The sequence below is a fragment of the Candidatus Accumulibacter sp. ACC007 genome (assembly GCF_907163205.1).
Lineage (GTDB): Bacteria > Pseudomonadota > Gammaproteobacteria > Burkholderiales > Rhodocyclaceae > Accumulibacter > Accumulibacter regalis.
In genome coordinates, this window is the sequence record NZ_CAJQUD010000003.1 from 115344 (window position 1) to 170689 (window position 55346).

Here is a 55346-nt window from a genome sequence, read left to right on the forward strand (position 1 = left end):
AAACCCTGGCCATGCTGCCCGTCTGCGCGCTGTATGCGCTGTGGCAGGCAGACAACGGCCATGCCGTATTCACTGGCCACGACCTGACCACGGCCCTGCTGCTGGCTTGCGCCGGTGCGCTGACGGCGCTGCCGCTGATGGCCTTCGCCGCCGCCACGCAGCGCCTCGACCTGGCCAGCGTCGGGATGCTGATGTATATCAATCCGACGCTGCAGTTCTTCACCGCGGTCTGGATCTTCGGCGAGCCGATGCAGAGTGAGCGATTGGTGAGTTTCGGCTTGATCTGGCTCGGCCTGCTGGTCTTCAGCTGGAGCGCCTGGAAGAAATACCGCCAGGCGGCCTGACAGGAGCTGGCTGGCTCAGCGGCGCGCCAGCCGCTGCGGGCCGAGCGTTGCGGCAGAAAAGCCGAAATCGGCGAGATGCGCCGGAATCGGCTCGCCACGGAGCAGGGCCGCACAACTCTCGCCCATCGCCGGCGACGTCTGAATGCCGTAGCCGCCCTGGGCGGCGAGCCAGAAGAATCCCGGGCTGAGCGGATCGAAGCCGCCGACCAGATCGCCATCGGCGACGAAGGATCGCAAGCCGGCCCAGCGGTGACTGGGGCGACGAATGCTCAACGTCGTCACACGTTCGATGTGGTGGATGCCGGTGGCGACGTCCAACTCTTCGGCTTGAACGTCGTGCGGTGGAACCGGGTCGGCATTCGCTGGCGAGCCGAGCAAGAGGCCGGCATCCGGCTTGAAATACCAGTCTTCGGCGATACCAATGGTCAGCGGCCAGCAGGCCGTGTCGAGGTCTTCCGGCGGCGCGAAGAGAAACGCCGATCGCCGTCTGGGCTCGAGTCCGATCGGCGCCACGCCAGCCAGGGAGGCGACTTGGTCCGCCCACGCACCGGCCGCGTTGACCAGCACTGGCGCGGCATAGGTCTGGCCGCCGGCGGCAAGCCACCAGAGGTCGTCCCGACGCTGCGCGGCGCTGACTTCGGCACCGCAAACGACGGCGCCAGCCCTCTGGCGAAGGCCACGCAGGTAGCCCTGATGCAGGGCATGCACGTCGATGTCGGCGGCGCCGGGGTCGAAGATGGCGCCGATCACCTGTTCCGGGCGCAGAGCCGGCAACATGGCGCAGGCCTCCGCGGGGGACAGCAGGCGCAGCGTATCGCCGCGGGCAGAAAGCGTTTTCCATCGCGCGCGCAAGAGCTCTTCCTGGCCGCGCGTGGCGACGATCAGGGCACCACGCGACGAGAGCAGCGGATGGTCGCTGAATCGCTTCGGAGGCGAGTCGAAGAACGCCCGGCTGGCCTGCGTCAGAGCCCGTACCTGCGGCGTCCCGTAACTCTCGGCGAAGAGTGCCGCCGAGCGACCGGTCGCGTGATAGCCGGGCTGCTCCTCGCGTTCGAGGACGATTACCCGGGCGTGGCGAGCGAGCCAGTAGGCGACCGAAGCGCCGGCGATACCGGCGCCGACGATCAGGAAATCGGCTCGATTGCCGGCTGCGGCAGTGCTCATCCCTTTCTCCCCTCTGCTGCTCTATGCTGCTCTCTGCCCGGGAACGATCGCCCGCGCGCACAAGCTTGCCTGAGACGCTCGGCGTGGGTCAAGGCGATGGGCCAGGCAGGATGCCCGGCCTGGCGATCCCGGTCGGCGTCGGGCAGCTGCTCCCCGCAAAGTGCGACTTCGTCAAGCACGCCAGGCGCATCGGGCACGCCCGGCGGGCGATGGCTCAGGGCTTCCAGTCGTGCAGATCGCAGATCGCCTGCTCACCGGGTAGCATCCCCTTTGGCCCGTTCTCGCCGACGGCCGGCCGGCACAGGCGAGTGCTCTGCTCGTTGTCCTGCGCCGTCGAGCGCGCCCATACGGTCACCAGACCCGAGTTCTCGATGGTCTGATTGCAGCCGTCGATGGCGTAAAAGGCATGGATGGCGTTACGTTCGAAGTAGGTCAGCCACTCCTTGTCCGGGTCCTGGTTGGCGAACCATTTCTGCCATTTACCCTGCGAGCCGTCGATCGCCACCTGCCAGCCCTTTTCCTTGCGCTCCTGCGTGAACTGGTCGCTGTCCCAGTGCATGACCATGTACCTGTTCTGGTCGATGCACTGCGGCTTGGTCAGGGTCATGTAGATTTCCTGCGGATGGTGATAATGGTACGGGTACGAGGTGTTGAACAGCTGCACGGTCATTCCGATCTCGGCGCCAACCTTCTCGCCGTCGATCTCCTTGATGCGCAGGTTGCCCCACGGACCCATCACCTCGGCATAGAGATAGCCACCGCGGAAACGGTCGCTTCCGGCAGCCGGATTCTCCGCGTAGAACGGTATCCAGCCCACCGAAGACCACAGCGTCGGCAGCCCGTTGATGCTGATATCCCGTTTCCAGTGCGGCCTGGTGTCGGTGCGCGAGGTGACCGCGACGAAGTTCTCGTTGAGCTCCATTCCCGCCGCGCCGATTGCCCCGCCCATTTTCGCGTAGTAGTCGGTGAGCAGAGGACGCTTGAGCCATTGCGCTGTCGCCGACAGCTTCTGCACCTGCGCACTGGGAGTGTACAGCGCGAAGGCTGGATACTCTTTCTGTGGATCGAAGCAGGCTTTCGCCTTCTCCGGCTCGGCGACGACCGCCTTGAGATGCTTGGCCAGCAGCTCCATGTCGCGATAGCGCATGATGCAGCGGTTCTGCTGTTTGCCGGTCGCCGATTGATAGGTCTGGATAGTCGCCTCGGCGGAATCCAGGCACTGGCCGCTCGGTGTCTGCAGCACCTTGAGGTACTCGTCGAGATAGATCAGCGACTCCTTCCAGAACTGATCGACCAGCTTTTGCTCTTCGCTACTGTACTGCCTTGGTTTTACATCGTCCTGACACTTGAAGTCGGCAGCCTGCGCCGACCCGCACGCGATCGTCGCCGCCACACCCAAACCAATCATCTTCTTGCGCATTGTCTCGTCTCCTCACACTGGGATGTTTGCCGGATCCCTGTCTGCGCGGGATCCCTCCTTTACTGCTCTGCTGCTAGCGATTTACATCGACCACCACGCGACCCCGCACCTTGCCTTCGAGCAGATGGCTGGCGACGGCAATGGCTTCGCCGAGGCCGATCTCGTTGGTGATCAGACCGAGCTTGGCAAGGTCCAGATCCTGGCCCAGGCGCTGCCAGGCCACCAGACGATCGGGACGCGGGCACATGACGCTATCGACACCGGCCAGCGTCACGCCGCGCAGGATAAAGGGTGCGACGCTGGACGGGAAATCCATTCCGCCGGCCAGGCCACAGGCGGTCACCACGCCACGGTAGCTGGTCGTCGCGCAGACGTTGGCCAAGGTATGGCTGCCGACGACATCGACCGCACCGGCCCAGCGTTCCCTGCCCAGAGGCTTGCCCGCTGACGAGAACAGCGAACGATCGAGAACCTCGGTGGCACCCAGGCGCTTGACGTAATCGCTCTCCTCCGGTCGACCGCTGACACCGACCACCGTGTAGCCGAGCCTGGACAACACGGAAACCGCGACGCTGCCGACACCGCCGGCAGCGCCGGTGACGAGAATTTCGCCCTTGTCCGGCGTCACGCCGTGGCGTTCGAGAGCGAGGACGCAGAGCATCGCGGTGTAACCGGCAGTGCCGATGGCCATCGCCTGCTGCGGGGTGAATTGCGCCGGTAGCGGGACCAGCCATTCGCCATTCAGGCGGGCTTTCTGCGCCAGGCCGCCCCAGCGCGTTTCGCCGACGCCCCAGCCGTTGAGGACGACAGAGTCGCCAGGCTTGTACGCCGAGTGGCTGCTCGCCTCGACAGTGCCGACCAGGTCGACGCCGGGAACCATCGGGAACTTGCGCACGACCGGGCCCTTGCCGGTAATCGCGAGAGCGTCCTTGTAGTTGAGGGTCGAATGACTCACACGAACGGTCACGTCGCCCTCCGGGAGCTGGGCGTCATCGATGTCGCGCACTACCGCCCGATAACCCGCCTCGTCCTTCTCGATCAGAATACCCTTGAACATATGCCTGCTCCTTTGGCTGAATTAGACCGCTCGCCTAATAATTGATATGGAAAAACGGCGCGATGGCACGCCGGATTGCGCAGACAAGCCTCCTCACGAATTCGACCCGCGCAACCCCAAGCGGCGCGAGCGACGGCGAGCCCACCGGAACAATATTAGACCACACGTCTATTAATTGCAAGGCAGCGAGAATAGGAAGTCCTCGCGACGCCCTCGCTTCGGGAAACGCTTCAGGATTGGCCGCAAAGGTCGACAGCAAGGCGGAGTCGACCGCACACGGGAGGCTCTCCGGCCGGCTGCGCGATGCAGGCGAGTGGGGCCACAAAGCGCGGGGGCCAAAGCGGGCCCCAAGCGGGGCGCTATGGCCGGGCTGCAGCGTGCAGCGGCCTAGAACGGGATATCGTCGTCCATGTCTTCGAAGCTGGGCTTCTTCTTGGCCGGTGCCGCCGCGCGTGCGCTGCCGGCGTCGCCGGCCGACGATGGCATGCTGCCGCCGTATTCGCTGTCGCCAGCCAACGATGAAGGCGAACCCATGCCTTCGCGGCTACCGAGCATCTGCATTTCGTTGCCGACGATCTCGGTGGTGTAACGCTCGTTGCCTTCCTTGTCCTGCCATTTGCTGGTCCGGATGCGGCCTTCGACGTACACCGAACGCCCCTTCTTCAGATACTGGCCGGCAATTTCAGCCACCTTGCCGAAGAAGACGACGCGGTGCCACTCGGTATTTTCCTTGTATTCGCCGGACGCCTTGTCGCGCACGCGGTCGCTAGTGGCAATACGAATGTTGCAGACGGCGTCGCCGCTCGGCAGGTAGCGGGTTTCCGGATCGGCACCCAGATTGCCGACGAGAATCACTTTATTGACCGAAGCCATGTTGCCTCCCTGGATGGTGTGCGAGAAGAAGAAAGCGCGATTATAGGGGCTTAGGCCGTTGCTTGCCGACGACGCAGCGCCGGCATGGCCATGGTCGTCGATAGCGACAGCCAGATCACGGTGAGCAAGCCGCCACAGGCCCAGACAGCGCCCGGGCCGAGGTGCTTGGCGAGCGCCCCGCCGAGCACGCCGCCGACAAACAGGCCCAGCGCCTGCGTGGTGTTGTAGACGCCGAGCGCGGCGCCTTTGGCGTGCGGCGGCGCAATGCGCGAGATCAGCGACGGCTGCGTCGCTTCGAGGATGTTGAAGGCCACGAAGAACAGCGTCAGCCACAGGGCGAGGCCGTAGAGACTCGTCGAAAACAGGCCGAAACCGATCTGCACGACGAGCAGCACGACCACTGCAGCATTGAAGACCAGCTTCATGCGGCCATATTTTTCGGCGGCAATGATCGCCGGCACCATGATCACGAAGGACACCAGAAGCGCCGGCAGGTAGAGCTTCCAGTGTTCGGCCACCGGCAGGCCGCCGGTGGCGATCAGCTGCGCCGGCAGCAGTACCCACATCGCGGTGAGCATCAGGTGCAGGGCAAAGACACCGAAATTCAGGCGCAGCAACTGCCGATTGCCGAGCACTTCGACGAAGCTCGGCCAGGTCGGCTGGCGCGGCACTGCCGGTGCCGCCGGAACCACTCGGAGGACGACGAAAATGGCCAGCAGGGCCAGGCCACCGGTCAGGGAAAAGATGCCAGGCATTCCGATGCTCACGAAAAGCAGCGGCGCGGCGACCATCGAGACGGCAAAGACCATGCCGATCGACGAGCCGATCATGGCCATCACCTTGGTCAGATGCTGTTCGCGGGTGAGGTCGGCGGCAAGCGCGGTCACCGCCGCCGAAATGGCACCCGCGCCCTGCAGCACGCGCCCGGCGATGACGCCGTAGATGTCGCCGGCGGAAGCGGCGACGAAGCTGCCGAGGGCAAACAGCAGCAGCCCGAAGACGATCACCGGCTTGCGCCCGAAGCGATCGGAGGCCGCGCCGTAGGCGATCTGCAGGAAGGACTGCGTCAGTCCGTAGGCACCGAGCGCCATGCCGACCAGCGCCACGTCGTGGCCGGATGGCAGGTCCTGCGCGTAAATGGCGAAGACTGGGAGGATCAGGAACAAGCCGAGCATGCGCAAGGCAAACACAGCCGCCAGGCTGATGCCGGCGCGCTTTTCCTGGCTGCTCATTCGGTCGCTAGTGGGGGCGGACATGGGATTTTGGTGCCGGACTGCGGAATTGCGTATATTAGCAGGTTTGCCAAAGCCCCTTGGGCCCGCAAACAATGGACGAGATCAACGAGATCCGGATTCGCGGTGCGCGCACGCACAACCTGAAGAACGTCAATCTCGACCTGCCGCGCAATCGCCTGATCGTGATTACCGGGCTTTCGGGTTCGGGCAAGTCGTCACTGGCTTTCGATACGCTTTATGCCGAAGGGCAGCGTCGCTACGTCGAGTCCTTGTCGGCCTACGCCCGGCAGTTCCTGCAGCGCATCGAGAAACCCGACGTCGATCTCATTGAGGGCCTGTCGCCGGCAATTTCGATCGAGCAGAAGGCGACCAGCCACAACCCGCGCTCGACGGTTGGAACGGTCACCGAAATCCACGACTACCTGCGCCTGCTTTTCGCCCGCGCCGGCACGCCGCACTGCGCCGAGCACCAGCTGGCGCTCGAAGCACAGACCGTGGCGCAGATGGTCGATCACGTTCTCGCCTTGAGCGAGGACAGCCGGCTGATGATCCTGGCGCCGGTGGTCGCCGACCGCAAGGGCGAGCAACTCGAACTCTTTGCCGAGCTGCGCGCGCAGGGTTTTGCCCGCCTGCGCGTAGACGGCCAGATCTACGAGATCGACGCGCTGCCCAAGCTGGCCAAGACGCGCAAGCACAGCGTCGACGTGGTCATCGACCGGCTGAAAGTGCGCGCCGACATTCGCCAACGCCTGGCCGAATCCTTCGAGACCGCCTTGCGCCACGCCGACGGCCGCGCCATCGCCTACGAAATGGACAGCGCGCGCGAGCATTTCTTTTCCGCCCGCTTTGCCTGCCCGGTGTGCTCGTACTCGCTGCCGGAACTCGAACCGCGCATCTTTTCCTTCAACAGCCCGATGGGCGCCTGCCAGAAGTGCGACGGCCTCGGCGTCATCCAGTTCTTCGACCCCAAACGCATCGTCGGCCATCCCGAACTGTCGCTCGCCGCCGGAGCGATCCGCGCCTGGGACCGGCGCAACCCCTTCTACTTCCAGATGCTGTCTTCGCTCGCCGCGCACTATGGCTTCGACGTCGAAGCGCCGTTCAGCGACTTGCCCGAGCGCATCCGGCAAATCGTCCTCTACGGTTCCGGGCGCGAGCAATTGCCGTTCACCTACGCCAACGAACGTGGCCGGCTCAGCGTGCGCCAGCATACCTTCGAGGGCATCGTCGTCAACCTTGAGCGACGCTACAAGGAAACCGACTCGCAGGCCGTTCGCGAGGAGCTGGCGCGACTGATCAGCAACCAGACCTGCCCCTCGTGCAACGGCAGCCGCCTGCGCGAGGAAGCGCGCAACGTGCGCGTCGGCACCCTCGCCAGCGCGCGCACCCTGCACGAGCTCAGCCGCCTGCCACTTGCCGAAGCGCGCGACTACTTTATCTCGCTGCAACTGCCCGGCAACAAGGCGCAGATCGCCGAGAAAGTGCTCAAGGAAATCGTCAGCCGCCTGCAGTTCCTGATCAACGTCGGCCTCGACTATCTTTCGCTCGACCGTTCGGCGGAAACGCTGTCCGGCGGCGAAGCGCAGCGCATCCGCCTCGCCTCGCAGATCGGCTCGGGGCTGACCGGCGTACTCTACGTCCTCGACGAACCGTCGATCGGCCTGCACCAGCGCGACAACGAGCGGCTGCTGAAGACGCTGCAGCAGCTGCGCGACATCGGCAATACGGTGATCGTCGTCGAACACGACGAGGAAGCGATCCGCAGCGCTGACTACGTCGTCGACATCGGCCCCGGCGCTGGCGTGCATGGCGGCTTCATCGTCGCCGAAGGACCGCCAGCGGCGATCATCGGCAACCCGGCGTCAATGACCGGCGACTACCTCGCCGGCCGGCGGCGGATCGGCACGCGCGACAAGCGCCGCCAGCCCGATGCGCAGCGGCTGCTGCAGATCGTCGGCGCGCGCGGCAACAACCTGCGCAACGTCAGTGTCGACCTGCCGGTCGGCCTGCTGACCTGCATCACCGGCGTTTCCGGCTCGGGCAAATCGACGCTGATCAACGACACCCTGTACGCTGCGGCGGCCAGACACCTCTACGGCTCCAGCGCTGAACCCGCCGAGCACGAGGCCATCGTCGGCCTCGATCATTTCGACAAGGTCATCAACGTCGACCAGAGCCCGATCGGCCGCACGCCGCGCTCCAATCCGGCGACCTACACCGGCCTGCTGACACCGATCCGCGAACTGTTCTCGGGAATCCCCGAAGCCCGCGCACGCGGCTACGGGCCGGGCCGCTTCTCCTTCAACGTCAAGGGCGGGCGCTGCGAGGCCTGCCAGGGCGACGGCGTGATCAAGGTCGAAATGCACTTCCTGCCCGACATCTACGTTCCCTGCGACGTCTGTCACGGCAAACGCTACAACCGTGAAACCCTCGAGATCCAGTACAAGGGCCGCAACATCCACCAGATCCTGCAAATGACCGTCGAGGTGGCGCGTGAGTTTTTCGACGCCGTGCCGGTCATCGCCCGCAAGCTGCAGACACTGGTTGACGTCGGTCTGAGCTACATCACCCTCGGCCAGTCGGCGACCACTCTCTCCGGCGGCGAAGCACAACGCGTCAAGCTGGCGCTCGAACTTTCGAAGCGCGACACCGGCAGAACACTCTACATTCTCGACGAACCGACCACCGGGCTGCACTTCCAGGACATCGAAATGCTGCTCACCGTCCTGCACCGGCTGGTCGATCACGGCAATACGGTGCTGGTCATCGAACACAATCTCGATGTCATCAAGACGGCTGACTGGCTGGTCGACCTTGGTCCGGAAGGTGGCGCTGGCGGCGGCCGCGTTCTTGCCGCCGGCCCCCCCGAGCAGATCGCGGAAGTCGCGGAGAGCCACAGCGGCCGTTTCCTGAAGCCGCTGCTGGCGCGCCGCGGGCAAGCGGATTCGCTCGCCCAATGAGCCGCCACATCGACGCCAGCTGGCTGGCGCTCCGCCGTACCGCCTTGCGCCACTTGCCGCCGATCCGCCAGGCAGACGATCGTCCGGCATGGCATCGCACAGCCGCCAGCGCCAAAAATTTTCTTGGCAGGAGCTGAATCCATGCCAGAATTGCAGCCTTTGGCACCCCTTCCCAGCCGGTCGCCGAAATGCAAGAATGCGCCTGAATGAAGGCTCGTAACCACCAAAGGAGATAATATGAACAAGTCCGAAATGATCGATGCCATTGCTGACCGCACCGAACTCTCCAAAGTCGCCTCTGCGAAAGCGCTCGACGCCGTGATCGACACGATCGTTGAAACGGTTGCCCGCAGTGAAGCAGTGACGCTGGTTGGTTTTGGCTCTTTCAAGGCCAGCCCGCGCGCTGCGCGCGAGGGAAAGAACCCGAAAACCGGTGCGAAGATCCAGATCCCGGAGACCATCGTCCCGAAGTTCACCGCCGGCGCGACCTTCAAGGCACGCGTGGCGGGCAAGGACGAATAGGACTGGCGACACGCGCGGGCCGCCACTTTCGCACGGGTGGCTTTCGTACCGGCCACACGCGCCAGGACTGGATAAGGAACAGCTTGACGATGCGCAAGCTTGTCCCTTGCCAGCAAGCGTCACTGCAATGATCAAACCTCTTCAAGTTTCGGAGCTATCCATGCGTATTGGTACCATTCGCCGCTTAGTCGCGACCGCCGCACTCGCCCTTCTCCCGCTCGCCGTATCCGCCCAACAAGCACCCGCCGCCGCGGCAATGACCGCGACCGCCCCGGGTGAGTTCGTCGGCATGGTCGAGGCGCAGGTTTCGCTGGTCGTCGACGCGATCGACAAGGCGACGCGCGCGGTCGTACTCAAGGACGACCAGGGCGAGAAAATGGTCATCACCGCCAGCGACGCCGTCAAGAATTTCGACCAGATCAAGGTTGGCGACCAGGTCGTTGCCCGCTACACGCAGACCCTGGTGATGGCCCTCAGGAAAGGCGGCGGGGACCTTCGCGTGCGTATCGACAGCAACGACCAGGCGGCGGCAAAACCGGGCGACAAGCCGGCAGCCGTTGTGGAAAAGGACGTCGCCTTCATCGCCGACGTGCAAGCGGTCGACCGCAAGACGCAGATGATTACCCTGCGCGGCGCCAGGAAGACCGTGAAGCTGAAGATCAAGGACCCGGAACAGCTCAAACTGATCAACAAGGGCGACCAGATCGAGGGCGTCTATTCCGAAGCGGTGGCCGTGTCTGTCGTCCCGGCCGCGGCCAAGAAAGCGCAATAGGCCCATCAGCCCTGACCCGCGACCGCGCGGTGGATCGACGTCCCCGCGCTCGCCGGCAAGCAGGATTGACGCTTCAAATCACGCCGCGTAGAATCCGTGCGGCTTCGGGGGCATAGCTCAGCTGGGAGAGCGTCTGGTTCGCAATCAGAAGGTCGGCGGTTCGATCCCGCCTGTCTCCACCACCCCGCAACACAACGCCGCACCACGACACACCGCAAACCCTGACACCGAAAGGCGCTCAGGGTTTTTTTTGTCTCAAGTAACACCACCCCACATCATCAAAATACCGTGCTGTTGACGGTACGCTTGACAGTATCTGCCGAACGCCTGACGGTAGACGCTTCAATGATGGCATCAGGGGTATGTAATGGCTACAGACAAGCTGAAGGCTATGGAAGTCACGAAAGCGACACCAGGGGAACGGTCGTTCAAGCTTTCGGACGGCGGCGGCATGTATCTGTTGGTGGACGTCAAGGGCGGCAAATACTGGCGCATGGACTACCGCTTTGCCGAGAAGCGCAAGACGCTCGCCTTGGGAGTCTTCCCAGAGGTATCACTACTGCAAGCACGCAAGGATCGTAACGTGGCGCGCGACCGGCTTCGTTCTGGTGAAGATCCCGGCGAGGTGCGCAAGACCGCCAAACTGACCGCGGCGCATCGGGATCAGAACAGCTTCGAGGGTGTTGCGAGAGAGTGGCACAAAGAAATATCACCGGACTGGAGCGCGCACACTCGATACAGGAACCTGCGCATCTTGGAGTTGAACGCCTTTCCATGGATCGGCAAACGATTGATTGCCGAGGTGACGGCCCCCGAATTGCTCGCTGTCCTGCGCCGGGTGAAGGATCGCGGCTTGCTCGATACCGCTCACCGGCTGCGAGAAACTGCCGGCATGGTTTTTCGCTACGGAATTCGCACCGGACGATGCGAGCGAGACATATCTGCGGACCTCAAGGGCGCATTGCCGACCAAACAACAGACCCACTATGCAGCGATCACCGACCCGGCGGGATTTGGCGCACTCCTGCGTGATTTGTGGGCCTATAAGGGCTCCTTTGCTACGTGCTGCGCCCTCAAGCTGTCCGCGTTTTTCGGACTTCGGCCAGGTGAGGTGCGCTCGCTTGAGTGGGCAGAAGTTGACACCGCGCAAAAGCTCATTCGCATCCCGATAGGCAAGATGAAAGCGCGGCGCCTGCACCTGGTGCCCTTGGCTGACCAGGCGCTGGCGATCCTGGCCGAATTGAAGTCGTTGACCGGAGCCGGTAGGTATTGCTTCCCGGGCCTACAAAACCACGACCGACCGATGAGCGAAAACACCGTCAACGCAGCACTTCGGCGGCTTGGCTACGACACCCAAAGCGATCACTCGGCGCATGGCTTTCGAAGCTCGTTCTCGACTATGGCACATGGCTCCGGGCTGTTCCGCTCCGAAGCGGTCGAAGTTCAGTTATCCCATGTGCACGGCGATGAGGTGCGCCTCGCCTATGACCGGGGGGATTTCCTGGAAGAGCGGCGCCGGCTGATGACCTGGTGGGCTGACGAGTGCGAAAAAATGCGCGACACGACGAACACCGGAAAGACCTGAGCGAACGCCGAAAACAAGAATTCAGCGAGCGTCAAGCCGTTTGCCTTAACCGCTTGACAAGACCTCTCCAAAATCACGCCATGCTTCCCCACACCATTTCGATGCGGGGGGTTCCATTCAAGGAAAACGCATGGCACAAAGAACCATCCCGCATACGCTATCGTCGTTTAACGACATGCCAGAAGATGCTCTGATCGACGTATTCTTCGTCGCGCTGCTTTTCGGGTGTTCCGCCAATACCATCTGGCGTAGATCGCGGACCGGCGCCATTCCAAAGCCTGTATATCCTTCTCCGCAGCAAACTCGCTGGCGAGTTGGCGACGTGCGCGGGGCGTTGAGGGCGCTGACCAACAGTCAGAAGGTCGCATGATGGCCGCCGCCCTCACACCCTGCTGTCATGTGTTGACATCGTCGACCATGCGGGCGCATGATGGAGATGTCGCTGCACATCAGCGGCCGAGATTGGCGTCTCGGATAGTAGGCGGACGAACCGCCACCAGTGCGGTATTTTTTCGTCTGTCTGCATGGCTCCAGAGTTTTGGGCGGCCGTGCGGGGCATCGCAAGATGCGCCGGTGCCTACTACCGGTACGCCAACCTGCACGGTCTGCCCTCCCCAATTGGCGTTGGGGAAGGCGGTTCACAAACCGCTTAGTAGGAGTCATGTCATGAACAACACCTCCGGCGCCCCCGCGCGCCAATCCAGCACGCTTGAAAATCTCGATCGCTTTGGCCCTTCCGGCAATACTGCCCTGGCCGCCGTTGGCTTGGCGCTGCTCGATGCCATCAATACCGGGGCACTGACCGTCAACGACCAGGCTGAACCCGCGCAGGCGAAACGGGCGCGCGCCCTGGTGGAAACGCTCTACCCTCTTCAAGACTGTCTGCACGGCAGCGAAACCGGGCTGCCAGAGGCCCTTGCCGCCATGCTCCATGCTGCGGAAGGCATGCCGGCCGCGCCTGATGGCCCGGCTCACGAAGTCCCTCTTTATTCCGCCGTAGTGCGGCCAGCAGTGGCCTTCAGTGTCCCCGTCGAGCTGCCCGCTGACGAAGCCCTGGAAATGGCGGCGATGATTTTGGAGTACGCCATTGCCACCACAGAGAACCCCGCCACCGTTGTTTCTGAGCGGCAAGTGAGAACGGTAAAGGCGTTCGTTGACCAGGCAATTCTGGAACTCGCCAGGACGAGCGCCACCAGCAGCGACATGTCGTTGCCGGCGAAAGGCGGTGCCCAATGAACCCGCTGAGAATTGACGGTACGCCCGGTCCGGATACCCGCGACGCGGTGCGCGATGTGCTCACTTTCATGGCTGATGCTTTCTACGCGATCGCATCGGCGGACGATGTTACGGGCAGCAAGGACGCGACCATCGGTGCCGGCCACATCATGGCCATGTGCGCCGATGCTCTTCGCGAAGCTGACGAGGACGAAAACACATGAGACCACAGCACAACTTGGTGGAACTTCCCGCCGGAAAGACCCTTGCCGACGTTCTGCCCGTTTTCAAGAACGTTGAGGACGAGCGCCACATCGGCATGCCGACGCCTGTCTGTGCGGGCTGCCGAAAGCCGTTCACGGCGGTGCGCAAGCGGCGCAAAGCCTTTCGTCTGTACCCGGTGGACATCTGCCAGGCGGCGCCCGTTGCCTTCGCTTATTCGCTTTGCGGGCGGTGCTGGAGCCACTACCAGGCCGGCGGCGACCGGAAAGAGGCGCTCATGGCGTCTATCGACGCTTTCAGCGACGGAAGCGAGGCGACCCAATGACTCCCGCTGAAAAATTCCTCTCTCGTGTCGAAGGCGTGCGTCAGACGGCGCCAGGCCGCTGGGTGTTCCGGGTGCCTACCCGAAAGGATAAGCGACCGTCAGGGAGTGCTCGAGAACTCGACGACGGGCGCTTGCTGATCCACGACTTTGCAGGCGATTCCACGGCTGACATTCTCGCAGCGGTGGGGCTCGAAATGACGGACCTCTACCCTGAGTGTCTGGCAGGCCACATCAAGAGCGAGCGGCGCCCGTTCCTGGCTACAGACGCCTTGCGGTGCGTGTCGTTCGAAGCCTTGGTCTGTGCTGTCGCGGCAAGGTCTATGGCGGACGGTAAGGCGTTGTCGGCGACGGACCATGACCGGCTAATTTTGGCCGCCGAACGATTGACCAGTGCGGCAACGGTGGCGGGGCTATGAGCAACGTCACCAGCTTGGAACGATCCGCCGAGAAACTCGCCACGGCCAACCGGCGCCGGTCGCCAGCGAAGCCAGCCACAGGCACCTACGATTCTAACGGCAAGCGGGTGATTCGCCACGATCCTGGCCGCCTGCCGGAGATCCTCGACGAACTCGGGGCAGCTCTGGCGGAATATGGCGAGAACCTGTTCGTGTTTGCTGGACGTTTGGTGCGCGTCTATCCGGCGCCTGAATCGCCCGGGAAAGGTATTGCTCGCCCCCGAGGGGCTCTGATACTGCACGCTGTGGACGGTGCCCACCTGGCCGAACTGGCGGGCCGTGCGGCGCTGCATGAACGTTATGACGCTAGATCGGACGCTTACAAGCACTGTGATTGCCCTCGACGTGTTGCGGACGCGTACTTGTCGCGCGGCTATTGGCCTGAACTTCGCCAGTTGTCCGGGTTTGTCGAAGCGCCGATTGTTACCCTCTCAGGGCGACTGCTCGATAACCCTGGGTACGACGCCGAAACGGGCCTGTTCCTGGCCTTTGAGAAGATACCCGGGTACACGGCGCCGGACGCAAAGTCGACCATGAACGACTCGAGCTGCGCGGCTGGCCATCTTCTTGAGGCGGTCTCTGAATTCCCTTTCGTTGACGACACAGACCGTAGCGCTTTCCTGGCTGGCGTGATGACTGGATTACTTAGGCGAGTGCTGGCGGCTGCGCCGATGATGGCGGTTACTGCCCCTTCTCCGGGAACAGGTAAGACGCTGATCGCCGAAACTTTCGCAATCATTGCCACCGGCCGGCGCGCTAGCGTGCTGTCCCTTGGCCACGACGACGCGGAAACGGAGAAGCGTCTGGCCGGCGTGCTGCTGGCCGGCGACGCCTGCATTGCGCTGGACAACATTGAACGACCATTGAAGGGCGAACTACTCTGCCAAGTCGCCAGTCAGCAGTTCGTTCGCCTGCGCCCCCTTGGTGCAAGTGGCATGGTCAGCATACCGACACACGCGCTTCTTGTGGCTACCGGCAATAACCTGTCCATCGTCGGCGACCTCAAGCGGCGAGTGTCCCTGATCCGTCTGGATGCCCGCCAGGAGCGGCCAGAACAGAGATCGTTCAAGCGGGATCACCTGGACGAGGTATTCGCGCGGCGCGGTGATCTCATTCGCGATGCATTGACAATTTGCCTCGCCTATATCGCCGCTGGCTCTCCTGCGGTCGACGGGCTCTACCCCTTGGGAGGCTTCGAGCATTGGGATCGCCTGGTACGTCGCCCGCTGGTCTGGCTGGGGCTCCCCGATCCGCTCAAAGCATCCGAGGCGCTACGCGACCAAGACCCTGACCTGGAGGCCATGCGGTTGCTTTTCGGATCATGGAACGAGGAGTTCAGCAGCGAGAAGAAGACCGCCGCCGATGTGGTTTCTGCCGGCATGGAAGCGGCGCCGATGACCTCCGAGTATGTCCGCGCAGAACTTCGGGAAGCACTGCAACTGGTATGTAGTGAGAAACCAAACGCCAGGCGCCTTGGCTACTGGCTGAGATCGCACCGTGATCGCATCGTCGACGGATTGACCCTGAAACAGGCCGGAGCAGATGGTCACGCTAAGGTTGCTCGCTGGTCCGTTACCAGCGCGGGTGATGCGGGTAAAGCGGGTGATGTTTCTATCCCATTCTGAAAAGATGCACCAACCCACTACACCATCAACCGCCGGCCACCCCCTTCCCCCCTTGCGGGGTATGCGGGTAAAGCGGGGTATCTCTCTTACAACGTACGAGAAGTGTCAGAGACAAAAAAAGTATACGGGGTGAAAGTTTCCCCGCAATCACCGCATACCCCGCAGCTTGCCGGCAGGCTTGCGATCGTTCGGCAGCCACTAAAGCCAGTCGTGGCAATGGATGCACGCCGTTCGACGGGTCCTTCTTGGCCTGCTCCCCTGCGGGTAATGCGCAGCGCGGTCTTCCGCTAGGCCGTCTTGGTTTTTTATAGGCAACTCCCGGCTATGCAACGTCGGTTGCGTATAGGTATTAAGGAATGATCTACGAACAGCTTTCGTTTTCTTCGTTGAGGTGGCCAGCCGCGCGTCTGAGTAACCTGCAACTCCTGCTCGATCGGATCGACCTGGCTGTTGACTTTTCCCCGCTTGCGGATGAGCTGTCCCCGCATTTTCCAGGCCCTGGCCGCGGGCGCCGCCCGTGGCCGCTCAATGCCATGATCCGCATTGTCGTTGCGGGGATCGTGCTGAAACTCAACCCGCGGCAACTGGAGGACCTGCTTATTGACCATCCCGGTTTGTGCGAGTGGTGCGGGCTTGACGATAGCCAACCACGGCCGCCCGACTCGGAAACGATCGCGGCATTCATCCGCAAGCTGGCGAAAATGGGGCGCGAAGATGCGATCCCAGCGCACTTGACGCGCCAGTTGTCAGACTGGAACTTGCGCCTGGTGCCAGGCTCATCAATCGAGCCTCGCCTGCACGGCCGAGAGCTGTGATGCACGCCCGCAACCTCTTCAAAAACAGGACCTAAAATGATCCCGATTCAGAGTATCTGCCCTGATTGCTACAACCGCCTTGCGCAAGGCATAGCGCAGCTCGAAAACTCCACCGACAAGACGCTCCTGTTTGGATACTGCGAGCATCATCAAGTACTGCTGAGCGTCTCGGTCGCGCCTGGAGGAATTGCCACCGGCTGGTTGCTGAGCGCCTATGCCACCGAGGAAGAAGCGCGGATGGCAGCCGAGTCAACCCTGGCTGACGCCGAACTGCTTCGGCAACTGGCTGCCGTTTCTCTTGCCCAGCCAGCGGCCAGAACGGTGCAATGATGTTGTTGCATTCCCGCAATGGCGCCCGTAGAATAATGGGACGTTTGAGCCGTTCCTGGTTCTACTCGATGGTTGCAACGCTCCGCGCTTGGCCTGGTAGAGAAGAGTCTGGATCTGGTGGGAGAGCTTCGCGAAGGCGGGCTTCTGGACAAAACGCTTTGTGCGCCAACTGGCGCGCGGGTGATTTGCCGGGAGCCCGCCTTTTTGTTTTCCCGGCCGGAGACATTCTATGCACTTTCGGACCCTGACCTTTGGCCGTGCGGACCCCGCCGGCCGCAGCGTACCAGTGACCGTCAGTACGGAAGAGGCCGTAGATCGCGGGGAGTACGTCGAGATTCTCGATCATTCTCCCGGCGGCGTGGACCTCAGTCGTGCCCCCTTACCTCTGATCGAAAGCCACGACAGCTCAAGGCTGAACATCGGCACCGTCGAGAATCTTCAGATAACCAACGGCAAGCTGACCGGCACCGCCAGGTTCGGCACCTCCCAGCGCGCTGAAGAGATTTTCCAAGACGTGAAGAACCGCGTTGTGCGCAGTGTTTCGGTCGGCTACCAACTGACCGACGATGGCACGCCAACCGGCGACGGCCGCGCGATCCGCTTCAAGTGGATGCCATACGAGGTTAGCGCCGTGGCTTGCCCTGCCGACACCGGCGCCGGATTCTTTCGCCATTACCAGGACTCAAACACCATGAACCAAACAGCCGAAACCACGAACGACTACATGACCAGAAGCCAGCGTAACGCCGCAAAGGGCGGCGCCGCAGCGGAAAACGCGAAGGGGATCATTGCCCTTGCCCGTCAGTTCTCCAACTTCGATGGCGTTCAAGACATAGCCAATGAGGCTGTTATGAACGGCATGTCGAGCGATGATTTCGCGGCGCGTTTGACGCGTCACGTTAGCTCCTTTAACCAGTGGACGCCTGAAATCAACATGTCGCGCCGCGAGGAAAAGCAGTACAGCGTTATCAGAGCCATTGAGTCTCAGCTAACTGGCGACTGGCGGAACGCCGGCCTGGAGCGCGAAGTTCACGAAACGTTGGCGAAAGGCATCACGCACCGCAACGTAACCGGCGTTCTCATTCCGGGCGATGTGGTCGCTAGAAAGATGAAGCGCGATCTTGTGACTTCGACGCCCTCCGCAGGCGGCAACCTGGTAGGGCTCGACCATCGAGCCGACCTCTTCATCGACGCCCTGCGCGAACACAGCGCGGTGTTGGGCCTGGGGGCGCAGCGTGTCAGCGGATTGGTGGGGAATGTGGATATCCCCGTACTCGCTGGAGACGTTTCCCCGGAATGGATGTCCACCGAAACGGCATCAATCACGGAGAGCGAGCCTGTGTTCGGCCAGCTCTTGCTCAGCCCGAAGAGCTGCGCAGCCTATACTCAGCTTTCACGGCGCTTGATCAAGCAGAGCGGCCCCGCCGCAGAAATGCTCGTTACACACAGCATGATGAAAGCCATCGGGTACTCCATCGACAAGGCGGCGATCCAAGGCACTGGCGTCAGCGGACAGCCTATTGGCCTCCTGCTCAAGACTGGGCTTGGCGTCGTCACCGGGGCGAGCATCGACTGGCCGGCGATCCTCGACTTTGAGGCCGATGTGTCGAGTTCCTTTGTCGACCTGACTGGCCAGTACTGTGGTTTTGTGACAACCCCGGGTGTACGAAAGCTGCTGAAGGGCCGAGTCAAGGTGGCGGGGCATCCTGAGTACCTCTGGCAGAGCCCTGACAATCGGATGAATGGCTACGCAGCCATGGCGACCACCGCATGCCCTGCCGATCACCTGATCTTCGGCGATTGGTCGGAAGTAATCGTCGCTGAGTGGGGCCCGATCGAAATCGTCGTGAACCCATACGACCAGTTCGCGAAAGCATTGGTCGGAGTTCGAGCTATTGCCGATATCGACATCGCCATCAAGCATGGCGGGGCGTTCTCGGTGGCATCTAGCGTCAGCTAACCAGCGTTTGGGCTCTCTCCTCCCAGCTGGTTAGCATTCAGGCCCGCGCTCTAAAGGGAACGGAGCGCGGGGAGGCCCTTTCTGATGCCGTTGGGGAACGGTACTACAGGGCCACCCTACAATGCGCGTGTCAGTATATTTGGCGGTATTTTTCGGATTGATGTTCTCGAAAACCTATGCTACAAGGGCCTTTACCGGGATGTTCGATGCCGCCTGTCTCCACCAAGACATCAAAGCCCGGACCTGCTCCGGGTTTTTTTTTGGCCCCCAGGGGCAGTGTTGGCGGGGGTTTGCCGGCGGTGTGAATTTCTCTGGTCGGTGGATGAAGTCGATTTTTCCCCGCTCGCCGCCGGGATCTCTCACTTATCTCCGGCTGTGCACAGCCCCGCCCCCTGTAAACGAAGCCAAGGCAAAGCTGATAGCCAAACTCTTTGCCGTTCCCGTGCGCGCAATCAGCGATCACCTGAAGTCCATCTTCGCTCACGGGGAGTTTAGCGAGGAACCAGCTATCCGGAAATACTTGCGTGCAGTTCTCCTGGTGTTAGTCCGTGGCGCAGATCGCGCGCGTATTTCAGCTCCTACACATTGGCCGACGAACAGCACGCGCCGCCGGAAGCCTGAATCGGCGGGCAGGGAACCGTACCGTAGGAGCAGAAGACGCAGCAATCGCCGCGCTTCGGCCTGAGCAGCGTGTGGCAGGCAAGACACTCATAGAACCACAGACAGGCATCGGTGGGCATCTGCTCGACTCGCGCGTGACCGCAGGCCGGGCAGGTCAGGGTCGATTCAAGGACAGTATCCAAGGCAGCCTCCGAAAAGTTGTCGGCGCATTGTAGCCCGGGTCGTCGCGCGGACGGTCCTGGCGGCGTCGCCGCGATCCCGCGCTGGTGCCGTGTTGCACTCCGTGTGGAACACGGGATTTCCGCCGTCACCTGAATTTCGCGCTACTCTCTCGGCTGCTGGAAGTGTCGTCAGGAATGCAGCGCTACCGGAGAGTCGGGCGCCGGTAGCACGCGCTATGCCGGCTGACCGCGCACGGCGAAGCGCGCTGCCTGTCGCGCTCGGCGAATGTGCGTCGCCAACAGAGCAGGTTTTCCACCCACTCCCCTCTCCTCACGCAAGCAGAAATCAACATGGCCACTGACAACGACAATTCCGACGCCCCCGCGCCGAGCACCGGCTACAGCCACGCGGCGAAAACGGTGGTGCAGGAAACGACGCTGCGTGTTCAGGAAATGCACGGCGCCATCGCCGGAACCTGCTTCGATATCCTGCGCCGGGTGCCGCTGCTGTCCGGGCCGGCACGACTGGTACAGGGCGCGCACGACACCATCACGGCCGGCGTCTACGGCGCGATCCGCCACGGCAGCGGCGGTTTGCTGGCCGCCGCGGCGGTCGTCGAGAAGCAGGCGACGGGCTTTTCTCCCGGCAAGCCGCCGGGACGCCTGGCCAGCGGGCTGCGCGGCGCACTCAATGGCGCTTTCGGCGACTATCTGGCGGCAAGCAACAATCTGCTCGCCATACGCATGGCGATTTGCGCGGACGGCGGCGAGTTGGCGCTCGACGCCGCTTCGCTGCATGCCGCTTTCCCCGACGCGGGCAAGCGCCTCTGCATTTTCATCCACGGACTCGGCTGCGACGAACACAGCTGGGAAGGCGACGATGCCGACGTCCCGGCGGGCGAAATCCATTTCGGCCGGCAGCTACACGCTGACTTCGCCTACGGCGCGCTTTATCTGCGCTACAACAGCGGCCTGCCGATTGCCGCCAATGGCGCGCAGCTGGCGGGCTTTCTCGAGGACTTGGTGGCAGCGTGGCCACAGCCGGATTGCGACTTGCTGATCATCGGCCACAGCATGGGCGGACTGCTTGCGCTCGCCGCCTGCGAACACGCCGCCGAACACGCGATGAATTGGCCACAGGCGACGCGGATGCTGATCTGCCTGGGCTCACCGATCCTGGGTTCGCCGGTCGAGCGCCTCGGGCAGCTGACCCACGCGGCGCTGAACCTCTCGAAGATGACCGCACCGCTGGGCACTGTTGCCGGTACGCGCAGCCAGGGAATCAAGGACCTCAGACACGGTCCCGGTGCGCCGCAGAAGGCTGCCGCGCACGCGCACATCGCCTTTCGCTTTCTCGGCGCCAGCCTGAGCGAAGACGGGAGGCATCCGTTCGCCAGGTTCGTCGGCGACGGCCTGGTGACGCCGGGCAGCGCGACTGCGCATGCGATCGACGGCGACGTGCAATGCGCCAGTCTCGGCAAGCTCGCTCACATGCGCCTGCTCAAGGACGCGCGCGTCTATCGACAGATCAAGGAATGGGTCAGCGCAATCGACGACGGCGCAGCGGAAAAACCCTGAAGCGGCGAAACCTGCCGCCGTCCTAGGCCTGTGGCGACAGCAAATCGTAGAGCGCCGTGAATTCGCCGCTCAGCTTGTGGCGCGGATCGAGGTGAATCATCGGCAGCGCCTGATGGTGCGATTCGCGAATTTTGACCGACGCCGACAGAAACGCGTCCATGATCGGCAGGCCCTCGGCGCGCAGCTCCTCGACCAGCTGCGCCGGCAGGTTGGCGCGCGCCTGATAGTGGTTGACGACGATGCCTTCGACGCGCAGATCACGGTTGTGGTCGCTCCTGATCTCGGCCACGCTTTCCATCAGCTTGTACAAGGCGCGGCGCGAAAAATCGTCGCAATCGAAGGGGATCAGGCAGGTGTCGGCGGCGATCAGTGCCGAGCGGGTAAAGAAATTCAGCGCCGGCGGGGTGTCAATGAAAACGTCGTCATACTCGTGCAACTTCTCGAGCGCCTCGCGCAGCTTGTACATCTTGTAGCGCGATTCGAGCTTGAACTGCAGCTCCTCCAGGCGGGGGTCGGAAGGCAGCACGTCAAGATTGGGAAACGGCGAATGCACGACGTAGGCATCAATCTCGTCGTGAGAAAATTTCAGGCCGAGCAGATCGTCGAAGAAATGGGCGAGCGTCTTCTCCTGACTGTCCAAAGTCTTGCCAAGCAGATAGCGGGACGAATTAGCCTGTGCGTCGAGATCGATGAGCAGGGTCCGCCGGCCGCGCGCGGCGCCGACGGCCGCCAGATTGCAGGCAATCGTCGATTTCCCCACACCACCTTTCTGATTGAAGACGACTCGGCGCATGACATTTTCCTTGTACTGTGTATGGATTAGGCACGAGTTTAGTCCTTAGTCATCCAAGGGGAAAGCGGCAGGGCGCGTTGCTAGGGAGCTGCGGGGCATTCGGCCCGGCTATGCGCCTGGCAAGCCGCTCAACTCACGCTGGGTCAGATAGAGACGCAAATCGAATTCAAGCTGGTGATACGCCGGCTCCATGTGGCTGCACAGCTGGTAGAAAGCGCGGTCGTGCTCGCGCTCCTTGAGGTGCGCCAGTTCGTGCACGACGATCATTTTCAGGAACTCGGGAGGCGCTTCCTTGAACACGCTGGCGACGCGGATCTCGTGCTTGCGCCTGATCTTGCCGCCCTGCACGCGCGCCAGCTTGCCGTTGGTTCCGAGGGCGTTGGCGGTGAGCTGCAGGCGGCTGTCGAAAAGCACCTTGGCGGGCGACTCGGCATTGCGCAGGAAGCGGTTCTTGAGCGCCAGCGTGTAGTCATACAAGGCGCCATCGCTGCGTACCGCGTGCGTGCCCGGGTACCTGGCACGCAGCATAGCCGCCAGCCGATCGTCGGCGATCGCCGCGCGCACCTGCTTTTGCAGGTCCTCGGGGTAGCCCGCCAGGTAGCGCAGCGGCAGCATGCTCAGCAAACGTCGGCGAGGACCTTGTGCAGCCAGGCTTCGATGTCCTGCAGCTCTTCGTAGCACACCGTGTGCTCGGCGGCATAGCTGTGCCAATCGACTGCGTACTTCTCGGCTTTCAGCAGTTTTGACGAGCGCTTTCCGAAGTCATAGGGGATGACCGGGTCGTTCTGTCCGTGGGCCATGAAGATCGGCACGTCGCGGTTCGCTTTCGAAGCCTCGGCGGCCAGCGTATCGGTCATCGGCAGATAGCACGACAGCGCCAGGATACCGGCCAGCCGCTGCCGGTGGCGCAGGCCGGCATGCAGGGCAATCACCCCGCCCTGCGAGAAACCGGCGAGGACGATGCGCGCGTCGGGAATGCCGCGCTCGTTCTCGCGCGCGATCAGCGCCTCGACCTGTCGCGCCGACTGGCGTACGCCTTCGGCCTCTTCCCTGCCCGGCGCGAAGTCGGGCGAAACGATGTCGTACCAGGCACGCATCACGAAGCCGCCATTGATGGTCACCGCGCGCATCGGCGCATGCGGGAAAACGAAACGCAGCGCCGGCAGCTGGTCGAAATCGAATTCGTCGACGATCGGCTCGAAGTCATGCCCGTCGGCACCGAGACCGTGCAGCCAGATGACCGCACATTTCGGAGATTCACCGGTCTGGCGTTCGACACATTCCAGCAACAGGTCATCGGTGTTGCTCGCTACTGAGGTCATTGAAATGATCCTTGTTCGGGTAAACGGCCGCCATTCTATCAGGCGGCCCGGCAGAGAATCGGGGCGCGGCGTGGAAAGGCACGCCGCACGGGTCGGTGCGCCGACGATCAGCCGCGGATGTTGGCGATGACCGCGCGGGTAATCGCCGCCGTGCCGTCCTCGCCGCCGAAGTCGATCGGCCAGATGGCCGACATCGCCTTGTCGACGGCGCGCTCGAGGATGCGGGCGCCATGCGCCAGGCGCGGCTCGGCATGTTGGTCGGCGAGCCAGTCGAGCATCAGGGCGGCGGCCAGGATCTGGGCAACCGGGTTGGCGCTGCCCTGCCCGGTACGCTCGGCTGCGCTGCCATGCGCAGGCTGAAAGATCGCGTAACGGTCGCCGATGTCGGCCTTGGGCGACAGACTCTGGCTACCGGCAAGCGCCGCCGAGAAGTCGGCAAGAAGTCGACCAAGAGCGTTCTCGGTGACCAGGACGTCGAAATCCCAGGGAGCCCTGACCAGGTTCGTGGCAATCGCATCGCCGTGCGCGTATTCGGCCTCGACCTCGGGATGTTCTGCGGCGACCTCGCTGACGACCTTGCGGAAGAGCGCCATCGACGCCAGCAGATTGGCCTGGTCAACGCAGGTCACCTTGCCCGGCCGCCGCTTGCTCTTGGCCCGTCGCCCGGCCAGTTCGAACGCAAACTCCGCCACCCGGCGGCTGCCCTGGCGGGAAACGACCATCGATTCCCGCACCCTGTCGTCTTCGAGCGTTCCGCGACCGTGCGACGAGAGCAAGCCTTCGCTCTGTTCACGCACCACCACCAGATCGATCTCGACCGCACGCTTGTCCGCCAACACCAGCGGCAAACGCGGATAGGCGCGGATCGGGCGCAGACCGGCATAGATATCCATCGCCATGCGCAGGTCGAAATGCGCAGAGACTTCGGTTCCATCAGGGTAGCAGACCTGCGGCAGGCCCATGGCGCCGAGGAGCACGGCGTCGGCTTTTCGACACTCGGCGAGCGTTTCGTCGGAAAAGACGGCGCCGGTCTTTTCGTAATGTCCAGCGCCGCCGTCAAGCTGACGAAAGTCGAAGCTGATGCCGCCCAGGCGCTCGCGGAGAACCTCGAGAACGAGCAGGCAGGACTGCACGACTTCGGGGCCAATACCGTCGCCGGGCAGGACGGCGATCTTGAAACGTGGATCGTTGTACATGTCTTTCTTCCCTTCGCGTTCAGAAGGCTCCACGGCCTGCGAATACGGCCGTGGCAGCGAGCGCAGGCAAAATGCCCGGCGATTGCAGCCCGGCGATCATTGACGGCGAAAAGGTGCTTGCGGTCAAGTGCTTTTGTGGGCTGGCGCGCGTGCGCGCCGTTTTGGGCAGATCCGCGCGCTGGGCAATTGCGGACTCACCCCCACGGCTGCGCGAGACACCGATCCTTCGACGACAATTGCGGCCCCTCTCGGGGGTGGTTTCGGCTCTATGTCGTTTCGTGTGGAACCGGCGATGGGTTTCGCGTTTTGAGGGAGCGGTGATGTCAAGGGCGGACGCAGTCCGGGCGCAGCCGAACCCTTTACATCGCTGCTCCCTCGCTTACGCTTGCTCCGGGCCGAGGAAGGCAGTCTGCCGCCCTCGGCATGGAGGACAATTGCGGCCTTTCCTCTCGCGGCTGCTTCCTCATGATTGAAACGCTGTTCACCCAGGCTCTGGGTCTCGTTGCTCCTTGGCAGGTCGATGAAGTCATCTTCAAGCCAGAGAACGGGCGGATCGATTTCCAGGTCGGATTTGGCGCCGCCATTCACGCTTGCCCAGCTTGCGGTGCAGCGGCGCAGCCGCTGCACGACCGCTTGGCGCGCTCTTGGCGCCATCTGGATTTCTTCCAATACGAGGCCCACCTGCATGCCGAGGTGCCGCGAGTGGCCTGTGCCGGTTGCGGCAAGGTGACGCAGATCGCCGTACCCTGGGCGCGTGAAGGCAGTGGCTTCACCCTGCTGTTCGAGGCGTTGACGCTGATGCTGGCGCCGACCATGTCGGTCCTGGCGGCCGGCCGACTGCTGCGTGTCCGCAGTCGCCGACTGTGGCGCGTGATCAATCATCATGTGGGCCGGGCGCGCGCCCAGGAAAGTCATGCCAGGGTTCGCGCGATCGGCGTCGATGAGACCGCCAGTAAACGCGGCCAGACGTATATCTCTGTTTTTTATGACCTCGACGCACAGCGTCTGCTGTTTGCCACACCGGGCCGGGACAAGGCCACGCTCGGGAAGTTCGCCAGCGACCTTACCGAGCATGGTGGCCAGCCCACCGCGATCACCCATGTCAGCATGGACATGAGCGGCTCGTTCCAGGCCGGCGCCGCCGAGCATTTTCCCGCAGCCGAGGTCTGTTTCGACCGCTTCCACGTGGTCGCTCTGAGCAGCACGGCGCTGGACGAGGTGCGACGCGCCGAGGTCAAGAGCGCGCCCGAACTCAAAGGCACCCGCTGGGGCCTGCACAAGAAACCCGCCGACTGGACCGTCAAGCAAACCGACACCATGCACTGGTTGCAGCGCTCGAACCTCAAGACCGCACGGGCCTGGCGGATCAAGCAGGCGCTGCGCTCCATCTACGCCACCGCCACGACACCTGACGAGGCCGAACCCCTGCTCAAGCGCTGGCTCAGCTGGGCCAGCCGCTGCCGACTCGAACCTTTCAAGCGCCTCGGCAGGACGATCACCAAGCATCTTCCTGGCGTCCTCAACGGTTTTCACCCCGGCAAGCACAATGGCCGGGTCGAAGCGATGAATCGAGCGCTCCAGGAGGCGCGCGCAAGGGCACGCGGCTATCGCCGCGTCGAAAACTTCATCGCCATGGCCTACCTCATCGCTGGAAAGCTCACTCATTTGCCCGCCTCGCCCTTCGCCCCATTGTCGCGGCCAAGCTGAAACTGGTCGCCGTCAGCCGGCGCGAAGCTGGATGTTCTTGGGGTGGATGTTCTTCGAGCGCTTGATATAGAGCTGGTTTTTCTTCGCTGTTTGGGTCTTCTTTGGTTTTATTTCCAGATCGTGTAGTAGCCCGTCCTGTGATGAGGCAGGAGGGGACGCGAGATGGACAGAGAGAAGCAGGACCCCTGCGTGAATTGCGGTCAGGCGTTTGTGCCGGACAGGCGTAACGCGCGGCATCAGCGTTATTGCGGGTCCGCGGCGTGCAAGGCAGCGAGCAAGCGGGCCAGCCAGGCGAAATGGCTCGCCAAGAACCTCGACTATCACCGCGGACCGGAAGCCGTGGCGCGGGTCCAGGCCTGGCGACAGGAGCACCCTGGATACAGCCGCGGCAAGCGTGCGCCGCTTGCCGAGTCCGCGATACAAGAAACCTTAATGTTCGAGCCTGACGCCTCGGCGCCCCTGCCAGCAGAGGCCGTGCGCCCAGCGAAGAAATCTTGTAACGCTCCCACGATCGAACTGGCGCCACCGTTACAAGATTTCTTGAACGCCCAACCTACTGTTCTGATTGGCTTAATCGCCCATATCTGGGGCAGTACGTTACAAGATGACATCGCCTCGGCCCTGACCCGGCTGCTACAACTGGGACAGGACATTCGAGGAGGCCCGCATGAACAGTCCGACCAAGCGGCTATTGAATCCGCAACGTCAGCGGCAGGTGCCCGCGCATTTCAGCTGGCTCGATCATCGGCTGGTGCGGGAACACTACATCGAGAAGGCTGACGTCTGCGCCTGGGCGCTGTACCTGTTTCTGGTCACTGTCGCCGACGCCTGCGGTCTTTCCTACTACAGCGAGGCCAGCCTCTGCCGACGACTGCAGATGGACGCCGTTCGCCTGGCCCGCGCCCGCCGGGACTTGATCGCCCTCGACCTGATCGCCTACGACGCACCGTTGTACCAGGTCCTGAGCGTGCCCGAGTGTGTGCCGGTCGGCACGCGTCTGGCGCGGCTGCGCGCTGTTCTGGAGAGCCGGCCATGATCGACTATGCCACGTGGTGCGCCATTCGCGAGGGGGTGGCCAGTCATCTGACGGCCCCCCAACTTGCCGCTAGCCTGGACCTGGACGTCAAGACCGTCCGCCACTGGATCGACCGCCCGTACGCCCCGCGGGCGCGCGTGCCGCGGGCCAGCAAGCTCGATCCCTACAAGGGGCGCATCGTCGGCTGGCTCGATGCGCATCCGCTCACCGCCCAGCAGGTGTTTCAACGCCTGCGGGATGCTGGCTACGAGGGCGGCATCAGCATCGTCAAGGACTACGTCCACAAGATCCGCCCACCCCGGCGCGAAGCCTTCCTGACCCTGGCCTTCGCCCCCGGGGAAGTCGCCCAGGTCGACTGGGGGGAATACGGCACCATCGCCGTGGGCAACACCCGCCGCCGCCTTTCGTTCTTCGTCATGGTGCTGGCCTGGAGCCGGAAGCTGTACGTCGAGTTTGCGCTCTCGCAAACGATGGAGCACTTCCTGGCGGCACACATCAACGCCTTTGCTGCCCTGGGGGTGCCGCGCAAGGTCATGGTCGATAATCTGCGCAGTGCGGTCTTGCGCCATGTGCGTGGCGAGCCGGTGCAGTTCAATCCCCGCTATCTCGACTTCGCCCGCCATTACGGCTTCGAAATCGTCGCCTGTGCGCCGAGAAAAGGGAATGAGAAGGGACGCGCGGAAAGGGGCGTCGCTTATGTCAAAACCAATTTCCTGGCCGGCCTGGAGCTGCCAAACTTCAGCGCGCTCAATCCGGCCGTCAGGCTGTGGCTGGAGACGGTTGCCAACGTCCGCCTGCATCGCGAAACACAACGCCGGCCGGAAGACCTCTGGGTCGAGGAACGCGCTCATCTGCAGCCGGTCAATCCCCGGCTGTTCGATGTCGGCCGCGTCCTGACCGTTCGTGCCAACCGACAGTTCCGGGTCACGCTCGAGAGCAATCGCTATTCCGTCCCCGCCCGCCTGGCGGGCCGACCGGTGACGATGAAGGTCTATCCGGGGCTCTATGTCGTTTCGTGTGGAACCGGCGATGGGTTTCGCGTTTTGAGGGAGCGGTGATGTCAAGGGCGGACGCAGTCCGGGCGCAGCCGAACCCTTTACATCGCTGCCCGCTTGCTTACGCTTGCTCCGGGCCGAGGAAGGCAGTCTGCCGCCCTCGGCATGGAGGACAATGGCGGTCTTTCCTCTCGCGACCGGTTCCTCATGATTGAAACGCTGTTCACCCAGGCTCTGGGTCTCGTTGCTCCTTGGCAGGTAGCTGAGGTCATCTTCAAGCCAGAGTCCGGACGGATCGATTTCCAGGTCCGATTTGGCGCAGCCATTCATGCTTGCCCAGCTTGCGGTGCAGCGGCGCAGCCGCTGCACGACCGCTTGGCGCGCTCTTGGCGCCATCTGGATTTCTTCCAATACGAGGCCCACCTGCATGCCGAGGTGCCGCGAGTGGCCTGTGCCGGTTGCGGCAAGGTGACGCAGATCGCCGTGCCCTGGGCGCGTGAAGGCAGTCGCTTCACCCTGCTGTTCGAGGCCTTGACGCTGATGCTGGCGCCGACCATGTCGGTCTTGGCAGCTGGCCGACTGCTGCGCGTGCGCAGTCGCAGACTGTGGCGCGTGATCAATCATCATGTGGGCCGGGCGCGCGCCCAGGAAAGTCATGCTAGGGTTCGCGCGATCGGCGTCGATGAGACCGCCAGTAAACGCGGCCAGACGTATATCTCTGTTTTTTATGACCTCGACGCACAGCGTCTGCTGTTTGCCACACCGGGCCGGGACAAGGCCACGCTCGGGAAGTTCGCCAGCGACCTTACCGAGCATGGTGGCCAGCCCACCGCGATCACCCATGTCAGCATGGACATGAGCGGCTCGTTTCAGGCCGGCGCCGCCGAGCACTTTCCAGCAGCCGAGGTCTGCTTTGATCGCTTTCACGTCGTTGCTCTGAGCAGCACGGCGCTGGACGAGGTGCGACGCGCCGAGGTCAAGACCGCGCCCGAACTCAAAGGCACCCGCTGGGGCCTGCACAAGAAACCCGCCGACTGGACCGTCAAGCAAACCGACACCATGTACTGGTTGCAGCGCTCGAACCTCAAGACCGCACGGGCCTGGCGGATCAAGCAGGCGCTGCGCTCCATCTACGCCACCGCCACGACACCTGACGAAGCCAACCCCCTGCTCAAGCGCTGGCTCAGTTGGGCCAGCCGCTGCCGACTCGAACCCTTCAAGCGCCTCGGCCGGACGATCAGCAAGCATCTTCCTGGCGTCCTCAACGGTTTTCACCCCGGCAAGCACAATGGCCGTGTCGAAGCGATGAATCGAGCGCTCCAGGAGGCGCGCGCAAGGGCACGCGGCTATCGCCGCGTCGAAAACTTCATCGCCATGGCCTACCTCATCGCTGGAAAGCTCACTCATTTGCCCGCCTCGCCCTTCGCCCCATTCTTGCCCGTTCCACACGAAACGACCTAAACCCCTATCCGGATCGCGTCTGTGTCTATCACGACGGCGAATTGGTCGCCCGCCATGGGCGTTCCTTCGAACGCCATCAGGACATCGAGGACCCCGATCACCCGAAGACCTTGATCGCTCAACGTCGGCATGCCCGCGATGCGTTGGTACTCAAGCGCTTCCTGGGTTTGACGCCACTGGCAGAGAAATATCACGCCGGCTTGCTCGATCGCCGGGGGAATGCGATAGCGCATGTGCGCAAGATCGTGGCACTGGCCGAGATCCACGGTGACGACGCGGTCGTGCGGGCGATGACCGATGCCCTGACCTTTGAGGCCTTCAGCAGCGAATACATCGCCCATCTGATTGACGCACGTCGCCGCCAGTTGCCCGAGCCGAGCCCGCTACACCTTATCCGCCGGCAGGATCTGCTGGAGCTTGAACTGCCACCACCGGACTTGTCCGCTTATTCTGGCATCCGCACGGGAAACAATCCGCAAGACGAGGTAGGAGGTGATCATGACCATGTCTGAGGCGCTTCTCGCGAAGCATCTGGGTCGTTTGCAGCTGCCGTATTTCGTTCAGCACGCGCCGGGCTTGATGGCTCAGGCGGCCCGTGAGTCGTGGTCTCATGGCCGCTTTCTCGAAGGCCTGGTGGCCGGCGAGGTCGCTCGCCGCGATGAGGCGCTGATTGCCCGCCGCATTAAGGCCGCGCGCTTGCCCGGCATCAAGACGCTGGACGGCTTCGACTGGTCGTGGCCGAAGAAGATCAATCGGCCGCAAATCCAGCATCTGTTCCGCCTCGATTTCGTGCCGCCGCATGGCAACGTGATTCTGCTCGACGCGGTCGGCGTCGGCAAGACTCATCTGGCCATAGCCCTCGCTCATGCGGCCTGCCTGCAGGGCCTGACGACGCTGTTCACCACCGCCGTCGACATCGTCAATGCGCTGGCCGCCGCCCAGGCCACCGGCGGGGTCAAACGCGAGATGACCAGGCTGCTCAAACCCGCCATCCTCTGCGTCGACGAATTGGGCTATCTGCCGATTGACAAGTTTGGCGCCGATGGCCTCTTCCAGGTGATCAGTCAGCGCTATGAGCGCGGTTCGACAATCATCACGTCGAATAAAGCGTACAAACAATGGCCGGAGATCTTCAACAACGACAGCACCCTCACTGCCGCCTTGCTCGACCGCCTGCTGCATCATGCCGAGACACTGGTCATCGAAGGATCGTCCTACCGGATGCGCGAGCAGCACGACGCCTGATTCAGAAACCGTCCTCGGCCAGCCCCTGCACCGACCGCCTTTGCCCACGGGCCGGGCGGCCCTCTCTTGGCGCTCTCTAACCAACGTTCCAGACCACAGCTCCGGCCTTGCTCGCACCAGATTTATGTCGGCTTGTGGACGCCGGTTTCACCCCGGCGCCGACACCCCATTCTTGCCCGTTCCACACGAAACGACCTAAACCCGTGGTTTCCCGGGGGCCGGCGGCAGGCCATCGCGACAGCGGAAATTACCTGCGGAGCGCGGCGCCAAGGCTCTTCTCCATCACCGCTTGGCGTGCTACGTTTGCCCTTCCCATTGCCACTTGGAGGGTATCGACATGGCCTTCAGCCCCGCATCGCGCGTCCAGGACTACCTCGTCTTCGGCGAATTCGGCGACGTCAATCCGTCGATCACCGACTCGTCGACCTATACCTTCCTGAGCCCCGAGCGCATGGAGGAGTTGTTCGAGCACGAGATCGAAGGCTGCTTTCTCTACTCGCGGCACTTCAACCCGACCAACAAGTATCTCGCCAGCGCCCTGGAACGTATGGAAGACGGCGAATCGGCGCAGGTCATGGCCTCCGGGATGGGCGCGATCAGCACCACCCTGATGACCCTGTGCGGCGCCGGCGACGAGATCGTCTGCGGGCGCAGCATCTATGGCGGCACCTACGCGCTGCTCAAAAACCTGCTGCCGCGCTTCGGCGTCAATACGCGCTTTGTCGATCTCTGCGACCACGACGCCGTGCGCGCGGCGATGACTCCACGGACCCGTGTTCTCTACTGCGAATCGCTCAGCAACCCGCTGCTCGAAGTCGCCGACCTGCCCGCGCTGGCCGCGATTGCCCACGCGCACGGCGCACAGCTGGTCGTCGATAACACCTTCACGCCGATGATCCTGTCGCCGCTGCGCCACGGCGCCGACATCGTGGTGCACAGCCTGACCAAGTTCGTCAACGGCACCAGCGACTGCGTCGCCGGCTGCGTCGTCGCGTCGCGCGACTTCATTTCCCGGCTGAACGACATCAACGCCGGCCCGAGCATGCTGCTCGGGCCGGTGCTCGACAGCACACGCGCGGCGAGCATCCTGAAGAACCTGCACAGCCTGCACATCCGCCTGCGCCAACACGGCGCCAACGCGCTGTATCTGGCCCGCCGGCTCGAAGAACTGGGGCACGCGGTGCACTACCCCGGGCTGACCAGCCATCCGCATCACCAGCTGCTGACGCAATTGATGAACCCCGGCTACGGCTGGGGCGGCATGCTCACCCTCAACGCCGGCGACCTCGCCGCCGCCAACCGCCTGATGACCCTGATGCAACGCGACAAGGTCGGCTACCTGGCAGTCAGCCTCGGCTACTTCAAGACCCTCTTCAACACCCCCGGCCACAGCACCTCTTCCGAGATCCCGCCCGCAGAACGCGAAGCGGCCGGCCTGCGCGAAGGCCTGATTCGCTTCTCGATCGGTCTCGACGAAGATATCGCCCAGACCACCGAGCGCATCGAAAACTGCCTCAGCGAAGCGGAAGTGCGCGGAAATCTGTAGAATCCCGTCCCGGGCCTGTAGCTCAGTTGGTTAGAGCAGAGGACTTAGCGAGGCCAGCCCGGACATCGTCTGATGAGTGGCTGGTCGCATGGGTTGCCCGTCGGCAGCGTCACGCTGGCGGCGGGTAGAACTGGTCAAATTCGGTGAAAGCTGGGGCCTGCGGGCGACGCCAATACCGAGCCAAGCCCCGAGACAGCAGCGGGGAAGGTGTAGAGACTAGACGGCCAGCCTGTAACGGGAAGGTATAGTCCAGACCACAAACTCGCCAGAGGCGGCGAAAGCCGTAGTGGTAAGCATAATCCTTTGGTCCAGGGTTCAAGTCCCTGCGGGCCCACCAAACAAGAAGACCAACCCCTCATCGGGTTGGTCTTTTTTTGCGTACTGCCGCGTGTTTGCGCGGGTTCGTGCGGGTTCTTGTGGACTTCGAGTTTTCCCGCGGGCACCCGGATTTGGCCGTTTTCACTCTCTCCGGGGCATTCTTCTCTCCGCCTCTATCTCCGCCGAAGGCCAGAAGTCCACGAGCGCCCCGACCTGGTCTGTTACAAATCAGCAACTTATAGGTGGTCCGATCAAGCGGTTGATTCGTGGCATTGGTAAGGGACGGAAACAGCGGCCCTCGTAAAGAGAGGCAAGTCCTAAAAATCTTGCTCGTTGGCGAGTTGTCTCTAGCCAACTTCCGACCGTGCGCCCAACCAGGTAACTTCGGTTGAGAGACTTGCGTCCATCGTCGGCGAACTGCCGACCACCCGAGCAATCTGGTAATGGCTGCGGCAACTCTCGTGAAGCCGCCTTAAGACTGCCAACGATCTTGGGCATTGTGGCTTATCATTCGTCATGTAGCCATTGGCATGTTCTTCGCGGGTGTCACGGCTATCCCGCGTGCTACGCGACTACCGAGGGCTGTTCACTTCGCCGTGCAATCGCTGTTGAAAACCAAAGGGGCGTATTGTGCGCGAACAACGTGGTCGAGGCATTTTTTTGGACCTGTGTCGTTCCGTGTGCAGAAACTCTGCCGCTTGCCACCGCTTACCAGAAATGGGGCAGGCCCCTTACTGGTTGTCTCGCGCGCGTCATTGAAGGCGCGGTTAACAGCGCGCGGAGCTTGGCGAGGAAAGCCCTCGACGACCGCCGAAACGCAAAAACACCCCAAGACTCCAGGGGCTGGGTCTGGTTATCGTCAAAGGCCGGCGGATCCAGAGCCCGTCCTGCGATGCGGTAAGAACTTCACGTACTCGGCGGGATTAGGGGTGGGTGAACGTGCTAGTCGGCAAACGCATCCGCGTCCTCGCGGTCGCGATTCAGATAAGCAGACTTAAATCCAGTACGCGCATCAGCGGGATCTGCTAGCAATACTAATCGCGTTAGCCCAATCAGCTGATTTCCCTCCCGGAATTCGACATCCGCGTAGTCGACTGTCCCGAAGTCTTGCGGCTTTGGAATCTTCACCGTTGTTGTGGCTAGATCCGCCATCATACCTGTGTTGCTTTTATGTTGAAAGCAATTGAACATTCCTTGCTCCTTGTTGAACGGCACCTCGCTGTGCCAGCATGCGTTTTTGTCTTAAGGCCCTGTACGCGTCAAGGGCGGGGTACAGTCCGTCGGAGATTATGGCCCCAAGTTGAACGTCGTATCGCTCACTGAACGACCCCTTGGATCCACTGTCCACGGTCAGGAAGCCACAAAGAGCTTGGCGCAATGGCTCCGCTTCATGTTCGTCGGCGGCCTGGGCGTCGTAAACATAGCGGATTGGCCATACGATTGTTGACTCATACTTCGGCAATGTCGGATGCAACTTAAAGGATGAGTTCTCATAGTTGTCGGAACTCGACAGCCCGTCGTTAAAAAAGTACGCTTTTTGACGCCGAATGATCGTCCAAAAATCAGTATTGTCCCGAACCAAGTGTCGCGTCCCCTCCGCCGCGTCGCGCTCGCGACTTTCCGTCTCTGAGGCTTGGTCGCGCGCAAGAGTCGTTACATAGTAAGCGTCCAAAGAATCACTTGAAGCGTCTGGTTTCTTGCCCAAGAGCTTGATGCTCGTGCGGCATTTCACAGACGAAACCATAGAGAACACCTGAGCCGTAACCGTCAAGACTTTCTGAACGTCCTGTCGGAATTCCCTATCACTATAGCTAGGGGGGCCAGCGTGCGTAGACTCATCGGCGAGTTCGTAATCAATTCGGTGGTAGATGTCACGAGCATAGTGAATGGCCTGATGCACGCCTGCAAGTGCTTCGGCATATTTAGCCTTTTCACCGTTGATGTAACTCGACGCGAGGGAAAAGAGGGAGAAAACGATCAGGTACAAACCAAGGACAACTAGAAGCACCACTTCCTTACTCGTCGGAGAGAAGAAGAAAGTTCCAACGATGCCAAGAAGCGCGAGGACTACATAAATGTGGTGGAGGGTTTCGTGCCACGTCGAACTTAGTCGTGACAGCGTGTGCAGCCTACGACCCAACGATTCTTTGGGCGTGCTCAATGCACGACTCCTCGTTTAGGAAACATGGCGCGCAATCCGCAGTGTAGTGAAGAAGACCCCTAGTGTGCCTATGTAGACACAGGCACCTGCGATCATCATGCTACAAAGTGGTTGCCAAAGCAATACCTAGCGCATATGGCGCACCAAGGCAAAGCATCTGCAAATCAATTAGTTGCGATCTCTTATTGCGCTAACCTAGTAGGAAGCCCATGTCTCGGCAAATTTGTCCTAGACATGAAAGAACGGCCAGCGATCCTCCCTGCCGTCCGCAATGTCTCATGTACGGCTACCACGCGCACGAATTAGGATGCGGCCGGTCAGCTCTGCAGGCCGTCGCCAACCACACCAATCCTCTTGCGCTGCTCCTCCCACAGCACCGGTGGGCTGATCGCAAGCTCATGCACGCCTACGCCCTGAGGCAAGGTTTCATTCAGGATAGCCGCCACGATGTCAGGCGCGAGCGTGGTCAAATTGAGCATGCGGCACATGTAGCTGTTGTCGATTTTCTCTCGGGCGGCAAGTTCGGTGATGGATTTCGCTTCGCCGGATTCGAGCATCGCCAGCCAGCGATGACCGCGAGCCAGTGCCAGTTGCATCGGCGTGGCGGCCACATCCCAGGGCCTGGGCTGGGCGGCTTCACCGTTCGGCAGGGTGACCAGTTTCCGCCCGCTGCGGCGCTTGATTTTAATCGGCACCGACAGGGTCAGCCTGCCGTCGCTGGCGGCGATGACATCTGACGCCCCCGTCCTGCGGATACGGATCCCGTTCATCCCAGCGCCTCCTGCCGCCGTTCGGCGGGCGCTGGACGCAGATCCAGCACCACCCGCTCGATGCCATTGGCGCGCAGGCGCACTTCCAGATCAGTGGGCGAAACGATCACCTTCTCGACCAGGAGCCTGATGATCCGGGTCTGCTCGGCGGGGAACAACTGGTCCCAGATCACATCGAGGCGCGTCATGGCCACGGTGACCTGGGCTTCGTCCAGGGTCGGATCCAGCTTGTTCGCCCGCGACACGATGTCGCCGACCAGGTCCGGCGCGCGCAGGATGCCTCGTAGTTGTTCGAGCACTGCCGACTCCAGTTCTGCCGCCGGCAAGCGTGGCAGACCGGACGCGCCCGCCTGCTCCTTGGTATCGCGCATCGGAATGTAATACCGGTAGCGGCGCCCGTTACTCTTCTTCGTCGTGTGCCAGGGAGACAGGGCACGCCCGTCGTCGCCGAACACGATGCCCTTGAGCAGGAAGGGCACCACCGCCCGTGTGGCGTTGCCGCGCACCCGGCAATTGGTGTCGAGGATGGCGTGCACGCTGTCCCACACTTCGAGTTCGATGATCGGCGGATGCGCCGCCGGAAACCACTCACCCTTGTGCCGCAGTTCGCCGAGGTAGGTGCGGCTGTGCAGCAACTTGTAGATCATCCCCTTGTCGATCGGCTTCCCCTCGCGGACCTTGCCTTCCTGCGTGGTCCAGGCCTTCGAGGTCACGCCGTCGAGCTTCAATTCGTTGAACAGCGACGTGCTGGAGCCGAGTTCGACGAAGCGCTGAAAGATGTGCCGGATGAGTTTGGCCTCGCATTCGTTCGGCACCAGCCGCCGGTTCTCGACATCGTAGCCCAAGGGCGGCACGCCGCCCATCCACATACCCTTGCGCTTGCTGGCGGCGATCTTGTCGCGGATCCGTTCGCCGGTGACCTCGCGCTCGAACTGCGCGAAGGACAACAGAATGTTGAGCATCAATCGACCCATCGAGGTCGTGGTGTTGAACTGCTGGGTCACCGAGACGAAAGAAACGCCGTACCGCTCGAAGACTTCCACCATCTTGGAGAAGTCCGCCAGGCTGCGGGTCAGGCGATCGATCTTGTAGATCACGACCACGTCGATCTTGCCGGCCTCGATGTCGGCGATCATGCGCCGGAGTGCCGGACGCTCCATGTTCCCACCGGAGAAAGCGGGGTCGTCGTAGTCGTCCGCCACGGGAATCCAGCCCTCTGCTCGCTGGCTGGCGATGTAGGCATGACCGGCGTCGCGCTGTGCGTCGATGGAGTTGTATTCCTGGTCCATGCCTTCGTCGGTGGACTTGCGCGTGTAGACGGCGCAGCGGACGCGCCGTTTCAGGGCTTCGCTCATCGCCGGAGTTCTTTCCTGGCCGACGTTGCCTGCTTCGCTGGGCCTTTGAGCCCGAAGAAAAGCGGTCCGGACCATCGTGTGCCGGTGATCTCGCGTGCGATCATCGAGAGGCTCGGGTACATCCGGCCGTTGAACTCGTATTGTTCATCGGCGGTGGCGACCACGCAGTATTCGACGTCGCGATATTCACGTGTCAGCACGGTGCCCGCTGCCGGTCGGGTGTCGCGGTCGCGTTTCGTGACCTTGCCCGTATCGACGAGGGATGAAATTCGACGCTCGTTTCTCTCCAGCAGTTTGGCATCGACCTTGCGGAACTCGACTTCCTGCAAACGGTAGGCGATGCGACGTTCCAGGAACGGCCGGTTGTAGTTGGGCGTGTCGGCGCCGAACAGTTTCTGCCAGAGCGCCTTGATCTCCGGCATCTGGAGTTCGGGCAAGCGGGCGATCTGGGCCAGGACCGATGGTGGCGTGGCGGGAGTGCTCGGGGAGATGTTCATCATGACTCCGTTCTATTTTTTGTTGACGGGGTGTGAATGAACGCGCTGGTGGCCGGAGAAGGCAAGCTCAAACCCGTTCTCTTGGGCCAGAGGCTCTCCGAGGCCGCGAAGGCGGGCCAGCCCATTGGCCAGCAATGATGCGATCTCGATCCGACGCTGCTCCGGCGTCATACGTTCCGGGGGCAGATGACTGACCTGACCGTCGCTTCGCGCCGGTTCGCTCTCGGCTCGTGAAGAGGCACTTCGTTTGATGTCACGCATGGGTGTCGGTCCTCGCCGTCAAACTCGCTTGATGCGTAATTGTCCGGATGAACCGCCAGCGACACCATGAGGGAGTTTCGGGCGATTGCGGAGCGCTGAGGCGCCACGCGGGAAGGTCGGTCAGACGGCTACCGAATGATCGGCTGCCCGCAGCGCTCGAACCGGTCGATGGTGGATTCGAGCCCCTCGTCCTCCTCTTCGAGGTCCTCCTGGCGCTGATAACGCCGCTCGGCGTCCGGCAGCAACAGAATGCCCAGGGTCAGCCGATACTGATCGGAGACGAAGCTCATTTCCGTCAGGGGCATCTCGGCCGGTTCGCGGGGAAACCAGCAACTGGCCCGAATCTCATTGACCTCGGCCTGGGCTACCCGATTGCGGTTATCGAACACCGATCGCGTTGGCACCGCGATCGTCCGCTTGCGTGTCGCCAGATAGACCCCGGACTTGAACGCCGCCTCATTCGCGCGCGCCCAAAGCACGAAGTCGTCGCGAACGGCGAGCACGACGGCGCGCCTGGGAGCGAACTCGACCCACTTCAGCATTGCCGCCATCAGGGACACTTCGTAACGTTCCGCGCAGTGACTCAACAGCCCAAACGATGCCGCTTCGTCGGCGACCTGATCGCGAAAATCGTCCGTCGGCATCAAAAACGTCGCCGCGAACGCGTCGGCCTCCTTTTCGATACCGGCTTCGGCGGCATCCCATTCGACCATGTCGGCGTCACTGCACGAGAAGGCGTCGCGCTTCTGGCGATGGAGGAGATAGTGGCCAAACTCATGCGCCTGGGTGAAGCGGATTCGGCCCGGCGAGGCGTCTGCGTCGTTGTAGAGGATCTGCCACCTGCTTCGCGCCTTGTTCGACCTCAGCATCCCTTCAAATCCGGGCAGGTCAGCCCCTTTGATCTCGGTAACGGGATCCGAGGGAAATCGCTGCCGCGTGTAGTCAGTGATGATTTCTACGAGCGGGATGGGCAGCGGATAAACCCCGCCAAAGGCCGGCTTGATGACCTTGGCCAGGAGATCGTTGGCCGTCGCCTTGGGTGATTTGGGTGGGTCGCTCATGGTCGCCGCATCACTCCTCGTCGAAGGCGTCCATGATCTTTCGGAGCTTCTTCTTCACGTCAGGATCGAGAGTCCGGAATTTCCGGAAAAAAGCCTCGTCGGCAATCTTCTCATCCGGCGCCACATCTCGCTCGCTCAGCAGGTACTCGGGCGTCACGTCCAGCGCTGCGGCGACCTTGTTGATCTTGTCGGCCGAGGGACGATGGGCTTCGCGGTTCTCCAGATCCCACAGGTAGCTCTTGCTGGTTTCCGTCAGTTCCGCCAATTTGTCCAGGCTGTACCCCTTGCCGGTGCGCAGGCGGCGGATCTTCTCTCCTAGCAGGGACGACACAGTGTTCCTCTCGCGGGTCTAAACGGCGCGGAGTGTACGTCTTTTCCGAACGAATAAAAACCGCTTTGACACAGAACTTACCCGTTGCTAGAATTGTTCTGCATTCCGAACGCGGCTGTATCTGCATCAACCCGGCCACAGAGGCGCTCGAATTCCCACAAAAAAACCAATCCGCCCAAAGGAGACACCGCATGGCCGCGTTCAACTATCGTCAACTCGTTTGCCTCGTTCCTGCGCGCACCTGGCAATTCTACTTCGAAGCCCGGAAGATCGATCTGCCCGTGGATCACGACTGGGCCATGCCATTTGAGCCCCTGGTCAAGGGCCTGATTGTCGCACTGGAAGAGCTTGAGGCCGACCTGGCCAGGACCACTTATGCCGAATTGCGCCGGGTACACACCTTGGCCAACCGCCGGGGCATGTTCGCGCTGCGTAACGCGGCCAGGCCAGACGCTGCCTTGCATGAAGATTTCTCCCGACTGACCAGCGATGCCGAGCGGGCGCTCTGGACGATGCTCCAGTGGCCTGAACTATTCGACACGGCAGAAGCCTTTCTGTCGGTCGATCTGCAAATCGGTGTTCGCGGCTGGAAACGATTGAAGATCTCGCCCTGTGATCAGATCTTTCGCGGCCCCGAGGACATCAATGCCCTGCGGCTCGCGCTGGCGTCGGCCTTTACCCCGCGCAAGGGAACGCTGCGCGCGTGCGAGATCGAGACACTGGACCGACACCTGGACGGCGGCGTGCAATTCGGCATCCTGATCGAGGACAACCCGCAACGGAAAGCGGAGTTTGGCGACGACGATCGGGTGCGCTGGCGGGACATCCGTCCGCCGGAGAGTATGGACGTGGTGATCTATCCCGCCAACGGCGTGATCGACATCCTCGCCCCCGGTGGGTAAGCGGTAACTACGCGGCGTCAGGCCCTACGTGCCGAGGCGGTACAAAGGCGTGCGAAGTGGATCGGCCGCGAAGAGCTGCTTCCAGAGACGAGGCGTGAGTTCCCGGACGCGCTCTGCCGGATGCTGGCCGACGCGCTGTAGCACATCGACCAGGTAGTCGTACGGGTCGATCTGGTGCAATCGACAGGTGGCGATCAGGCTGTGGATGATCCCCACCTGCCTGGCGCCCAGTTCGGTCCAGCAGAACAGCCAGTTGCGGCGCCCCATCGGGATCACGCGCAAGGCACGCTCGAGGTGGTTGGTGTCGATGGGCACGTCCGGGTCGGTGAGGAAGACCTCCAGTCCACATCGTCGGTCGCGCGCATAGGCGAGCGCCTTGGTCAGCGGATTGCTGGGGAGCAGCCCCTGGGCCGCGAAGCGTTCGCCGATCCAGGCGAAGAAGCGCTCGACGATCGGCCTGGCATGCGCCAGGCGATAGTCCCGCTTGCCGGCGCCAGAGAGCTTCTCTTCCCGGATGGATTCTTCCACCTGATAGAGCGCACCGATCAGTTCCAGCGCCTGGCCCGCCGCTTCCGGCTCGACGGTTTGTGCCTCGAAGAAGTTGCGGCGGGTATGCGTCCAGCACTGGGCATGGGTGATCCCGGTCCTGGTCGCATAGTGCGCATAGGCGTGGTAACCGTCGGACAAGAGGACCGCTCGTTCGGCAGGCGTCAGTCCCAGCGCCGCCTCGACGTGTTTGATCTCCCGGCTCGGGAAGAACGGGAAACAGATTTCGTCCAGTTCGCCATAGACTGGCCAGAAGAAGGCTTTCTTCAGCTTGCCCGGTCCCGCCTGTCCGGCCTTGATCGGCGTCTCGTCCATGGCCTTGACGCGTGACTCGCGAATCGAGGCGAACTGGGCCTCGTAGATCGGTTCGAGCAGGGCGATGCCCTGTTGCGCGATCTGCGTCAGCCAGGGGCGACTGACCGTGATCCCGGCGTCGGCGAGGCGCTGGTGCTGGCGATACAGCGGCAGGTGGTAGGCAAACTTGTCGAGCAGCAAGCCGGCAACGAAGCTCACGTCCGCCCGGCTGCCGTCGATCACCCCGGCCGGTGCGGCGGCGCAAACGAGCGCTTCACTGGCCTTGATCTTGACCACCGGCCGCCGATACTTGATCACCACGTAGCTTCCCGGCCGTTGCGCCAGGCGATAGCTTTCCTTGTGGCTGATCACCTCGTACTCTTCCGCAGTAAGGCCGTCGGTTTCCGGAGCCGCGAGTTCGATGACTTCGACCGGCACGCGTGACTCGTCGAAGAACGGGACGGCTTCGTCGTCCTGGCGGCGGGTCGCTGGCTTGCGGGTGTGGGCGGCTACCTGCTGGCCCGGGGGTGCCGGTAGCGTCGGCGGTGGAAGACACTCGCCGAAACTCATCTGGCCATTCGGACCCGTCTCGATGCGTCGTTCGCTCTTCTGCCCGAAGAGCTGGCGCTTGAACCAGTCGAGTTGCTGTTTGAGGGCGGTGACTTCCTGGCGCAGGGCGCCGATCAGTTCGACGATCTGTTGCGGGGTCAGTGCGGCCGCCTCGTCGAGGCTTGGGAAAGGGGTCGCAAGCGCCGGATTCATGCCGCTATTATACCGCGGGAGTCGTCTTCAAGACGCTGTTTAACATACATTTTATGTACATTTCTTGCTGTTTTTCGGGTGCTGATAACGCTTCTTGAAGCGCTTGGGCTCGATGCCTTCCAGGAGGAGCTTCAGGCCGGTCCAGTCGGTTTCCCGCGTGCTCACCTTCGACCAGTCGGAGACGAAGCGACCGGCTTCGAGGCGCTTGGCCCACAAGCAGAAACCCGTGCGATCCCAGTAGAGGACCTTCACCTGCGTGGCGCGGCGGTTGAAGAAGGCGAACAGCTGTCCGCTCAAGGGGTCCTGACCCAGCGCGTGGCGAGTCAGTGCGTACAGGCCGTCGAAGGAGTTGCGCAGATCGACCGGACGACCGTAGACGTGCACCCGGATCTGGCCTTCGGGGAAGAACATCAGCCGCGCACCAGGTGTAGCTGCAGGCCGCCGCCGAGATCCAGGGTCAGCTCGATACGTCCCGACCGCCCGGTTTCGCTTTGCAGCGGGCCGACATCGACGAAGCCTGTCGACGCCGAGTTGACCAAGGCGTCGCATCGGCCCATCGGCGCGCCCAGTCGGCTGCGCCACCGGTAGAAGCTGGTATCGCTGATGCCTTCGCGATTGCAGAAGGCCTCCACCGCCAAACCGCTGCCGAAAAATCGCGACAGCACCTGCCGCCACTCGTCCGCGCTACGCCGTGCCCGCCGGCTCTCTTGATTCGTTGCCATCTTGACCTCCTCATCTTCTCGCGTGTCAATGAGGAAATTGTCGACGCCAGCGCCGCGCCTGGGAAGAACGCCGCGGAGTTACCGGTTACCCCGGTGGTGAACGGACCCGAAAGATCCTCCTGACGCACTTCGCCCAACACGTCTTCAAGAGGACCATTCAGCCGCACGCCATCGCCCAGCCGATGTTCTTTCTCAATCGTCTGCGCGAGGGCTTCGAGCTGTTTGACGACAGCGAGGTCGATCTCGCCGCCCATCGGGTGGAGCACATTCGCCTTTCGCAGGTACGGGTTCGGTCCAAACTGGCGCCGAGCTGTGATTACCTCATCAAGCCACCTGGAGCCAAGGAGGCCCCGGATGTCCTGGCCTGCGTCCAGTCGCAGGGTCTGGAACAAACGCTGATGCGCTCCGCCTTCAACATCGTCGAGGCCACCGTGACGCTGTACTTTCTGCCGGTTGGGACGAAGAAGCGTGGGCGTGCGGCGCACATCGAGCTCAAGCAAGCCGGCATCAGCAATCTGCGCGACCTCACGGAAGACGAGGCCAAGTTGGCCGAACTCCTGCTGCAGGCCTGGGGCGTGATGGAGCGGTCCCTGGGAACGGCCGACCTGGAGGAAGCAGAAGCTCCCGCTGAACAGCCGCACTGAGATCCGGGGCCCTCGTCATGACGGCCGCAGTCAACGACCAGGCGCTCCGCGAGTTCTGCTGGTTGCTCGAGCAATCCGACCCGCGGGTGAACCCCGACGCGATCTGGAGTGGCGACCAGGCGTCGGTCTACCACCACCTCCGAGAAATCGGAGCCCTGACGCTGTCGAACGAAGTCACCGACGGCAGCTTGTGCCGCGAATGCAGCACGGGGGTGTTTCGGCCGCTCGCCAGCGAGCCCCCCGATCCCGAATTTCCTTACCACGGCTACTGCGGCGAGTGCGGATGGATTGCCCTGCGGAAAGAGGAAGCCCATTTGTGGCAGGCACAGCCCGCCAAGGTCGCCCGCTGGCTCGGCACGGCGTTGCAGTTGACGCCACACTACGTGCCCGAGCCGGTGGTCGAGGGCGTCCTGTGGCGCTTGGGCGAGCGCGAGTTTCGGCGCCGGCGCCATGTGCTGTTCTTCGGGCGGCGTCTTGGCGATGCGCTGGCTCCTGTCAAGGAGGCATTGACTCGCCTGGCTGCGCCCGGCACCGAGGTGATCATCACCACGACGGACGTCTCGGCACTGCGGGCCACTTCGCTCGCCGATCGTTTGTTCGTTCCTTTGCGCGCCATCGCGCACTTGCGGAAAGTCGGACTGGTGGTCGAGAACCTCGAGGCCTACATCCCGGCGCTCGGCAAGATCCAGCACGCCGACGAAACCTCGCTGCGGCCGCTGCGTCTGGGTCAGCGAAAAGCGTTGATCGGTGGTCAGGAGATCCCCTTGTCGCCTCAGGTCTGCTCATTCCTGACCATTCTCGATGATCACGGTGGCGACGAGGTGCACAAATCGCGTATCGCTGAAGCCATGGGAATGGACGGTTCCATTGATGTGCCCCAAGTCTTCAAGCGGCACCGACCGGTCTTCGATACGTTCGTCGGCTCGGACAAGAAGGGGCACTTCTGGCTGAAGCCGGACTTTCTGAAGATCGACGATGAGTAGCGGTGAGCACCTCGACTGAACGCACCCCAGAGAACCTGCGCGTCAGGGTAATCCGCAGCCGTCCCCCCGCGGTTCTCTGATGTCGTGCTAGGACGCACGCCTGCAAGCCCGGCCTCACCCGCCGGGCTTTTTTTCGTCCTGCGAACGGCGCCAGAGGCAATTACCGAATTTGCCCCCGGATTCTGTCCATTTTGCCCCCCCTTTTGCCCACCCCCTGCTTGAAAAAATTCCCCTCACGTTTTCGACATCACTGAAAGGAGATAAACGTGAGTATCAAACACCTCAACCAGCGCGAGTTGGCCGATCGATGGGACGTCAGCGAAGGATCGCTGGAGCGCTGGCGGTCCGTGGGCATCGGGCCGGTCTACCTGAAACTGCAAGGCCACGTGCTGTACCGCCTCGAGGACATCGAGGCCTACGAGGCCGCGAGCCTGCACCAGAGCCCCTCTGAGCGCGTTACCGAGGGAGGTGCGGCATGAACCGCGAATACCTCCATTACCTCCTGGATACCTCTGTCGGCCAACTCGCCGAGCAGTCCAGCGAGATTCTGTTTCGGGTCAAGAACGATGCCGACGATCTGCTCGCGGTCACCAAGACCGTCGTCGAGCACCTCGACCGCGCGCTGGATCTGAAGTACGCCCACCGCGCCCATCAACTGCGGCTCGCCGCCGGCAAGGACACCGGCGTCGTGCACTTCGATGACGGCGATGTCCGGATCACCGCCGACCTGCCCAAGAAGGTCGAGTGGGACCAGAAGCAACTGGCTGCCATCGCTCGCCGCATCGCCGCCACCGGCGACGACCCCTCGGAGTACCTGGACCTCGCCTACCGCGTCTCCGAAGCCAGGTTCACCGCCTGGCCCAAGTCGCTCAAGACCGCCTTCGCGCCGGCACGCACCCTCAAGACCGGCAAAGCCGGATTCCGTCTCGCCCTGTTGAAGGAGAAAGCACCGTGGTGAATCAAGTTCTCGAAGTGCTGCGCAAGCAGTCCATGCTGTTTGCCGACCTGCCGGAAACCGTTCGCGTACCGGGTCACGGCGACCATCCCGCCATCGACGCTCTGCCCCTGGAGTCAGCCAGTGTCGATGACCTGGACCTCGCCCTCCAGGAACTCGACCACAAGATCATGGCGGCCCGCCAACAGGCTTTGGTCCTCCAGCGCCTGCGCGATCAGGCTCGAATTCGTGGCGGCGTCGACAGCGACACGCTCGGCGCGATCTTCGGTTGGGAGGCCTGACATGGCGTTCCCCTTCATCACCGCCGAGCAACGCCTCGCCGAGAAGCGCCGTTCTTCAGGCGTCATCCTCGGTCCTGCCGGCGTCGGCAAGACCACCCTGCTCAAGACCGCTGACGCCGTCAGCACCTTGTTCGTCGACATGGAGGACGGTGACCTCGCGGTCCGTGACTGGCCCTGCGACACCGTTCGACCCCGCACCTGGCCGGAGTGCCGGGATCTCGCCTGCTACATCGGCGGCCCGAATCCGGCGCTCCGGGACGACCAGGCGTACAGCCAGGCGCACTACGACCAGGTCTGCACCCAGTACGGTGACCCGGCGCTGCTCGACAAGTATTCGCTGATCTTCGTCGACTCGATCACCGTCGCCGGGCGGCTCTGCCTGCAATGGGCGAAGGGCCAGCCGCAAGCCTACAGCGAGAAGACCGGCAAGCCGGACAACCGCGGCGCCTATGGCCTGCACGGCGGCGAACTGATTGCCTGGCTCACGCAGTGGCAACACATCCGCAGCAAGGACGTGTGGCTGGTGGGCATCCTCGACGAGAAGCTCGACGACTTCAATCGCAAGGTGTTCTCGCCGCAGATCGACGGCGCGAAAGCCTCGCTGGAACTGCCCGGCATCCTCGATCAGGTGATCTCGATGATCGTCCTCAAGGACGACAGCGGCAACCCGTATCGCGCCTTCGTCTGCCAGCACCTCAATCCCTGGGGCTACCCCGCCAAAGACCGTTCCGGCCGGCTCGACCTCGTCGAGGAGCCGCACCTCGGTCGCTTGATTGCCAAGATCACCGCGCCCTGCGCGCAGCAACGCACCGGAGAATCGTCATGAACAGCAATCCCCACAATGCCGCTTGGTCGGATTTCAACGATGCCGACGACCAGCGCGATTTCGCCTTGATCCCGCCGAAGACCTTGGCCAAGGTCCTGATGACCCTTCGCCCGGGCGGTTACGACGAGCCCAGCCAGGGCTGGACCGGTGGCTACGCCACGCGCTCGGCCAAGACCGGCGCGGTCTACCTCAACGCCAAGTTCACCGTCCTGGAAGGCCCGTTCGCCAAACGGGTGGTGTTCGGCCTGATCGGCCTGTACAGCCCCAAGGGCCCCGAGTGGGGGAACATGGGCCGCAGTTTCCTGCGCGCCATTCTCCATTCGGCCCGCGGCATTCACCCGTCGGACCTATCGCCGCAGGCACAAACCGCGCGCCGCATCCGCGGCTTCGCGGATCTGGACGGCATCGAGCTGGTCGTCTGCATCGATGTTGAGAAGGACCAGAACGGCGAAGACAAGAACGTCGTCAAGGCCGCGATCCAGCCGGATCACAAGTCGTATCCGGCACTCATGGGCGTGACCTCACGAGCACCGGGGGGGCCGGGTGGCTTCGGTGGCGGTGCGCCGGCAGCGCCGAGTGCGCCCACCTTCGGACCCACGGCACCCACCGCACCCGCGGCTCCACCCTCTGCACCGGCGGATTCCCGCGTTCCCACGCGTCCCGCCTGGGCACAGTGAGGAGGCACGGCCATGATGCTCCGACCGCGCCAACGCCAATTCGTCAACCGTTCGATCCAGGCCCTGCGCACCCACGGCAACACGCTCGGGGTCGCTCCAACAGGGAGCGGTAAGACGATATGCCTCTCCGGCACCGCCGGTGAGTTCCTCACGCATCCCGATGCCAAGGCCTGCGTGCTGGCCCATCGCGATGAGCTCACCGCACAGAACCAGAGCAAGTTCTCGCGCGCGAATCCGGGCATCCGCACCTCGGTGTTCGATGCCCACCAGAAATCCTGGGCGGGCCAGGCGACCTTTGCGATGGTCCAGACGCTGGTGCGCCATCTGGATCAATTGCCAACCATCGATCTGCTGGTGATCGACGAGGCGCACCACTGCGCCGCGCCGACCTACCGGCAGGTGATCGACATGACACTCGCTCGCAACCCGAAGGCCCTGATCTATGGCGTCACGGCCACCCCGAATCGCGGCGACGGCAAAGGACTGCGCGAGGTGTTCTCGAACGTCGCCGACCAGATCCGGCTCGGCGAACTGATTCGTTCCGGCCACCTGGTGTCGCCACGCACCTTCGTCATCGACGTCGGCACGCGTGAAGCACTCGACGGCGTAAAGAAACTCGCCGAGGACTACGACATGAACGCCGTGGCCTCGATCATGAACAACGCGCCTGTGAACGACGCGGTCGTGCGGCACTGGAAGGAGAAAGCGGCGGGTCGCAAGACGATCGCCTTTGCCGCCACCGTCGCCCATGCCGAGGCCGTTCGCGATGCCTTCCTCGTCGGTGGTGTGGCCGCGGCGGTCGTGCACGGCGAGATGTCGGAGGCCGAGCGCAAGGCGACGCTCGCCGATTTCGAGACCGGGGATCTCATGGTCGTCGTCAATGTCGCGGTCCTGACCGAAGGCTACGACTACACGCCGACCGCCTGCATCGTCCTGCTGCGCCCCAGTTCCTACAAATCGACGCTGATCCAGATGGTGGGGCGGGGATTGCGGGTCGTCGATCCAACCGAGTATCCCGGCGTCGTCAAGACCGACTGCATCGTGCTGGACTTTGGCACCGCCTCGCTCAAACACGGCAGCCTTGAGCAGGAAGTCGATCTCGACGGTTTCGATGCCGATGGCGAGGCACCGACAAAGGAGTGTCCTGCGTGCCAGGCCGAGATCCCCCGCGCCTCGCGCGAGTGTCCGCTCTGTGGACACGTCTTCGAACCCGAGGAGAAGGACGACGAGGAAGGGACGCTGGAAGACTTCGTGATGACGGAGATCGACCTCCTGAAGCGCTCGAACTTCTCGTGGTGCGATCTCTTTGGCGATGACTGCGCCTTGCTCGCCGCCGGTTTCAAGGCCTGGGCCGGCGTGTTCTTCCTCGAAGGCCGCTGGTACGCCGTCGGTGGCCAAGGGACTGTTCCGGTCCGGCTCCTGGGCATCGGCGAGCGCACGGTGTGCCTGGCGCAGGCCAACGACTGGCTCAACGATCTGGAGACGGATGACGCCGCCCACAAATCCCGGCGTTGGCTGAGCGAGGTGCCGACCGAGAACCAGTTGCGCTACCTGCCGCCAGCGCTGCGCGCCGATTTCGGCCTGACCCGCTACCAGGCGTCGGCACTGCTGACGTTCCGGTTCAACAAGCACGCGATCCAGCGGGTCGTTCATGCCGCCAATCAGCATCACCTGGAGGCCGCATGACATGTGCCGTCTGCTCTCGCGAAGCGCGCGGCTTCGGCATCTTCAACCCCGCGCTACAGCGCACCGATCTGCGGCGCTTCCTGGAGCGCTGGGTGTTCTGTTCGATGCGCTGCATGGAGGCGTTTTCCAAAGTCATGGAACGGCTGACCGGACTTCGGGAGGACGCCGTGCTTGATCCCTCCGATCTGGAAATTGCCGCCATGCGCGCCGCACTGGCGCCCCTCGGCGACTACGTCGCTTCCATCGGCATGGAGCGACCCCTGGCCGACTACGGCAAGGCGGAAGTCCTGCGTCTGGTCGAGGTCGTGATCGACGCCTATCAGGCGCACATGCTCCTCGAGCACGAACGCCTGGCGGCGACCGATCGCGCCTTTCTGGAGCAGCGCCTTGCCGCTCAACCCCTGCCGGCATCCGGCGCCACTACAAGGATCCCGTTCTGATGATCGATCTCAACCATCAACCCAGGTTTCACGAGAAGGTCACCGCGCTCGTGGATGCCGCCCTGCAGGCAGAAAGCACCGCACGTGAAAAGCGTCGGTATCTCGGCGCCTCCCGCCTCGGCGTGAGTTGCGAGCGTGCCCTGCAGTTCGAGTATGCCGATGCCCCGGTGGATGCGGGCGCCGAGTTTCCCGGCCGCACGCTGCGCATCTTCGAGGTCGGTCACGCCCTGGAAGACCTCGCCATCCGCTGGCTGCGACTGGCTGGATTTGACCTCTACACCCGCCGCAAGGAAGGCGGGCAGTTCGGTTTCTCCGTGGCCAACGGGCGCATCCAGGGACACGTCGACGGCGTAATCGCTGCCGCACCTGCCCATCTCGGTCTCGCGTTCCCGATGCTCTGGGAGTGCAAGACGATGAACGACCGGAACTGGAAGTCCTGCCTCAAGTCCGGCGTGGCAGTCAGCAAGCCCGTCTATGCGGCGCAGATCGCCGTCTATCAAGCCTACCTGGAGCCGTCGATTCCAGGCATCGCCGACCACCCGGCGCTGTTCACCGCGATCAACAAGGACACGCAGGAACTGTGGTGCGAGCTCGTCGCGTTCGACGCGGCCCTCGCACAGCGGATGTCGGACCGGGCCGTGAAGGTCATCACGGCAACCGAGGCAGGAGAACTGCTGCCTCGTATCGCCACCGAGCCCGGCTTCTACGAGTGCAAGTACTGCGCCTGGGCCCATCGCTGCTGGAGTGCCTCATGAATACCGCGACCCCTGAATTTGACCTGCGCTCGATCGATCGCCGCCAGAAGCCTCTGGTCGGGACCCCGACCATCGAGCGTCTGCTGCTGCGCCACGTGAGCCTCGTCTGTCCTGAATCACGCCTGTGCGTGAGCGTCATCAAGCAGGCCTTCGTCGACCTGTGCAGTTCGTCCTGGGGCATCCGTCGTGACGCGCGGCGCTTCTTCCACGACGGCCGTTTGACGTTCTGGTGCGACCTGGTCGATCTCAATCCGGAGTTCGTGCGCGAGATCGCCCTGAAAACCGGCTATCTCCCCGAACAAGACCTACCGAGGAAGGAAACTTCATGCTTGATCTGAACGACCCCATCGACAGTTATGCACCCTCCCAGGGTCGACATGACTCCGACCGCGACGAACTCCGCGCCGGCTTGCTGGCCCGCCTGGAGAGCGTGTTGTGTGTTCTGTTTCCAGCAGGCATCGTGCGCCACGGCACGTTCCTCATCGGCGACGTGTCCGGCAATCCCGGCGAGAGCCTGGAAGTGGTCGTCACCGGCGAGAAAGCCGGTCTGTGGACCGATCGTGCCACCGGCGACGGCGGCGACCTGTTTGCGCTGATCGCGGCCCATCGTGGGATAGACGCCCGCACCCACTTTCCGAAGGTGCTCGAAGCCGCCCGCGAATTGCTCGGGCGCTCGCCTGCGTCTCTGCCGACCAGGCGGCGGAAGGAAGCGCCGGTCGACGATCTCGGCCCGCACACGGCTAAGTGGGACTATTTCACGGCCGATGGGCAACTCATCGCCTGCGTGTATCGCTATGACCCACCCGGCCGGAAGAAGGAATTCCGGCCGTGGGATGCCCAGCGCCAGAAGATGGCTCCGCCTGATCCGCGGCCGCTCTACAACCAGCCGGGCATGACTACGAGCGACACGGTGGTGCTCGTCGAAGGCGAGAAATGCGCGCAAGCGCTGATTGACACCGGCGTCGTGGCGACCAGCGCGATGCATGGCGCGAACGCGCCGGTCGACAAGACCGACTGGACACCGTTGAATGGCAAGCGCGTGCTGATCTGGCCCGACCTCGACAAAGCGGGGTGGGACTACGCCCTGGCCGCCGCCGATGCCGCGCTGATGGTTGGCGCGAGGTCCTGCGCAGTCCTGATGCCCCCCGATGACAAAGCACAGGGCTGGGATGCGGCCGACGCCTTGATGGAAGGATTTGACGTGCCGGCGTTTCTGGCCACCGGTGCGCACGTCACAATTCAACCGCCGGTTGCCGAGGAAGAAAACGAACCAGGCGATGAGAACGCCGTCTGGGCCACCGACGATGCGCTCGCCTTGTCCTTCACCCGGCGCTATGCCCAGGACTGGCGTTACTGTGCCCAGTGGGGCAAGTGGCTGGTGTGGACAGGAAATCGCTGGCAGCCGGACGACACCCTGCTGGTCACCCATCTGATGCGGCACATCTGCCGCGAGGCTGCCATCAAGGCGAGCTCGCATCGACTGGCCGCCAAACTGGCTTCCAGCAGCACGGTGAACGGCGTCGAGCGTCTCGCTCGAAGTGAACGTCGGCACGCATCGACATCAGACGAATGGGACAGCGATCCCTGGCTTGCCAACACCCCCGGCGGGGTCGTCGATCTGCGCACGGGCAAACTGCGGCCGCACGACCGTGCCGACCGGATGACCAAGATCACCACGGCCACACCGAAGGGCGCGTGTCCGCGGTGGCTAGCATTCCTCTCGGACATCACCCGCGGCGATGCGGATCTGATGGCCTATCTGCAACGGGTCATCGGCTACTGCCTGACAGGCGTCACTTCCGCGCACGCCTTGTTCTTCCTCTATGGCACTGGGGCCAACGGCAAGTCGGTGTTCGTGAATGTGATCACCACGATCCTGGGGGATTATGCCGCCAACGCGCCCATGGATACGTTCATGGAAGCGCGCACCGACCGCCACCCCACCGATCTGGCCGGATTGCGTGGTGCCCGTTTCGTGTCCTCGATCGAAACCGAGCAAGGGCGGCGCTGGAATGAGTCGAAGGTGAAAGCGATCACCGGCGGTGACAAGGTGTCGGCACGCTTCATGCGGCAGGATTTCTTCGAGTATCTGCCGCAGTTCAAGCTGGTGATCGCGGGCAATCACAAACCGTCTATCCGCAACGTGGATGAGGCGATGAAGCGCCGGCTGCACCTCATCCCCTTCACCGTGACCATTCCGCCGGAGAAGCGCGACGGACAGCTCACCGAGAAACTGCTCCGGGAGCGTGACGGCATCCTGGCCTGGGCTGTTAAGGGCTGCCTGTTGTGGCAACAGCACGGGTTGAAGCCGCCCAAGGTCGTGGTCGACGCTACGGACGAGTATTTCGATGAAGAGGACGCCATCGGCGAATTCATTGAGGAGGAATGCCAGCGCCACCGGGAAGCCCGCGTATCCGTGGCGGACACCTTTCAGCGCTGGCAGGAATGGGCCAATCGGCGCGGCGAATACATCGGCACCAGTCGCTGGCTGATGCAGCAACTGTGCAATCGAGGGTTGGAGCGCAGCCGCCTGCATGGTGGAGTGAAGGGCCTCTCCGGCCTATCGCTCAAACCCAAAGACTATGGCGAGCGACTCCCTTATCGCGACGACTGACGGTCCTTGGTGACCGAAGGGGACCCACCTGCAGTATTACTCTGTTTACACATGCTGACGTGCAGTTTACAGGGTTAATGATTCAGCGGTCACCTTCGGTCACCACATTAATATTCAAGGAGATACATGGCATGACCGAGGCAATCCTGGCCCTGGATCTGGGCACTCACACCGGGTGGGCGCTGCGCCACCTCGATGGCACGACCACCAGCGGCACCGCACAATTCCAGCCGCATCGCTTCGAGGGTGGCGGCATGCGCTTCCTGCGATTCAAGCGCTGGCTCACCGAAGTCAAGCACTCGGCCGACGGCATCAATGCGGTGTATTTCGAAGAGGTGCGTCGGCACGCCGGTGTCGATGCGGCGCACGCTTACGGCGGATTTCTGGCGCATCTGACCGCGTGGTGTGAACACCACCAGATTCCGTACCAGGGAGTGCCCGTCGGCACCATCAAGAAGCACGCGACGGGTAAAGGGAACGCGGGCAAGGACGCGATGATCGCCGCCGCCAGAGCATCCGGGTTCGATCCGCAAGACGACAACGAAGCCGATGCGCTCGCTCTGCTGGCGTGGGCGGTAGCTCAGGAGGCTGCGTCATGAAAATTCCTCCGCAACGCTATCGCTGCCCGCTGGGGCGGTTGCAGCCAGACGTCACGAATCTCGAAGCGGTCAAGGAAACCGGCTGGCGCGAGCAGCGCATCCTGGTGATATCCGACACCGACGAACGGCTGGACTTCGTCGAACGCGAGTTCGTGCGCCGATTGGGCGAACGGCTCTACGGTGCGGGAGTGCGACGCCATGGCTAACTGGACCCTTGAAGACGTGGCGGCACGATTCGCCGAGGCAGCCGAGACGGGCCGGCGACTGCCCCGGGTTCGGGTGCAGGGCTACTTCAACGTCTGGCCGGCGTTTGCCCGGGAAGCCTGGGAAACCTATCCGGAGGAGGAACGTGACTACCGTCCGTTGCCGCCCAGCCCTGATGCCATCGAGCGGATGCTGGAGACGATGCGCTGGGTGCAGTGGCTTGAAGTCGAGCAGCGCCATCTCATCTGGATGCGCGCCAGGCGCTACAGCTGGCGGGAAATCGCGATACGTGCCGCTTGCTGCAGGAGGACGGCGCAACGGCACTGGCAGCGGGCGATTGAAAGCGTCGTCGATCAGCTCAACCGACTGATGGCCGCTGCACCGTGAAAGAATTTTGATAGTAATTGGCGGCATGTGCGTGCCAGTGCGAAAGGGTACGAAGCATCGCCAAATTCGGAGCTCAGCGGGGGTGTCGCATCTCGGGCCGTTTTTGGATACAGTCACGGCTATGGTTGGGAAAGGTGCGAGAGCAGCGAGACTGCCTTCAAGTCTGCGAATTCCTTTCCTCCAGCCGCACCATCGACCCGCCCCTGTGGCGGGTTCTTTCTGGTAGACCTCCGCAGGATTGAGAGCAAGCTACGTCACGAGGTAGCCTGACCCCGGCTGTCGTGGCCAGCGAATAGCCCTCCGAAAGCAGTCAGCAAAGGAGCACAATGCCATCGGCCTTTGCGTACTCGTTGCTGAACGAGGTCCAGATAGGCGTCGGGTGCTGGAGCTTTCTTCCGTTTGTGCCTTCGTTGATTGCAGGTCACGCAAGCAGCGACAATATTTTTTTCCGTATCCAGACCGCCGTCCTGCCGTGCCTCAAGGTGCTCCGCGGTGCACTTCAGGCGTTGCGCCTGAGAAGGCTTGATGTTGTGGGCTCGGGAAAACGCGTCGAGATCATTTTCCCACATGGGCAAGCCGCAGTAGTAGCAGCGGCCCTTCTGAGCAAGGTAAGCGGATTTGCGATTGCGGACGACTGGCGTGATTGGCATAGAAGGCCCCTTTAAGAATCAAAGTGAACCCCGCTAGCTGCCATCGGCCGCCGAAGACGGGTACCAAACCGAAACGCTCCGGAATGGCCCTACACGCGCTCGGCACGAGACGCGCGCAGAAATTATAGCCTTTCCGTTCTGCTTTTTGAAACGCTCTGGATGTCGGGCGTGGTAAGCGACAGCTACGCCTTCTGACGGCCCAATCGACACCGCCGGGGCGATCTCGCCTTCGTTGCTGCGCATCACTGCGGCCCGTGACCTCACTCGTCCGGGCCGTTCCCATTTGTCAGAGGTGAAACGTGGCCCCATCCGACTTGACGCTGGAGCAGTGGCCGGTCGAGCGATTGATCGACTACGCCCGAAATCCACGCAAGAACGACCACGCCGTCGAGCAGATGGCGGCGGTGATCACCGAGTTCGGGTTTCGGATTCCCGTGGTTGCCAGGAGCACAGGGGAAATTCTTGACGGTCATCTTCGGCTCAAGGCTGCGCGCAGGCTGGGCTTGACCAGCGTGCCCGTGGTCCTGGCCGACGAACTGACGGATGCCCAGATCAAGGCGTTCCGCCTCCTGGCCAACCGCTCTGCCACCTGGGCAGAGTGGGATGACGCCATGCTCACACTGGAACTCGAAGACCTGAAACTGGCCGACTTCGATCTGTCGTTGACGGGTTTCGACGCTGGCGAGATCGAGGCTCTGCTGGCCGACGATCATACCGACGCAGAGCCGCCGGTCGACGGCGACACGCCCGATGCCGCCGATGACGTTCCCGAGGTTCCCACCAATCCAGTCTCGCGTCTTGGCGACGTGTGGGCTCTGGGTAAGCATCGGTTGATCTGCGGTGACGCAACGGACACCGATGTGATCGCGACGCTGATGGCCGGCGATCGGGCGCGGGTCTGCTTCACCTCGCCGCCCTACGGCAATCAGCGCGACTACACCAGCGGCGGTATCACCGATTGGGATGGGTTGATGCGCGGCGTCTTCGCAGATCTCCCGATGACCAACGACGGCCAGGTGCTGGTGAACCTCGGCCTGATCCACCGCGACAACGAAGTGATCCCGTACTGGGACGGCTGGGTGGCGTGGATGCGGACGCAAGGCTGGCGGCGGTTCGCGTGGTACG

At 62.8% G+C, this 55346-nt stretch carries 61 protein-coding genes and 1 tRNA gene (2 of these 62 cut by a window edge); 40 read left to right on the forward strand and 22 right to left on the reverse strand.

Translation table 11 applies throughout. The features are described from left to right. A protein-coding gene (gene rarD / locus QZ634_RS11190; RefSeq protein WP_291922515.1) for an EamA family transporter RarD crosses the window boundary here: on the forward strand, window positions 1-344 show its 3' portion. The gene continues 544 nt to the left of window position 1, outside the view; the window shows 344 of its 888 coding nt (coding positions 545-888); the start codon falls outside the window, past its left edge; it ends in the stop codon at window positions 342-344. Window positions 345-359: 15 nt separating this feature from the next. On the opposite strand, the gene QZ634_RS11195 is transcribed toward rarD, so the two are convergent. The 5 genes from QZ634_RS11195 to QZ634_RS11215 form a co-directional block, all read right to left on the reverse strand. Then, window positions 360-1508 carry an FAD-binding oxidoreductase gene (locus tag QZ634_RS11195; RefSeq protein WP_291988375.1) on the reverse strand — a complete coding sequence of 383 codons (1149 nt, stop codon included), beginning with the start codon at window positions 1506-1508 and terminating at the stop codon, window positions 360-362. 214 nt (window positions 1509-1722) lie between these two features. Further along, the gene (dddY, locus tag QZ634_RS11200) at window positions 1723-2928 is read right to left on the reverse strand and encodes a dimethylsulfonioproprionate lyase DddY (RefSeq protein WP_291988377.1); all 1206 of its coding nucleotides are present in this window, start codon (window positions 2926-2928) and stop codon (window positions 1723-1725) included. Between the two features lie 73 nt (window positions 2929-3001). After that, complete coding sequence (locus QZ634_RS11205; protein ID WP_291988379.1) at window positions 3002-3985, reverse strand: MDR family oxidoreductase; 984 nt, start codon at window positions 3983-3985, stop codon at window positions 3002-3004. Between the two features lie 387 nt (window positions 3986-4372). Further along, entirely contained in the window at window positions 4373-4858 is a 486-nt protein-coding gene (gene ssb, locus QZ634_RS11210; RefSeq protein WP_291988381.1) for a single-stranded DNA-binding protein, read from the reverse strand. 50 nt (window positions 4859-4908) lie between these two features. Beyond that, a complete protein-coding gene (locus QZ634_RS11215) occupies window positions 4909-6114 on the reverse strand; it encodes an MFS transporter (RefSeq protein ID WP_291988383.1) in 1206 nt (401 codons plus the stop codon). Window positions 6115-6194: 80 nt separating this feature from the next. Here QZ634_RS11215 and uvrA point away from each other — a divergent pair, with 80 nt between their 5' ends. From uvrA to QZ634_RS11285, 14 genes are all read left to right on the forward strand, one after another. Next, window positions 6195-9053 (forward strand): excinuclease ABC subunit UvrA, encoded by a 2859-nt coding sequence (gene uvrA / locus QZ634_RS11220; protein WP_291988723.1) that lies wholly within the window; start codon window positions 6195-6197, stop codon window positions 9051-9053. 237 nt (window positions 9054-9290) lie between these two features. Continuing rightward, window positions 9291-9575, forward strand: a complete 285-nt coding sequence (locus QZ634_RS11225; RefSeq protein ID WP_043567497.1) for an HU family DNA-binding protein — start codon at window positions 9291-9293, stop codon at window positions 9573-9575. 160 nt (window positions 9576-9735) lie between these two features. Beyond that, window positions 9736-10347 carry a hypothetical protein gene (locus QZ634_RS11230; protein WP_291988385.1) on the forward strand — a complete coding sequence of 204 codons (612 nt, stop codon included), beginning with the start codon at window positions 9736-9738 and terminating at the stop codon, window positions 10345-10347. A 106-nt stretch (window positions 10348-10453) separates the two neighbouring features. Beyond that, window positions 10454-10529, forward strand: a tRNA-Ala gene (locus tag QZ634_RS11235). 185 nt (window positions 10530-10714) lie between these two features. Further along, window positions 10715-11932, forward strand: coding sequence for an integrase arm-type DNA-binding domain-containing protein (locus QZ634_RS11240; RefSeq protein WP_291988387.1), 1218 nt, complete (start codon window positions 10715-10717; stop codon window positions 11930-11932). Between the two features lie 130 nt (window positions 11933-12062). After that, the gene (locus QZ634_RS11245) at window positions 12063-12302 is read left to right on the forward strand and encodes a transcriptional regulator (protein ID WP_291988389.1); all 240 of its coding nucleotides are present in this window, start codon (window positions 12063-12065) and stop codon (window positions 12300-12302) included. 296 nt (window positions 12303-12598) lie between these two features. Further along, window positions 12599-13168: a hypothetical protein gene (locus QZ634_RS11250; protein ID WP_291988391.1), complete on the forward strand. Its 570-nt coding sequence runs from the start codon at window positions 12599-12601 to the stop codon at window positions 13166-13168. Then, on the forward strand, window positions 13165-13371 hold the full coding sequence (locus QZ634_RS11255) for a hypothetical protein (RefSeq protein ID WP_291988393.1): 207 nt from the start codon (window positions 13165-13167) through the stop codon (window positions 13369-13371). Before QZ634_RS11250 ends, QZ634_RS11255 begins: the two co-directional genes overlap by 4 nt. Beyond that, the gene (locus tag QZ634_RS11260) at window positions 13368-13694 is read left to right on the forward strand and encodes a hypothetical protein (protein WP_291988395.1); all 327 of its coding nucleotides are present in this window, start codon (window positions 13368-13370) and stop codon (window positions 13692-13694) included. The genes QZ634_RS11255 and QZ634_RS11260 overlap by 4 nt, the downstream gene beginning before the upstream one ends. Further along, the gene (locus QZ634_RS11265) at window positions 13691-14110 is read left to right on the forward strand and encodes a DNA primase (protein ID WP_291988396.1); all 420 of its coding nucleotides are present in this window, start codon (window positions 13691-13693) and stop codon (window positions 14108-14110) included. Before QZ634_RS11260 ends, QZ634_RS11265 begins: the two co-directional genes overlap by 4 nt. Further along, window positions 14107-15774: a hypothetical protein gene (locus tag QZ634_RS11270; RefSeq protein WP_291988398.1), complete on the forward strand. Its 1668-nt coding sequence runs from the start codon at window positions 14107-14109 to the stop codon at window positions 15772-15774. The genes QZ634_RS11265 and QZ634_RS11270 overlap by 4 nt, the downstream gene beginning before the upstream one ends. A gap of 356 nt (window positions 15775-16130) precedes the next feature. Further along, the gene (locus tag QZ634_RS11275) at window positions 16131-16589 is read left to right on the forward strand and encodes a transposase (protein ID WP_291988399.1); all 459 of its coding nucleotides are present in this window, start codon (window positions 16131-16133) and stop codon (window positions 16587-16589) included. Window positions 16590-16625: 36 nt separating this feature from the next. Beyond that, the gene (locus QZ634_RS11280) at window positions 16626-16919 is read left to right on the forward strand and encodes a hypothetical protein (protein ID WP_291988401.1); all 294 of its coding nucleotides are present in this window, start codon (window positions 16626-16628) and stop codon (window positions 16917-16919) included. Window positions 16920-17148: 229 nt separating this feature from the next. Further along, the gene (locus QZ634_RS11285; protein ID WP_291988403.1) at window positions 17149-18879 is read left to right on the forward strand and encodes a phage major capsid protein; all 1731 of its coding nucleotides are present in this window, start codon (window positions 17149-17151) and stop codon (window positions 18877-18879) included. Window positions 18880-19457: 578 nt separating this feature from the next. Here QZ634_RS11285 and QZ634_RS11290 read toward each other — a convergent pair. After that, on the reverse strand, window positions 19458-19682 hold the full coding sequence (locus QZ634_RS11290; RefSeq protein ID WP_291988405.1) for a GDCCVxC domain-containing (seleno)protein: 225 nt from the start codon (window positions 19680-19682) through the stop codon (window positions 19458-19460). 330 nt (window positions 19683-20012) lie between these two features. Here QZ634_RS11290 and QZ634_RS11295 point away from each other — a divergent pair, with 330 nt between their 5' ends. After that, on the forward strand, window positions 20013-21239 hold the full coding sequence (locus QZ634_RS11295) for an alpha/beta fold hydrolase (RefSeq protein ID WP_291988407.1): 1227 nt from the start codon (window positions 20013-20015) through the stop codon (window positions 21237-21239). A 22-nt stretch (window positions 21240-21261) separates the two neighbouring features. Here QZ634_RS11295 and QZ634_RS11300 read toward each other — a convergent pair whose 3' ends face one another. The 4 genes from QZ634_RS11300 to QZ634_RS11315 form a co-directional block, all read right to left on the reverse strand. After that, window positions 21262-22032, reverse strand: a complete 771-nt coding sequence (locus tag QZ634_RS11300) for a ParA family protein (protein WP_291988410.1) — start codon at window positions 22030-22032, stop codon at window positions 21262-21264. A 108-nt stretch (window positions 22033-22140) separates the two neighbouring features. After that, window positions 22141-22647 carry a YgjP-like metallopeptidase domain-containing protein gene (locus tag QZ634_RS11305; protein ID WP_291902064.1) on the reverse strand — a complete coding sequence of 169 codons (507 nt, stop codon included), beginning with the start codon at window positions 22645-22647 and terminating at the stop codon, window positions 22141-22143. Between the two features lie 2 nt (window positions 22648-22649). After that, entirely contained in the window at window positions 22650-23354 is a 705-nt protein-coding gene (locus QZ634_RS11310) for an alpha/beta hydrolase fold domain-containing protein (protein WP_291868268.1), read from the reverse strand. Between the two features lie 107 nt (window positions 23355-23461). After that, window positions 23462-24550, reverse strand: a complete 1089-nt coding sequence (locus QZ634_RS11315; protein WP_291988412.1) for an isocitrate/isopropylmalate family dehydrogenase — start codon at window positions 24548-24550, stop codon at window positions 23462-23464. A 465-nt stretch (window positions 24551-25015) separates the two neighbouring features. On the opposite strand from QZ634_RS11315, the gene QZ634_RS11320 reads away from it, so the two are divergent. After that, complete coding sequence (locus QZ634_RS11320) at window positions 25016-26257, forward strand: ISL3 family transposase (RefSeq protein WP_291988413.1); 1242 nt, start codon at window positions 25016-25018, stop codon at window positions 26255-26257. A gap of 12 nt (window positions 26258-26269) precedes the next feature. On the opposite strand, the gene QZ634_RS11325 is transcribed toward QZ634_RS11320, so the two are convergent. Next, window positions 26270-26680: a hypothetical protein gene (locus tag QZ634_RS11325; RefSeq protein ID WP_291985706.1), complete on the reverse strand. Its 411-nt coding sequence runs from the start codon at window positions 26678-26680 to the stop codon at window positions 26270-26272. 244 nt (window positions 26681-26924) lie between these two features. Here QZ634_RS11325 and QZ634_RS11330 point away from each other — a divergent pair, with 244 nt between their 5' ends. The 6 genes from QZ634_RS11330 to QZ634_RS11355 all read left to right on the forward strand — a co-directional run bounded on the left by QZ634_RS11330 (window position 26925) and on the right by QZ634_RS11355 (window position 32540). Continuing rightward, a complete protein-coding gene (locus tag QZ634_RS11330) occupies window positions 26925-27293 on the forward strand; it encodes a hypothetical protein (protein WP_291985704.1) in 369 nt (122 codons plus the stop codon). Further along, window positions 27290-28351, forward strand: coding sequence for an IS21 family transposase (gene istA, locus QZ634_RS11335; RefSeq protein WP_291988415.1), 1062 nt, complete (start codon window positions 27290-27292; stop codon window positions 28349-28351). Before QZ634_RS11330 ends, istA begins: the two co-directional genes overlap by 4 nt. 144 nt (window positions 28352-28495) lie before the next feature. Next, window positions 28496-29749, forward strand: coding sequence for an ISL3 family transposase (locus QZ634_RS11340; protein ID WP_291988725.1), 1254 nt, complete (start codon window positions 28496-28498; stop codon window positions 29747-29749). A gap of 41 nt (window positions 29750-29790) precedes the next feature. After that, window positions 29791-30261, forward strand: coding sequence for a hypothetical protein (locus tag QZ634_RS11345; protein WP_291988417.1), 471 nt, complete (start codon window positions 29791-29793; stop codon window positions 30259-30261). Then, complete coding sequence (gene istB / locus QZ634_RS11350) at window positions 30248-30994, forward strand: IS21-like element helper ATPase IstB (protein WP_291988419.1); 747 nt, start codon at window positions 30248-30250, stop codon at window positions 30992-30994. Before QZ634_RS11345 ends, istB begins: the two co-directional genes overlap by 14 nt. 337 nt (window positions 30995-31331) lie before the next feature. Beyond that, entirely contained in the window at window positions 31332-32540 is a 1209-nt protein-coding gene (locus QZ634_RS11355; RefSeq protein ID WP_291988421.1) for an aminotransferase class I/II-fold pyridoxal phosphate-dependent enzyme, read from the forward strand. Between the two features lie 1486 nt (window positions 32541-34026). On the opposite strand, the gene QZ634_RS11360 is transcribed toward QZ634_RS11355, so the two are convergent. The 7 genes from QZ634_RS11360 to QZ634_RS11390 form a co-directional block, all read right to left on the reverse strand. Beyond that, window positions 34027-35019 carry a hypothetical protein gene (locus QZ634_RS11360; protein ID WP_291988423.1) on the reverse strand — a complete coding sequence of 331 codons (993 nt, stop codon included), beginning with the start codon at window positions 35017-35019 and terminating at the stop codon, window positions 34027-34029. Between the two features lie 317 nt (window positions 35020-35336). Beyond that, complete coding sequence (locus QZ634_RS11365; protein ID WP_291988425.1) at window positions 35337-35789, reverse strand: LacI family transcriptional regulator; 453 nt, start codon at window positions 35787-35789, stop codon at window positions 35337-35339. Continuing rightward, the gene (locus QZ634_RS11370; RefSeq protein WP_291988427.1) at window positions 35786-37144 is read right to left on the reverse strand and encodes a recombinase family protein; all 1359 of its coding nucleotides are present in this window, start codon (window positions 37142-37144) and stop codon (window positions 35786-35788) included. Before QZ634_RS11370 ends, QZ634_RS11365 begins: the two co-directional genes overlap by 4 nt. Next, window positions 37141-37641, reverse strand: a complete 501-nt coding sequence (locus tag QZ634_RS11375) for a DUF2924 domain-containing protein (protein WP_291988727.1) — start codon at window positions 37639-37641, stop codon at window positions 37141-37143. Before QZ634_RS11375 ends, QZ634_RS11370 begins: the two co-directional genes overlap by 4 nt. Window positions 37642-37653: 12 nt before the next feature. Further along, entirely contained in the window at window positions 37654-37902 is a 249-nt protein-coding gene (locus tag QZ634_RS11380; protein ID WP_291988430.1) for a hypothetical protein, read from the reverse strand. Between the two features lie 128 nt (window positions 37903-38030). Beyond that, entirely contained in the window at window positions 38031-38963 is a 933-nt protein-coding gene (locus QZ634_RS11385) for an ImmA/IrrE family metallo-endopeptidase (RefSeq protein WP_291988432.1), read from the reverse strand. Between the two features lie 10 nt (window positions 38964-38973). After that, entirely contained in the window at window positions 38974-39294 is a 321-nt protein-coding gene (locus tag QZ634_RS11390) for a helix-turn-helix transcriptional regulator (protein ID WP_291988434.1), read from the reverse strand. A 191-nt stretch (window positions 39295-39485) separates the two neighbouring features. Here QZ634_RS11390 and QZ634_RS11395 point away from each other — a divergent pair, with 191 nt between their 5' ends. Then, the gene (locus QZ634_RS11395; RefSeq protein ID WP_291988436.1) at window positions 39486-40196 is read left to right on the forward strand and encodes a hypothetical protein; all 711 of its coding nucleotides are present in this window, start codon (window positions 39486-39488) and stop codon (window positions 40194-40196) included. Between the two features lie 24 nt (window positions 40197-40220). On the opposite strand, the gene QZ634_RS11400 is transcribed toward QZ634_RS11395, so the two are convergent. From QZ634_RS11400 to QZ634_RS11410, 3 genes are read right to left on the reverse strand one after another with little or no spacing between them, the layout of a single operon-like run. Then, a complete protein-coding gene (locus tag QZ634_RS11400) occupies window positions 40221-41798 on the reverse strand; it encodes an IS66 family transposase (RefSeq protein WP_291987818.1) in 1578 nt (525 codons plus the stop codon). Between the two features lie 51 nt (window positions 41799-41849). Further along, complete coding sequence (tnpB, locus tag QZ634_RS11405; RefSeq protein ID WP_291987820.1) at window positions 41850-42209, reverse strand: IS66 family insertion sequence element accessory protein TnpB; 360 nt, start codon at window positions 42207-42209, stop codon at window positions 41850-41852. Further along, on the reverse strand, window positions 42209-42520 hold the full coding sequence (locus QZ634_RS11410; protein ID WP_291985082.1) for an IS66 family insertion sequence element accessory protein TnpB: 312 nt from the start codon (window positions 42518-42520) through the stop codon (window positions 42209-42211). Before QZ634_RS11410 ends, tnpB begins: the two co-directional genes overlap by 1 nt. 182 nt (window positions 42521-42702) lie before the next feature. On the opposite strand from QZ634_RS11410, the gene QZ634_RS11415 reads away from it, so the two are divergent. The 15 genes from QZ634_RS11415 (at window position 42703) to QZ634_RS11485 (ending at window position 53571) form a co-directional block, all read left to right on the forward strand. Beyond that, window positions 42703-43164 carry a hypothetical protein gene (locus QZ634_RS11415; protein ID WP_291988437.1) on the forward strand — a complete coding sequence of 154 codons (462 nt, stop codon included), beginning with the start codon at window positions 42703-42705 and terminating at the stop codon, window positions 43162-43164. Window positions 43165-43181: 17 nt separating this feature from the next. Continuing rightward, a complete protein-coding gene (locus tag QZ634_RS11420) occupies window positions 43182-44147 on the forward strand; it encodes a hypothetical protein (RefSeq protein ID WP_291988439.1) in 966 nt (321 codons plus the stop codon). A gap of 266 nt (window positions 44148-44413) precedes the next feature. Continuing rightward, window positions 44414-44626 (forward strand): DNA-binding protein, encoded by a 213-nt coding sequence (locus QZ634_RS11425; protein ID WP_291988441.1) that lies wholly within the window; start codon window positions 44414-44416, stop codon window positions 44624-44626. Beyond that, window positions 44623-45105 (forward strand): hypothetical protein, encoded by a 483-nt coding sequence (locus QZ634_RS11430; RefSeq protein WP_291988444.1) that lies wholly within the window; start codon window positions 44623-44625, stop codon window positions 45103-45105. Before QZ634_RS11425 ends, QZ634_RS11430 begins: the two co-directional genes overlap by 4 nt. Then, on the forward strand, window positions 45102-45383 hold the full coding sequence (locus QZ634_RS11435) for a hypothetical protein (protein ID WP_291988446.1): 282 nt from the start codon (window positions 45102-45104) through the stop codon (window positions 45381-45383). The genes QZ634_RS11430 and QZ634_RS11435 overlap by 4 nt, the downstream gene beginning before the upstream one ends. 1 nt (window position 45384) lies before the next feature. Continuing rightward, window positions 45385-46209, forward strand: coding sequence for an ATP-binding protein (locus QZ634_RS11440; protein ID WP_291988449.1), 825 nt, complete (start codon window positions 45385-45387; stop codon window positions 46207-46209). Further along, the gene (locus QZ634_RS11445; RefSeq protein WP_291988451.1) at window positions 46206-46886 is read left to right on the forward strand and encodes a hypothetical protein; all 681 of its coding nucleotides are present in this window, start codon (window positions 46206-46208) and stop codon (window positions 46884-46886) included. The genes QZ634_RS11440 and QZ634_RS11445 overlap by 4 nt, the downstream gene beginning before the upstream one ends. A 12-nt stretch (window positions 46887-46898) precedes the next feature. Then, window positions 46899-48572, forward strand: coding sequence for a DEAD/DEAH box helicase (locus QZ634_RS11450; protein WP_291988453.1), 1674 nt, complete (start codon window positions 46899-46901; stop codon window positions 48570-48572). After that, entirely contained in the window at window positions 48569-49012 is a 444-nt protein-coding gene (locus QZ634_RS11455) for a DUF6511 domain-containing protein (protein WP_291988455.1), read from the forward strand. Before QZ634_RS11450 ends, QZ634_RS11455 begins: the two co-directional genes overlap by 4 nt. Next, entirely contained in the window at window positions 49012-49767 is a 756-nt protein-coding gene (locus QZ634_RS11460) for a hypothetical protein (RefSeq protein WP_291988457.1), read from the forward strand. The genes QZ634_RS11455 and QZ634_RS11460 overlap by 1 nt, the downstream gene beginning before the upstream one ends. Then, window positions 49764-50105 (forward strand): hypothetical protein, encoded by a 342-nt coding sequence (locus tag QZ634_RS11465; protein WP_291988459.1) that lies wholly within the window; start codon window positions 49764-49766, stop codon window positions 50103-50105. Before QZ634_RS11460 ends, QZ634_RS11465 begins: the two co-directional genes overlap by 4 nt. Next, on the forward strand, window positions 50093-52381 hold the full coding sequence (locus QZ634_RS11470) for a phage/plasmid primase, P4 family (RefSeq protein ID WP_291988461.1): 2289 nt from the start codon (window positions 50093-50095) through the stop codon (window positions 52379-52381). Before QZ634_RS11465 ends, QZ634_RS11470 begins: the two co-directional genes overlap by 13 nt. A 131-nt stretch (window positions 52382-52512) precedes the next feature. Continuing rightward, window positions 52513-52980 carry a hypothetical protein gene (locus QZ634_RS11475; RefSeq protein WP_291988463.1) on the forward strand — a complete coding sequence of 156 codons (468 nt, stop codon included), beginning with the start codon at window positions 52513-52515 and terminating at the stop codon, window positions 52978-52980. Beyond that, a complete protein-coding gene (locus QZ634_RS11480; RefSeq protein ID WP_291988465.1) occupies window positions 52977-53186 on the forward strand; it encodes a hypothetical protein in 210 nt (69 codons plus the stop codon). Before QZ634_RS11475 ends, QZ634_RS11480 begins: the two co-directional genes overlap by 4 nt. Further along, entirely contained in the window at window positions 53179-53571 is a 393-nt protein-coding gene (locus QZ634_RS11485) for a DUF6362 family protein (protein WP_291988467.1), read from the forward strand. The genes QZ634_RS11480 and QZ634_RS11485 overlap by 8 nt, the downstream gene beginning before the upstream one ends. Before the next feature lie 254 nt (window positions 53572-53825). Here QZ634_RS11485 and QZ634_RS11490 read toward each other — a convergent pair whose 3' ends face one another. Continuing rightward, window positions 53826-54221 (reverse strand): HNH endonuclease, encoded by a 396-nt coding sequence (locus QZ634_RS11490; protein WP_366145388.1) that lies wholly within the window; start codon window positions 54219-54221, stop codon window positions 53826-53828. 299 nt (window positions 54222-54520) lie between these two features. On the opposite strand from QZ634_RS11490, the gene QZ634_RS11495 reads away from it, so the two are divergent. Continuing rightward, on the forward strand, window positions 54521-55346 hold the 5' portion of the coding sequence (locus QZ634_RS11495; RefSeq protein WP_291988469.1) for a DNA modification methylase. The gene runs 581 nt beyond the window's last position; only the first 826 of its 1407 coding nucleotides appear in the window; its start codon is at window positions 54521-54523; its stop codon lies beyond the right edge, outside the window.

Coding starts and splice junctions, on each gene's coding strand:
- QZ634_RS11195 (WP_291988375.1), bottom strand. CDS start 1,508: ATGAGCACTGCCGCAGCCGGCAATCGAGCCGATTTCCTGATCGTCGGC.
- dddY (WP_291988377.1), bottom strand. CDS start 2,928: ATGCGCAAGAAGATGATTGGTTTGGGTGTGGCGGCGACGATCGCGTGC.
- QZ634_RS11205 (WP_291988379.1), bottom strand. CDS start 3,985: ATGTTCAAGGGTATTCTGATCGAGAAGGACGAGGCGGGTTATCGGGCG.
- ssb (WP_291988381.1), bottom strand. CDS start 4,858: ATGGCTTCGGTCAATAAAGTGATTCTCGTCGGCAATCTGGGTGCCGAT.
- QZ634_RS11215 (WP_291988383.1), bottom strand. CDS start 6,114: ATGTCCGCCCCCACTAGCGACCGAATGAGCAGCCAGGAAAAGCGCGCC.
- QZ634_RS11225 (WP_043567497.1), top strand. CDS start 9,291: ATGAACAAGTCCGAAATGATCGATGCCATTGCTGACCGCACCGAACTC.
- QZ634_RS11230 (WP_291988385.1), top strand. CDS start 9,736: ATGCGTATTGGTACCATTCGCCGCTTAGTCGCGACCGCCGCACTCGCC.
- QZ634_RS11240 (WP_291988387.1), top strand. CDS start 10,715: ATGGCTACAGACAAGCTGAAGGCTATGGAAGTCACGAAAGCGACACCA.
- QZ634_RS11245 (WP_291988389.1), top strand. CDS start 12,063: ATGGCACAAAGAACCATCCCGCATACGCTATCGTCGTTTAACGACATG.
- QZ634_RS11250 (WP_291988391.1), top strand. CDS start 12,599: ATGAACAACACCTCCGGCGCCCCCGCGCGCCAATCCAGCACGCTTGAA.
- QZ634_RS11255 (WP_291988393.1), top strand. CDS start 13,165: ATGAACCCGCTGAGAATTGACGGTACGCCCGGTCCGGATACCCGCGAC.
- QZ634_RS11260 (WP_291988395.1), top strand. CDS start 13,368: ATGAGACCACAGCACAACTTGGTGGAACTTCCCGCCGGAAAGACCCTT.
- QZ634_RS11265 (WP_291988396.1), top strand. CDS start 13,691: ATGACTCCCGCTGAAAAATTCCTCTCTCGTGTCGAAGGCGTGCGTCAG.
- QZ634_RS11270 (WP_291988398.1), top strand. CDS start 14,107: ATGAGCAACGTCACCAGCTTGGAACGATCCGCCGAGAAACTCGCCACG.
- QZ634_RS11275 (WP_291988399.1), top strand. CDS start 16,131: ATGATCTACGAACAGCTTTCGTTTTCTTCGTTGAGGTGGCCAGCCGCG.
- QZ634_RS11280 (WP_291988401.1), top strand. CDS start 16,626: ATGATCCCGATTCAGAGTATCTGCCCTGATTGCTACAACCGCCTTGCG.
- QZ634_RS11285 (WP_291988403.1), top strand. CDS start 17,149: ATGCACTTTCGGACCCTGACCTTTGGCCGTGCGGACCCCGCCGGCCGC.
- QZ634_RS11295 (WP_291988407.1), top strand. CDS start 20,013: ATGGCCACTGACAACGACAATTCCGACGCCCCCGCGCCGAGCACCGGC.
- QZ634_RS11300 (WP_291988410.1), bottom strand. CDS start 22,032: ATGCGCCGAGTCGTCTTCAATCAGAAAGGTGGTGTGGGGAAATCGACG.
- QZ634_RS11305 (WP_291902064.1), bottom strand. CDS start 22,647: ATGCTGCCGCTGCGCTACCTGGCGGGCTACCCCGAGGACCTGCAAAAG.
- QZ634_RS11310 (WP_291868268.1), bottom strand. CDS start 23,354: ATGACCTCAGTAGCGAGCAACACCGATGACCTGTTGCTGGAATGTGTC.
- QZ634_RS11315 (WP_291988412.1), bottom strand. CDS start 24,550: ATGTACAACGATCCACGTTTCAAGATCGCCGTCCTGCCCGGCGACGGT.
- QZ634_RS11320 (WP_291988413.1), top strand. CDS start 25,016: ATGATTGAAACGCTGTTCACCCAGGCTCTGGGTCTCGTTGCTCCTTGG.
- QZ634_RS11330 (WP_291985704.1), top strand. CDS start 26,925: ATGAACAGTCCGACCAAGCGGCTATTGAATCCGCAACGTCAGCGGCAG.
- istA (WP_291988415.1), top strand. CDS start 27,290: ATGATCGACTATGCCACGTGGTGCGCCATTCGCGAGGGGGTGGCCAGT.
- QZ634_RS11340 (WP_291988725.1), top strand. CDS start 28,496: ATGATTGAAACGCTGTTCACCCAGGCTCTGGGTCTCGTTGCTCCTTGG.
- istB (WP_291988419.1), top strand. CDS start 30,248: ATGACCATGTCTGAGGCGCTTCTCGCGAAGCATCTGGGTCGTTTGCAG.
- QZ634_RS11355 (WP_291988421.1), top strand. CDS start 31,332: ATGGCCTTCAGCCCCGCATCGCGCGTCCAGGACTACCTCGTCTTCGGC.
- QZ634_RS11365 (WP_291988425.1), bottom strand. CDS start 35,789: ATGAACGGGATCCGTATCCGCAGGACGGGGGCGTCAGATGTCATCGCC.
- QZ634_RS11370 (WP_291988427.1), bottom strand. CDS start 37,144: ATGAGCGAAGCCCTGAAACGGCGCGTCCGCTGCGCCGTCTACACGCGC.
- QZ634_RS11375 (WP_291988727.1), bottom strand. CDS start 37,641: ATGAACATCTCCCCGAGCACTCCCGCCACGCCACCATCGGTCCTGGCC.
- QZ634_RS11380 (WP_291988430.1), bottom strand. CDS start 37,902: ATGCGTGACATCAAACGAAGTGCCTCTTCACGAGCCGAGAGCGAACCG.
- QZ634_RS11385 (WP_291988432.1), bottom strand. CDS start 38,963: ATGAGCGACCCACCCAAATCACCCAAGGCGACGGCCAACGATCTCCTG.
- QZ634_RS11395 (WP_291988436.1), top strand. CDS start 39,486: ATGGCCGCGTTCAACTATCGTCAACTCGTTTGCCTCGTTCCTGCGCGC.
- QZ634_RS11400 (WP_291987818.1), bottom strand. CDS start 41,798: ATGAATCCGGCGCTTGCGACCCCTTTCCCAAGCCTCGACGAGGCGGCC.
- tnpB (WP_291987820.1), bottom strand. CDS start 42,209: ATGTTCTTCCCCGAAGGCCAGATCCGGGTGCACGTCTACGGTCGTCCG.
- QZ634_RS11410 (WP_291985082.1), bottom strand. CDS start 42,520: ATGGCAACGAATCAAGAGAGCCGGCGGGCACGGCGTAGCGCGGACGAG.
- QZ634_RS11415 (WP_291988437.1), top strand. CDS start 42,703: ATGTTCTTTCTCAATCGTCTGCGCGAGGGCTTCGAGCTGTTTGACGAC.
- QZ634_RS11420 (WP_291988439.1), top strand. CDS start 43,182: ATGACGGCCGCAGTCAACGACCAGGCGCTCCGCGAGTTCTGCTGGTTG.
- QZ634_RS11430 (WP_291988444.1), top strand. CDS start 44,623: ATGAACCGCGAATACCTCCATTACCTCCTGGATACCTCTGTCGGCCAA.
- QZ634_RS11440 (WP_291988449.1), top strand. CDS start 45,385: ATGGCGTTCCCCTTCATCACCGCCGAGCAACGCCTCGCCGAGAAGCGC.
- QZ634_RS11445 (WP_291988451.1), top strand. CDS start 46,206: ATGAACAGCAATCCCCACAATGCCGCTTGGTCGGATTTCAACGATGCC.
- QZ634_RS11450 (WP_291988453.1), top strand. CDS start 46,899: ATGATGCTCCGACCGCGCCAACGCCAATTCGTCAACCGTTCGATCCAG.
- QZ634_RS11455 (WP_291988455.1), top strand. CDS start 48,569: ATGACATGTGCCGTCTGCTCTCGCGAAGCGCGCGGCTTCGGCATCTTC.
- QZ634_RS11460 (WP_291988457.1), top strand. CDS start 49,012: ATGATCGATCTCAACCATCAACCCAGGTTTCACGAGAAGGTCACCGCG.
- QZ634_RS11465 (WP_291988459.1), top strand. CDS start 49,764: ATGAATACCGCGACCCCTGAATTTGACCTGCGCTCGATCGATCGCCGC.
- QZ634_RS11470 (WP_291988461.1), top strand. CDS start 50,093: ATGCTTGATCTGAACGACCCCATCGACAGTTATGCACCCTCCCAGGGT.
- QZ634_RS11475 (WP_291988463.1), top strand. CDS start 52,513: ATGACCGAGGCAATCCTGGCCCTGGATCTGGGCACTCACACCGGGTGG.
- QZ634_RS11480 (WP_291988465.1), top strand. CDS start 52,977: ATGAAAATTCCTCCGCAACGCTATCGCTGCCCGCTGGGGCGGTTGCAG.
- QZ634_RS11485 (WP_291988467.1), top strand. CDS start 53,179: ATGGCTAACTGGACCCTTGAAGACGTGGCGGCACGATTCGCCGAGGCA.
- QZ634_RS11490 (WP_366145388.1), bottom strand. CDS start 54,221: ATGCCAATCACGCCAGTCGTCCGCAATCGCAAATCCGCTTACCTTGCT.